This window comes from Paenibacillus sp. 598K (genome assembly GCF_003851045.1).
Classification (GTDB): Bacteria; Bacillota; Bacilli; order Paenibacillales; family Paenibacillaceae; genus Paenibacillus_D.
Genome location: NZ_BFBX01000032.1, coordinates 55172 through 96364, shown reverse-complemented (window position 1 = coordinate 96364; position 41193 = coordinate 55172). Strand labels below are relative to the sequence as shown.

Genomic DNA, 41193 nt, shown 5'->3' with positions numbered 1-41193 from the left:
TGCTCCAGCGACGCTTGCAGGCTCGCCGACGCGGTAACGCTCGCAGCCAGCTCCTCGCGCAGCTGTTGTTCACTCGCTCGCAGCTCCGACAGCTCGTGCTGCGCATTGTCAGCTCGCGAAGTCTCCTCGCCAACACGGCGCTGCAACGCTTCAGCTGCGCGCTCGCGCTCCGTCAACTCGCCGCGCAGTTCCTCCGCCAGGCGCCCACTCTCGGTCAATTCGCCGCGCAGCTCCTCTACTGCACGCCCACGCTCGTCCAGCTCACGCTGCGCCGCCTCGGCACGCGACGTCTCCTCTGCCAAACGGCTGCGCAGCTCCTGAAGCTCCAGCCCGGTCGCGTCCTGCTGCTCCTGCAGCGACTCGATCTCGAGCATATACTCCATCGCCTGCTCTTCCGTCGCCTGGAGCAGCTCGTGCTGTCGAGCACGCTCCGTCTGCGCCTGTGCGAGCTCCTCGGCCAGCCGCTCGCCGCGTCCGGTCAGCTCCTCCGTTTGCTGCTCGAGCGCCACCGCCTGCTGCCGCAGACTTGCCGCCGCTTCAGCATGCGCCGCCGATTGCTGCTCTGCAGCCGTCTGCTGCTCTGCCAATTGGCCGCGCACCGTCTCCAGCTCTTGTACTGTCGCAGCGAGCCGCCCTTCGAGCTGCTGGACTTGCCCCTCGGCCGACTCCGCCCGTTGCTCGGCAGCGCTGCGCTCCGCTTCCAGACTATCCAGCGAGGTGCGCAGCATCTCCTCCTGCTCCATCGCCTGCATCATACCGTCCTCTGCCGCTTCGAGACGCTCCTGCAGCTCTGCCACGGTCGCTTGCTGCTCCTTGCGCGCCGTCTCCAGCTCGGCATGCAGCTGCCGACGGCGCTCCTCGGCATCGGCGATCGCCTGCTCCTGCGCCGCCTGCTTCTGTTGATGCGTCTGCTCCAGCTGTCGACGTTCGTTTAGATGCGTCGCATGCAGCTCCTCCAGACGCTGCCGGTGACGCGCTTCCAGCTCCTTGAACGCTTGCCGTTCGGCCTCCAGCTCCTGCTCGTACAGCGCTTGCTGCTCCTGCGCTTGCTCCGCCTGCTCCTCGGCCTGTTGTCTTGTCTCCTCCAACAGCTGCTGCAGCTCGGCATGCGCTTTGCGATGGACCTCGGAAGCGTTGCGATGGACGGCCTTGAGCTGCTCCAGCTCAGCGGCATGTGCCGTCTGCAGTTGCTCGAGCACCTCGGCATGCGTCTTCGCCGTTTCGACCAGTCTGCTCTCCAGACGAGCCTCCCAGGCCTCATCAAGCTGCTTCGCTGCCTCCTGATGCTGAGCCATCAGCGACGTCTGCTCTTCCTCCCACTTCAGTTCCTTCTCCCGGAGCAGGTTGCTCCAGTATGACTCCCGACTCTCGAATTTGTCCCGCCATTCAGAGCAGCGGTGCTCCTCCTCCTCGATGAGCCGCTGCAGCTCCGCGCGTTCGCGTTTCCAGACAGTGGCCGATTCATCGAACAGCTTTTGCCAGACGCCCTCGCGGCGTACCAGCTCCTCCTCCTGCTCGGCTCGCAGCTGCTCCAACAGCGCTTCGCGCTCCGCAGCCGCTTCGGCCTGCAGTCGCTCCAGCTCCTCCGATTTCGAGGCAGCGGCCTCCTCCAGCTCCTGCTGCTGCTGGAGACGCAAGCCCTCGAGCCGACGCTCATAATCGCCGCGCAGCTTTTCCGAATGCTGGCTATGCTCCTGCGCCAACTTTTTGCGCGCTTCCTCCGCAGCCGTAGATTGCGCTTGCAGCTTTTGCTGCAGCGAAGCCTCTCGTGCTGCCGCTTCCTGTTGCAGCCGCGTCTTTGACTGCTCAAGCTCCCGCTTGAAGCCCTCGCGCTCCTGCTGCAGCTTCGCTTGCGCCTCCTGTATGGCCGACGACAGCTCCTCGCGCGTCGATGCCCAAGCCTCCTGCTGCCGCTCCAGCTCGCCGGCGAGCGTCTGCATCTCCGCTTCCCGCTGGCTAAGCGTCTCGCTGTCCTGGCGAAGGCGGTATACTTCATCAGCCATATGCACAGCCGCCAGCACGGCGATTCTCGGCAGATCCAATCGCGGATAGCCCTTGGCTACCTTATTCATATTTTCGTCGACCATCGCGGCGACCCGCCGCATTTCCTCGGTGCTGGAATCTCCCGCCAGCTTATATTGATGCCCATATATATCAACCGTCACGCGCGTACGTTGATTGCTCATTTGGCTGTTACCTCCTATTCCCCAGCGTGCAAAAAGCCACATCGCTGTTCACTTGGAACTACTTCGATGTGACTTTGAGTTTTCCTGCCTATTTTCTCAATTCTGCGCCAAAAGATTGTTCCAGCTGCGCGACAACCTTGCCATGCAGTTCGGTCACCTCTTCATCGGTCAGCGTCCGTTCCGCGTGGCGGTAGACGAGCGCCAGCGCGACGCTCTTCTTGCCCTCGCCAAGCCGCTCACCGGTGTAGATGTCGAACACCTCGACCGACTCCAGCAGCTCGCCAGCCGTCTGGGCGATCGCCGCTGTCAGCGCGCCAGCCTGGACGGCGTGGTCGACGACGACGGCGATATCGCGGCCGCTCGCCGGGAAGCGAGGCAGCGCCTTATACGCGATCGCAGGCTCGGCCGCATCGTAGAGCGGCGCCAGCTCCAGCTCGAACAGGTACGTGTCCTGCAGCTCAAAGTCGCGCTGCTGCTCCGGATGGAGCTGGCCGATATAGCCGATCCGCTCGTAGCCGCGACCGGTCTCGAGCAGCACCGCCGCCGTCCGGCCTGGATGGAAGTGGGCGGGCGCAGCCGCCTCATAGCGGATGCTGTCCGAGACGCCGAGCAAGCGGAACAGCTCCTCGAGCAACCCCTTCGCATCGTAGAAGTCTACCGCCTCGGCCTTGACGTTCCATTGCCCCTTGCGTCTGCTGCCGGTCATCAGCCCCGCCACGCGATGCTTCTCCTGTGGCAAGCGCGTCAGCGTCTCTTCGCCGGTATGGTAGACGCTGCCGATCTCGAAGAGGGCGACATCGTCGTTTTTGCGGTTGCGATTGTAGGCCGCGGTCTCGAGCAGCTGCGGCAGCAGACTCGTCCGCAGGACGCTGCGCTCCTCGCTCATTGGCATCGCCAGTCGGATCGGCCGCGCCCCTGCGGTCTGCTCAGGGAACAGCACCGTCAATGCAGGCGACGTGAACGAATAGCTGACAGCCTCGTGCAGCCCTGCGCTCGTCAGCCGCGTACGCAGCTCGCGACGGATCGCCTGCGGCGCAGTCAGCGCGCCTGGCGTCGCCGCCCCCTCGATCGCGGTCGTCGGGATATTGTCGTAGCCGTGCAGGCGCGCCACCTCTTCGATCAGATCGACATCTCGCATGATGTCGCCGCGCCGGGTCGGCACGCTTACCTCGAAGACGTCGCCGTCCAGCGTATCGACTGCGAAGCCCAGCCGCGCGAAGATCGTCTTCACCTCGAGACTCGACAGCTCTGTGCCCAGGTAGTGGTTGATCTTGGTCAGCCCGACCTTCACCTTGGCCGGCTCCGCTCCCGGCTTCCCGGCTTGCGCGATGCCTTCGGCGACGAGTCCTCCTGCCAGTTGGGCCATCAGCGCAGCCGCGCGGTCGAGCGCAGGCAGGACGCGATTGGGATCGACGCCCTTCTCGAAGCGGACGCTCGACTCCGAGCGCAGTCCGAGCTGACGCGACGTCTTGCGCACCGTGCCGCCATCGAAGCGAGCCGATTCCAGCAGGATATTGACGGTATCCGCCGTCACCTCGCTGCTCGCGCCTCCCATCACGCCGGCCAGCGCGATCGGCTGATCGCCGTCGGTGATGACCAGCATCGAGGCATCCAGCTTGCGTTCCTGATCATCGAGGGTCTGTAGCGTCTCTCCTTCTCGAGCCAGTCTGACGACGATGCGGCCGCCGGGCACCCGATCCGCGTCGAAGGCGTGGAGCGGTTGACCGTACTCCAGCATGACGTAGTTCGTAATATCGACGATATTGTTGATCGGGCGCACGCCTGCCGCAACGAGGCGGTTCTGCAGCCAGAGCGGCGATGGCGCGATCTTCACGCCCTTGATATAGCGAGCCGCATAGTGGAGACACTGCTCCGGCGCCTCGATCGCGACCGTGATATGATCGGCCGTCTGCTCCGCCGCATCGATGATCCGGGTATCGGGCAGCTTCACGTCGAGCCCGGTCAGCGCCGCCACCTCGTAGGCCGCGCCCAGCATGCTCAGGCAATCCGAGCGATTCGGCGTCAGATCTAGCTCCAGCACAGCATCGTCAAGGCCTAGCGCCTCGGCGATCGGCGTGCCGAGCGTCAGCGTGGACGGCAGCACGAGGATACCCTCCTGCTGCTCGCGCGGCAGCAGCTTCTCAGGCAGGCCCAGCTCCTTGGCGGAGCAGATCATCCCTTGCGACTCGACGCCGCGCAGCTTGGCCCGCTTGATGTGGAGTCCGCCCGGCAGCTTGGCGCCGACGACGGCAACTGGCACATGCTGACCGGCATCGACATTCGACGCGCCGCAGACGATCTGCAGTTCCTCGTCCGTGCCGACATCCACCTTGCACACATTCAGCTTGTCTGCGTCGGGATGCTTTTCTTTATGCTTCACATAGCCGACGACGACGCCGGTGACGCCCTGATTGCGCGACTCGACGCGGTCGATCTCGATGCCGCCGCCTGTCATCCGCTCCGCGATCTCTTCAGGGGTCAGTCCGCTCAGGTCGACATATTCATTTAGCCATTTATAGGATACGTTCATCTCTGTTTTCTTCCTTTCGTCACATTCTGGTGAACTGGCTCAGGAACCGGAGGTCATTAGCATAGAAATGACGGATATCGTCGATGCCATACTTCAGCAGCGCGATCCGCTCGACGCCCATGCCAAACGCAAAGCCGCTCACTTCCTCGGGATCGTAGCCGCCCATCTCCAGAACGCGCGGGTGAACCATACCGCAGCCGAGAATCTCCAACCAGCCGGTCTGCTTGCACATCCGACATCCATGGCCTTGACACTGGACGCAGGTGACGTCGACCTCGGCGCTCGGCTCGGTGAACGGGAAGAAGCTTGGACGGAGGCGGATCTGCGCCTGACGGCCGAACATCTGCTGCACGAATTGCAACAGCGTGCCCTTCAAATCGCTCATGCGGATGTTTTTGTCGATGACCAGACCTTCGATCTGGTTGAACTGGAACGAATGCGTCGCATCGTCGTCATCGCGGCGATACACCTTGCCGGGGCAGATGACCTTGACGGGCTTGCCGTTCATTTGCTTCATCGTCCGCACCTGGACCGGCGACGTATGCGTGCGCATCAGGATCTCGTCGGTGATGTAAAAGGAATCTTGCATGTCGCGCGCCGGATGGTTTTTCGGCAAATTGAGCGCTTCGAAGTTATAGAAATCCTCTTCGACCTCCGGGCCCTCGGCGATCGTATAGCCCATGCCGATGAAGGCATCCTCAATCTCCTGCGCCACCTTGTTGAGCGGATGGACGGCGCCGCTTGCCGGCGCTTTGCCGGGCAGCGTCACGTCGATCGTCTCGGCGCGCAGCCTGCCTGCTGTCTCCTCGCGCTGGAACCGCTCCTGCAGCTCGTCGATTGCGCCTTCGATAGCACTGCGCACGTCGTTGGCTACCTGCCCGACGACAGGCCGCTCCTCCGCGCTCAAGCCGCCCATGCCGCGCAAAATCTCGGTCAACGCGCCTTTCTTGCCCAGATACTTGATCCGCAGGTCGTTCAGACTGCCGGGGTCGGCTACCTGCTGCAACGCCTCCAGCGCTTCTACGCGCAGAGCTTCCAAACGTTCTTTCATCGCTGTTCGCCTCCTGAAAATGAGCAAATAAAAAAGGCCCTTCCTCCCGCAAGGGACGAAAGAACCGTGGTACCACCCTAATTCGGACTGCCTGACGCACATGTACGCGCCTGCAATCCCTCAGCCAGATAACGGTCTGTGCCGGCGCCTCCTACCGGAACCGGACGAGACCGGTCGTTCAGAGGGCTGCTCCGGAGCGAACTTCGGCAGCCTGAGTCTGTAAGGACACTCTCAATCGCGGCGTCCTCTCCCTGTTCAGTAGCACTGCGTACTCTTCTCCATCACTGCATTTACAATTTCGATTCTTAATATTATAGCTCAGAGCGGTGCCAGGATGCAAGCGTCTCATTGCCGCGCTTCTATACAGACTTCCCTCAAAAGAAGCCTACGGTAACGGGATCGATCTTCCGATCGCTGTTGTCCCCAGATTTCTTGGTTTGTACCGCATTAGCGGTTGAAATCCGGGGACAAAGGCGAACGCTTCGCTTCTACAGATTCGTTCCCGTGCCTCTTCGGCCTTTTGAGGGCAGCCTGATAATTGCTCCGGCTATTCCCCCTCCATCATCCGATCCAGCTCGGATTCCACGAAGATGCCCGATTGCAGCGCGATCAGCGCCGGCTCGCGGGCTGCGGCGGGGTTGTCCGGCATCGGCAAGTCGAGCCGCCACCAGGCCAAGCCCAGGCAGAGGACGACAGCTGCGAGCGCCGTCGGCACATGGATGCGAACCTCGCGCTGCCACCAGCGCTCCGGGCGCTGCAGACGGTCGAGGACCCGTGTCTGCATCCCCGTCGTGAAGACGAGTTCCCGCGTCTCCTCATCCAGCTGTTCCGCCGGTCGTATACGATTATGCTCCGACATGCTCATTCCTCCCCATCCAGCTTGTGCTTCAGCATTGCTCGCGCTCGTGCCAGCCTGCTCTTGATCGTGCCGGGCTTCTCCCGGAGCTGTCCGCAGATCGCCTCGATCGACAGATCATGATAATAATGGAGGACGACGACCTCCCTATATTTGTAGGGCAGCGACTGGATATCGGCGGCCAGCGTCAGCTCGGTCGCAGAGGCTTCCGGTCCGGGCAACGTCGACGGCAGCTCCGGCATCGCCTGCTCGCCGAACACCAGACGTTTCCACGCCGCCTTGCGCATCCGCTGCCGGCATTCGTTGACCGTGATCCGCGTCAGCCATGGTCGCAAAGCCGCTCGATTATGCAGCTGGTCGATCGAGCGAAACGCCCGGATGAATACTTCCTGACTGACGTCCTCCGCCCAGTGCCGATCCCGCAGCAGCAGGAAGGCGGTGCGCAGGATCAGTCCGCCGTAGCGTTCCATCGTCAGTCGCAAGGCCTCCTGATCGCCCGATCTCATCCGGTCCGCCAGCAGTTGATCCGGCGGCTCCTGCCGATCATCAGACCGATTCGTCTCCACTGCCCCGCTCACTCGCCTGGCTCCTCCGACCGCAGCATGTCTACCAGTCCCTCATCATAGGGCGACAGCTCGGTCAGCCGACCGAAATAATCCAGGGCGAGCTGCGGGTCCTTGCCTTCGCCGCTGTTGCCGGTGCCGATCGCATAGATGCGCCCGAGCGCCCGGATCGCATCCTGACGATCCTCCTCTTGTCGATACGCCTCGATCGCCCGCTCCCAGTCGCGAGCCAATACATAACGATCACCGGCAAGCTGATCGCGGTCGGACAATGAGAAGATCGGCAGGCGTCCGGCATAGACCGCGTAATAGGTGCTGCTGCTGCTCAGCTTCAGCCCCTGCTCGTCGTACGCATCGACCGACCAGCTGAACAGACCGCCAGGATAGACGATGCCGAGGATCGAGGACGGCTTGGGCCCCTCCATGTCGCTAAAGATGCCCTCGGGATAACCGCGCAGCTCGTCTACCGTATAGACGGCTTCCGTACCGGTCCAGGACTCCTCTAGGCCATGGGTCGTCGTACCGGATAGTCTGCCCTGCTCGTCTCTCTGGATCGACTGGATGTTCAATCGGTAGCTCGCAGCGCCAGGATAAGGCTCCCAGACGAAGCGCAGCTGCTCGTCGTCGATCTGCGTCCCATCGCCGGGAGAGATCGTCTGCAGCTTCGGCACGAAGCGCACATCCAGCGTCTGCGGACTGTCGCCCGCCAGACTTACCGGCTCCTCGGGCGACTCCGTGCGGACAAGCCCCTCCAGTTGCTCCGGCAATACGGCGACACCGACCTCATAACGTCCGGGGCTCGCGCCATAGATGCGATACTCGCCGTCGCGGTCGGTCATCACGGCCGGGTAGTGCAGATAGCCCGGACTGTACCAATGATCCGTATCGACCGAACGGAGATAGACGATCACATTGGAGCCAGGCTTGCCGTCCAGCAGGACGCGGCCGCTGAGCGACAGCTGCTCGTGCGATGTCTCGGCCGGCTCCATCATCTCGACCCATCGCACCGCTTCCTCATTCACCCCGGCAGCTTGCTTGAACCAGTGCAGCGCTTGCTCCCGCTGTCCCATCTTCAGATACAGATGGCCGAGCGTGTAGGCGCCTTGCGTCTTCGTCCACCTATGATCGGGATACTGCTCGACCATCGTGAGCGTGTCGACGAGCAACTGTTCATCCGACCGCTTGTTCGCTCTCGGATGCGAATAGCTGTATCCCCGTGGCGTCACATCGATGCGATCGCCATGATTGGGCGAGGACTCGATGATGAGCGACGCCAGCCGATCCGGCGTCGGATTGTCCCAGGTTGCATACACTATCCCTGCGCATAATGCCGCCAGAGCGGCGAGGATGACGAGCGTTCCCACTTTTACTTTGATGTACATCTGCATTCTCTCCCTCTCTCACTGCTCTCTACCTTTAAGATGCGTCGAGGGCCGCATTCGGTTGCATGAATCGCATACGAGAGGCCAACATTTTTTTGCACTCGCCATCCAAGTACGACTCCGCCTGTGAGGGTCTCGCTGCCCGATCACCGCTATCGGGACGGCAAAAAGGGCGGCATCGCTGCCGCCCCGCTGCAAAAACGCTATTCTCTGCCCAGCAACATCCGCGTATACGGCGAATCGATCGGCAGCATGATGACTGTCTCGTCCTGAATCGTCGTCACGTAGCTCTCCAGGGTCCGGTACAGCTGATAGAAATTCGTGTCCTTGCCGTAGGCTTCGTTGTAAATGCGGGCTGCCTCCTGCTCGCCTTCGGCGACGATCTTCTTCGCCTCTGACTCTGCTTTGGCCATCAGCTCGCGAGCCTGACGATCAGCGCTCGCTGTAATCTTGCGCGACTCCTCGTCGCCCTCCGAGAGATAGCCGGCAGCGATCGACTGGCGGTCGGAGATCATCCGCTCGTAGACGCTGTCCTTATTCTCCTCGGGCAGATCGGTCCGCTTGATCCGCACATCGACGATCTGGATGCCGTAGTTCTGACGCTCGGCCGTCTCGGCCACCTCGCGGGTAATCTCGACGTTCAGATCGCCGCGCGCCGTATTCTCGCTGATGATGTCCCCGTATTCGATCTCGGAGAGCTTGCGGCGGACCGTGCTGTACACGTTGTCGCCGATCCGCGCCTCGGCCGAGCTGATCGTCTTCAGCGTCCGCAGGAATTGCTGCGGCTGCGTAATCCGCCATACGGTATAGTTATCGACCTTGATCGGCTTCTTGTCCTTGGTCAGAATCTCGGTTGGCTTGTTGTCATCGTAGATGATCTGATATTTCGGCAACGAAGTAACCGACTCGATAAATGGAACCTTGAATTTCATCCCCGGTTCGGTGTGGATGCGGACGGCCTCGCTGAACCGCAGCACAACCTTGTACTCGCCTTCCTTGACGATGAACAGCGAGGAGAAGAGCAGGATAAGTGCGACTACCGCTACGACGAGAGCTGCTATGCGTTTAACCATTATTGTGTCCCTCCCTCGGTGGCGGCGTCCTCGGAGCTATCCGGTTGCGCGGCTGGCGGCGGTGTCGTCGCTTTCGGCGCAGACGTGCTGCCGGAGCTGCTCGAGCCGGATGATTTCAACAGCTCGTTGAGCGGCAAATATTTGACGGTGTCGCCAGCGCCGTCTGTAATGATGACCTTGGCGCCAGGCAGCACCTTTTCGAAGGTCTCAAGGACGAGTCGGTGGCTCGTTACATTCGGATTTTTGACAAACTCGTTATAGATGGCGTTGAACTTGGCCACGTCGCCTTGAGCGTTGAGGATACGCGATTGCTTCTCGCCCTCCGCCTGCTCGAGCAACGCCTGCGCTTCGCCGCGCGCCTTCGGGAGGATGTCGTTGACATATTTCTGCGCCTGATTGATCTTGGTGCTGCGCTGCTCGCGGGCGTTAGTGACGTCCTTGAACGCTTGCTGCACCTTGCCGACCGGCGGCTCGATATCCTGGAACTTGACGTCGATGATCTGGATGCCTGTCTCATATTGCTCCTGCAGCTCGATCAGCTTGTTCTTGACGTCGGACTGGATCGCCGTCTTGCCATCGGTGATGGCGAAGTCCAGCTTGGTCGCGCCGATGACCGAGCGGATCGCCGAGATCGCCGAATTGCGCAGGAATGTCTGGGCATCGGAGATATTGTACAGATACTGCTCCAGATTGGCCACCTTCCACTCGACGACGGCGTCTGCGGAGACGATATTCTCATCGCCGGTAATCATGAGCGCTTCCTCGTCGACCGAGACGACCTCGCCTCCCCGGTCCTTGTAGCCGATATGGATACGCTGCTCCAGATTGGCCGGTACGATGACCGCTTCCTCGATCGGATACGGCATCTTGAAGTGCAGACCCGGGCTCTCCGTCGTCGACACATACTGGCCGAACCTCAGGATCGCTGCCTGCTCCTGCTCCTCTACCGTATAGAATGTCGATGAACCAAGCAAAATGGCGATGAGAACGACGACGCCGATGATGATGTTTCGCATCAGATTTTTCGGCATGGCCGGCAATTTGTTCGGCTCTGTCCCTTTTCCCCCCACATGTACTTCCATAAGTTCTCCTCCCTAATTCCCTAGTTGTATGCATAGTTATGCGAACCTGACATCATGTAGTACGCAGCAGGCACGCCATGCGTTTCATACATTTTCGGGCGGAACATCCAAAAAAGCTCTCCTTCGCTGTGAAGGAGAGCCATACCGCTTAACCGGCCGCTTGCGCGTGGGGCAGTCGCATGTCCTGCGCCGCTCTAGTGTCACGATCCTGATATCGCATTTCCATCCCGTTTCGCGGAAAATAAAGGTACTTTTGCATTTATCGCTATCCGGCCTTTGTCCCCGAATGTCGAACGAACGACTAGGCCTTGCGGCCGCGCATCATCACCACCAACAGCGCCAGCGCTGCCAGAACCACAGCCAAAATGGCGATCCCAAGCGTCACCTTGCTGAAGTTGGACGTGCCGGCAAGCTCCGACCCTTGCTCTGGCGTCTCCCCTGCGGCCGCGTCTGCGTTGCCGGAGGCTTCGCCTGCGTTGGCGGGCGACTCTCCTGCAGGCGTACCTGCGTCGGTGGATGCGCCGCCATGACTATGGCCGTCGCTCTGCGCCGCGCCCTCGACGACCTTGGTCAGCGAGGCCGGCATCGGCGAGCCGGTGTCCGGCGCGCCGATCCACTCGGCGAGACTGCCGTCCGCGTACGTCTGGTAAGCGCGCCAGACCAGCTCGGTCGCATCGTCGGCCACCCGCCCCTGCATGCGGAACTCTGCGAACTCCGTGTCCGCCAGCCCTTCGCCCTCTGCCTTCCATGCGACGCTGACGATCCGGTTGTCCTCGCGCTCCAGCTCAGTCGTCCAGCCAGGCTTCGGCTCGGTACGGGTAATATTGACGCCATCCGGCACAGCTACCCGCACCTCGACGGTATGGGTATCCTTCGTCTCGCTTGGCACGCGCACCGTGAACACCTCGTACGAGCCTCTCGCCACTTCCTGCGGCTGCACGGTTACATGTGCGCTGGCCACGCTTGCCCACAACAGCAAGGTCACTGCTGTCAGCAGGATGCTGACGCTGATCCGTCTTCTACTCAATGTTGTTCATCCCCCTGTTCGTAATCGGTCGATCCGGTTTCTAGCACGAGTATAGCTTGCCCGACTGTATTTCGCATGACTCGTAAGGGCTATATCCGTGACAGCATTGTGACCGACGTTGTGTCCATGCTCACTCGCGTCGGTTCACATATCCCTGCTCGTAGGCATATCTCGTCAGCTGCACGCGATTCGCCAGATGGAGCTTTTGCAGAATATGCTTGAGGTGATTTTTGACCGTGTGCTCCGAGATGCCGAAGCTCTCCGCGATCTCGCGGTTCGACTCGCCATGCGCCACCCGCTCCAGCACCTCCAGCTCGCGCGGCGTGAGCGGCGTCGTGCCGAGCGCCGCGCTCTTGGGCGGGCGCGCTGGGAGCTGCGCGCGGAAATGTGGTCGTCCGACCGCCGTCATGCCGCCGGGCCCCATTGTCTCGGCTGCATCGCTCTTGGGCCGCGTTGTCCCGGACGCCTCGTGCCGGGCCAGCGGCGGCTCCTCGCCCCCCGACGCGAACTCCTGGAGCAGCCGCATCGCCAGCCCCTTCGACATCGGCGCTTCATCGACCGCGACCGCGCTTAGATATTCCAGCCAGGAGGAGGCGGTCAGATTTTTGAGCAGATAACCTTGCGCGCCGCGCCTCAGCGCCTCGAACAGATGCGTGATGTCATCGGAGACAGTGACCATGACGATCTTCACCTCGGGACTCGCCGCCTTGATTCGACGCGTCGCCTCCAGGCCGCCGATCCCCGGCATGCTAATATCCATCAGGATCATCTCAGGCGCGAGCCGCTCATTCATGGCGAGCGCTTCCTCTCCGCTGGCCGCTTCGCCGACAATCTCGAAGAGCGGATCGCCCTCGACGATCATCCGCATTCCTTCGCGGCCATGCGGATGATCATCGACGAGCAGCAGCCGGACACGCCGCCGCGCCGCCGTATTGTGATTGGTCATCGGCGGGCACCACCCTTGCTCTCGATCCGTACTGCCGTCCCTTGTCCGCTCTCGATGGTCAACTGCCAGCCCATCGCCTCTGCCCGGCTCTCCATCATACGCAGACCGTAGCAGCCCGCTGCCCGGCGGCGCTCCTCCCGCAGTCCGATGCCGTTGTCCCGGATTTCGCAACTGAAGCCTTGCTCGTGTGCGCGACAGCTTACCGCCGCCTCGGTCGCCTGCGCATGCTTCTGCACATTGAGCAGCGCTTCGCGGACGATGGACAACAGCTCGACCTTCTCTCTGGCGGAGAGCAGGGCGTCCGAGAGCCGCCAATCCAGCATGACCCGGACACAGCTGACGCTCTCGATATCCGCTGCCAGCGTCCGTACCGATTGCGTCCAGGAGAGGTCGGTGACAACCGGCGCTTCCTTGAGCGCAGCCAGCGACTGCCGAACATCCTCATAAACATGGCGTACGGTGCTGCGGATCTGGCGCGTCTGCTCCTGCGCCTCCGACTTGCTGTCCGTCTGTTCCAGGCGATCCAGCTTGACCGAGAGCAGGAACAGCGACTGCGAGATGCCGTCATGCAACTCCCGGGCGAGTTGCTCGCGCTCCTCCAGCGCAGCCTTCAGCGACTGCTCGCGCCGCAGCGTCTCCTGTGTTGTCTCCAGCTTGCGGAACAGCTTGCGGAGCAAGGTCACCGTTACCGCGAAGACGATAAACGGCGACAGCAGATTGCCCAGCTCCATCGACAGATAGGGCAGCAGCACCGTATGACGGAGATACTCCCAGATGCCGATCGTCAGCGTCGGAATCCACAAGATGAGCCATTTGATCTGTTGATACGACATGCCGCACCCCCTCCTTGATCGTCGCCGCCAGAGACGGTGATGATATGCATCAGTAGTTGCGGAACACCTCTTCATGAACCCGCTCGATGTCGTCCTTATCGCGTACCCTCATCTGTGCCTGCCATTCGCCAGCGAACGGGATATATCTGCCGGTGGCCCGGTAGGTCGCCTTGGCATAACCGGTGAATGCGTCGACCTCGTCGTCCTCGAACACCTCGATCGGCACCTCGATGCCGCCCAGCTCCGGCTGGCTTAGCGAATGCAGCGTCAACGACACCGACTTGGGCTGGCCCGACTCCTCCGGCAGCCACACCTTGACGATGAACTGATTGTCCGCGCCCGGCACGTTGGGCGTGATGCGCAGCGTGATGTGCATCTCTGTCCCCATCTGATGCTCGGACACCGGTTCGTTGGCTGGCAATGGACTGATATAGGTGAAGATGCCGACGACCGCGATGATCAGCGCCATCAGGGCCACGTCTGCCTTCAGCAGCCGGCCTTCCGGCAGATCGCCCCGCTTCACCCGGATGCGCAGCCAAGCGCCGACAGCGACGACCAGCAGCACGAAGCCGGTCTTGATGATGAGCAGCGCCCCCCATGCCGTATAGAACAGATAGTCGAAGCTCGGCAGGAACAGCAGCGCCGACAGGACCCCTGTCACCGTCAGCAGCAGGATCGAGATCCACGCAGCTGTCGTGAACTTCTCGGCGAAGCGCCCAGCGTCCTTGCGCTCCTCGAACCAAAGCGCGAGCAGGAACAACAGCCCGCCCGCCCATACCGCTGAGGCGACGATATGGACCAGATTGAGCCCGATCGCATACGTCAGCGGCTCATAGGCGGCGGCATGACCGCTCCAGGCCTCCAGTCCGAGCGCGGCCAGCGCCCAGATCCCGCGCAGCAGGCGGCCTGCCCTTAGTATGAGGAAGCCGAGCAGCGCGACGGCGATGATCGCCGCCCAGGTCAGTCCGATCTCCGTCCGCGTGAACAGTCGCAGCCAATCGTCCGCCGGCTGGCCCTCCATAAGCTCGCTGGCATGAGCGAGCACATAGAGCAGCGAGCCGGCCGCGTAGGCGAGCGTCAGCCAGCGCCCCCAGGTGCGGAAGACGGAGAGCAGGACGTCGTTTTTGGCCCGCAGCATCGCGTACCAGAGCATAACGCCCGAGACGAGCAGCAGCGCCAGGTAATACAGGATACGCGAGCCGTACAGGGCGAACTCGCCCGTCGTCAGCTGCGTCGACGCGGCGTGGCCGCTATGGCCCATCTGCTCGTGCAGGTTGAAGGACGAAGCGTCGCGACCGCCCGGCGGATCGCCGACGACGAAGACGTACGTGCCGCTAACCGGGTGCCCGTCGGCGGAGATGACGTTGTAAGCTACCGTGTAAACGCCCTCGGACAGCGCGGGCAGCGCCAGCGAGATCATCGTCCGATCGTCCGAGACGATGGCTCGCTCGCCTGTCACCGGCTCGGATCTCGAGTCGAGCACGCGCAGCGAGCCGAGCTGCGTCTCGATCGGCTCGTTGAAGCCGATCTTCACCTCTGCTGGCCCGGTCTCCATCCGGGCCCCGGGCTCTGGACTGTACGTCTCGACCGACGCATGGGCAGCGACCGACTGCGGGCCGATGAGCCAGCCGCAGAGCAGCATAGCGACGACCGTCAGCAGCAGCGTGTATCTCAGTCCGCTCGAGCGCGGCGCTAGTGCATAACTGTTCACAAGGATACACTTCCTCTCAAATCTTTGCCTTATCTCTTGCTAGTTTACTATTTCCAGCCACACTTTACCAAGGCAAAAGATTGAACAATCCCGCGCTTTCGGGTACAATGGAAGCTTGCGAGGGAATTGTCCCTTTTCTTGAATATCGCAATATCTTGGGCCCTGATTTCAATCATGCTACAATATATTGTATCTTATGGTCTCTTTCAGGAGAGTCCTTACATAAGGAGTGACACTAGCAATTGGATATTATCAAACGTAATGGCCAGAAGGAAGAACTCATCTTCTCCAAGCTGAAAAAGGTCATCGATTTTGCCTGCGTCGACTTTGAAGGCTGCGACCCGCTGGAGCTCGAGACGGCGCTGCTCCCTTACTTCCGCAACAATATTACGACTAAGGAAGTACAGCGCACGCTCATCCAGGTCGCCGTCGAGAAGACGAGCATCGAGCAGCCTAACTGGCAGTATGTCGCAGCCAAGCTGCTCGTATACGATCTATACAAAGAATCGCAAATTAATCGCAAGTACGGCTATTTCGGTTATGGCGACTTCTACTCGCTGCTCACCTACCTGACCGACAAGAAGCTGTACGGAGCCTATATTCTCGAGCATTACAGCCGCGAAGAAATCCAGGAGCTGGGCAACTACATCGTGCCGGAGCGCGACTATCTCTTCAACTATATCGGCCTGAAGACGCTCGCCGACCGCTATCTGATCAAGGGCTACGGCGGCGATATCCTCGAGCTGCCGCAGGAGATGTTCATGGGCGTGGCGATGCATCTGGCGATGAAGGAGCAGGACAAGCTCCACTGGGCCAAAAAATTCTACGACGTCCTGAGCCGCCTCCAAATGACGGTCGCTACGCCAACGCTGGCCAATGCGCGCAAGCCGTTCCACCAGCTCTCGAGCTGCTTTATCGATACGGTGCCGGACAATCTGTGGGGCATCTATCATGTCGACTCCAGCTTCGCGCAAGTATCGAAGTTCGGCGGCGGCATGGGCATCTACATCGGCAAGGTACGCAGCCGCGGCTCCAACATCCGCGGATACAAGGGCGTCGCCGGCGGCGTCGTGCCGTGGATCAAAAACTACAACAACACGGCGGTTGCAGTCGACCAGCTCGGCGTACGCTCCGGCGCCGTCGCCATCTATCTGGATGTCTGGCACAAGGATATCTTTGACTTCCTGAACCTGAAGACCAACAACGGCGACGACCGGATGAAGGCGCATGACATCTTCCCTGGCGTCTGCATCCCCGATCTGTTCATGCGCAAGGTCGAGGAACGCGAGACCTGGTGTCTGTTCGACCCGCTCGAGGTGCGCGAATATATGGGCTGGTCGCTTGAGGACGCTTGGGGCGAGGAGTGGGAAGCTCGCTACGAGGCTTGCGTCGCCAATGAATCGCTGAGCCGCGAGGAAGTGCCGGCGATCGAGATTATGAAGAAGATCCTGACCAGCTCGTTCGAGACGGGCACGCCGTTCATCTTCTACCGCGACACGGTCAACCGCGCCAACCCGAACAAGCACAAGGGCATCGTCTACTGCTCCAACCTGTGCACCGAGATCTGCCAGAACATGAGCCCGACCGAGTTCATCCAGACGACGCACGAGGACGGCATCATCACGACGCAGATCAAGAGCGGCGACTATGTCGTCTGCAACCTCTCCTCGCTTAACCTGGGCCGCACGCGCACCAAGGAAGAGATCGAGGAGGTCGTTACCTGCCAGATGCGGATGATGGACAACGTCATCGACCTGAACCACTATCCTGTGCCGCAAGCAGAGATCACCAACAAGAAGTACCGCGCCGTCGGCCTCGGCACAAGCGGCTATCATCAGTGGCTCGCCTTGAACAGCATCGCCTGGGAGAGCGAGGAGCATCTGACGCGGGTGGACGAGCTCTACGAGTGGATCAACTACTGCGCCGTCAAGGCATCGATGAGCATCGCCAAGGAGAAAGGCGCGTATCCGGTATTCGAGGGCAGCGAATGGCAGACCGGCGCCTACTTCGAGCAGCGCGACTATACGAGCCCCGAGTGGCTGGAGCTGAAGGCGCAGGTCGCCGAGCACGGCGTCCGCAACGCCTGGATGTTCGCGATCGCGCCGACCGCATCGACGTCGCTGATCGCCGGCTCGACGGCGGGCATCGACCCGATCTTCAACAAGTTTTTCGTCGAGGAGAAGAAAAACGCGGTCATCCCGCAAACGGCGCCGAATCTTAGCGATGCGACGTTCTGGTTTTACAAGGAAGCGCACCATATCGATCAGCACTGGAGCATCAAGGCCGCCGGCAAGCGCCAGCGCCACATCGATCAGGCACAATCCTTTAACCTGTACATCACGCCGAACTACTCGGCCAAGGAGTTCCTGGACCTTTACATGGCAGCCTGGAAGAACGGACTCAAAACCGTCTACTACGTCCGTAACAAGAGTCTGGAAGTCGACGACTGCGAAAGCTGCAGCTCATAAATAATTGTTAATCTGTACATTTTGAGGAGGATGAGTATGGAACTGCAGCGCAAGAAGCTGTTCAACGAGGACGGCGACCGCGACTGGGGCAAGCGCAAGATGATCGGCGGCAACACGACCAACCTGATCGAGCTGAACAATGTCAAGTATGACTGGGCGACCAAGATGTACCGGACGATGATGAACAACTTCTGGATCCCTGAGGAGATCCCGCTGGCTCAGGATGCCAAGGACTACCGGAACCTGTCGCTCTCCGAGCGCAACAGCTACGACAAGATTATCAGCTTCCTGATCTTCCTGGACTCGCTGCAGACGGCGAACCTGCCCAATATTAACGAGTACATCACCGCGCCGGAGGTCAATCTGATCCTGACGGTCCATACGTTCCAGGAGGCAGTGCACAGCCAGAGCTACTCGTACATCCTCGACAGCGTCTGCTCGGCGGAGGTGCGGGACCAGATCTACAACCTGTGGCGCGAGGACAAAAACCTGCTCAAGCGCAATCGATTCATCACTGACCTGTACGAGAACTTCATCGCCAACCCGTCCTCGCAAAATCTCGTCAAGACGATTATGGCGAATTACATTCTCGAGGGCATTTACTTCTACAGCGGCTTCAGCTTCTTCTACGCGCTCGGCCGCCAGGGCAAAATGCTCGGCACCGTATCCGAGATCAAGTACATCCAGCGCGACGAGCTGACGCATCTGGCCTTGTTCCAGGGCATCTTCCGCGAGGTGCGCAAGGAGAACCCCGAGCTGTTCACGCCGGTGCTGGTCGAGGAGCTGCGTCAGATGATGAAGACTGCCGTCGAGCACGAGATCGAATGGGGCCAGTACATCACGAACAACCAGATCGCCGGCATCACCAACGAGATCATCGACCAGTACATCAAGTACCTGTCCAACGAGCGACTGCGCAAGCTTGGGCTGGACATCCTCTACCCGGAGATCACCGAGCATCCGATGCGCTGGGTCGAGAGCTTCAGCAACATGAACGGCATGAAGACCGACTTCTTCGAGCAGAAGGTGACCAACTACAGCAAGTCGTCCAACCTGAACTGGGGCGATCTGTAAAGCTGTGTCAGTAACCTGCATTATGCAAAAACAAGCCCCTCTCTCACGTTGCTGTGAGGGAGGGGCTTGTGGCATGTCATGCTCGCCCTAGGCCTTATTCGGCTGCAAACGGAACGCTCCCCCGAGGCGCTTAGGCGCTCGTAACGCCCGCTAGCTCCAGCCAACGCTGGAGTTCCTCGGTCGGCAGCGGCTTGGCAAAATAGTAGCCTTGGGCTTCGTCGCATTGCAGCTCCTGCAAAAACTGAAGCTGGGCGCTGTTCTCTACGCCCTCGGCGGTCACCCGCAGACCGAGCTGGCGCGCCATCATCGTTATCGTTGTGACGATTGCCGCATCGCTGCTGCCTACCGTCAGTTCGAAGACAAAGGAACGGTCGATCTTGAGCTTGTCGATCGGGAACTTCTTCAGATAGAGCAGCGAGCTGTAGCCCGTGCCGAAGTCGTCGATGCTGATCTTCACGCCCAGCTTTTTCAGCTCCGTCAAGGTGACGATCGCATGATCGACATCCGAGGTCATGCTCTCTGTAATCTCCAGCTCAAGGTATTGGGGAGACAGCGCGGTCTCCTCCAGAATGGCCTGCACCCGGGAGACCAGATCGGCTTGGGCAAACTGACGCATCGACAGATTGACCGATACCGTGATCGGCGGCAGGCCTTGGTTTTGCCACGCTTTGTTCTGCCGACAAGCCTCCCGCAGCACCCACTCGCCGAGCTGCAGCACCATCCCGTTCTCCTCGGCGATCGGGATGAACGCGATCGGCGACAGCTCGCCTCGTTGGGGATGACGCCAGCGGATCAATGCCTCGGCTCCGAGCGTTCGCCCCGTACTCAGCTCCATCTGAGGCTGATACAGCAGGTAGAACTGTTGCTGCTCCAGCGCCCGCCGCATGTCGTTCTCCAGCAGCAGCCGCTCGTCCGCCTTCGTATTCATGCCGGGCGTGAACAGCCGGTATTCGTTGCGGAGCGCCTTGGCGCTGTACATGGCGATGTCGGCATTTTTGATCAGATCGTCGACATTGTCGGCATCCTCGGGATAGAAAGAGATGCCGACACTGACCGTGATATGATACTCGCTATGCTCCATCGGAATCGGCGTCGAGAAGCTCTGGACGATCCGGGCAGCCGTCTCCTCTGCCTCCGCCCGCGAGGCCAGATCAGTCAGGAGGATCGTAAATTCATCGCCGCCCATCCGGAACACATGCTCCCGACGTTCTACAACAGCCAGCAGCCGCTCGGTCACTGCGTTCAGGATGCGATCGCCGACACGATGGCCAAGCGAGTCGTTGATCGTTTTGAACCGGTCGACATCGAGCAGCAGCACCGCCAGCATCGAGCTGCGTTCACGAGCCGCCGATAGCTCCCGATTCATCTGCTCGGAGAGCAGCCGGCGATTCGACAGTCCGGTGAGCTCATCATGGTAAGCCAGGTAGTTGATCCGCTCCTCTGCGAGCTTCTGTCGACGATACGGCTCCTCCACCGATACGAGGTAGATTCCTTTGATCAGATAGCAGTAACCGATCAGCTTGTAGAGATGACCGACCACCATATAGAAGTCCGTCGTCGTCTGCGACAGCGCAATCGCCGTTGCCGCAGCCAGCTGCCACGTCAGCGCTTGCACGATCGTCAGCAGCGCTGGCGGGCGCTCCGTCCGGTTGCGGTACAGGATCGTAAAGAGCGCCATCGAGAGGCAGGAGAAGGTTATCGTCACCGACAAGGTTCGGATGGCGATCCACGACTCGCCGCTCATCAGCGCGTCTCCCCAACGGAGCGTGAGCGTGTTGATCGTCAGAATGAGCAGTATGCCGATCGTCGCCGAAGCGGCCAGTACAGGCAGCCGCCGGCTCGCCGACACCGGTCGGTCACGAGTCCGAAAAATCAGAAATAGCCCTGCAGCTCCCACCGCCTGGGCGAGCTCAGAGAAGACCAGCCCAACTGAGGTATCGCCGATTGGCATATGCCGCGGCATCCCTTCATTGGTCCAGACATGCATAATCTCCATCATCCCGACGATGAGATACAGCGCTGCCAGATACAGCCGATGTGCAGTCAACGTATGAACGAAGAAGATGCTGCCCAGCAGTAGCATGGAGAAGCCGATACCGTAGGTAATATATTCAATGCCATTGTGAAACAGCATATAGGCATGCAAATCAAAGTCGGTATACAACCAGTCTTGCAATCCCAATATAGCGACCAGACTGAGAACGGCCAGCACCGCCGTCCAGATCGTTTTCTTCTCTGCGCTGTTAATGGACATGCGTTCCTCCCGAGACGATAGCTTTAAGCGTGTGTTGGCGCCGGCTTCTCGATCTCGATAACGGGCGACCTCTTTATATTGGAGCAAAGAGATAGCGCTTGTCCAGCTTTTCTTTTCCTGTAATAACCATCTGATTGAGCAGCGATTTGACAAGCGGACGCGCCCCGGATAATGTAAATGAAGAATTAATGAAGGAGGGATCTGAGTGGAGCAATATGAACTGGCCGAAATTCTCATCCGTTCGACGCAGCGCCAGACCTGGCAGCCGACCTTCGCGTCCGCGCAGCTCGTCGTCGTTACCGAAATGGGCTCGAGGCTATGGTATCTGGATGTAGACGGCATCGCCGATGACGCGCTGCTGCAACACTTCTATACCGCCGAGGAGATCGGCATCGAGCTGGAGCTGATCACCGTCGGCGGCAAACGCTTGACCGGGAGCGGCTATTTGCATGCCAACCCCCGGCATCAGGCGGCGGCGATCCGCGGCGAGGGCGAGATCACAGGACTGTGATGCAGCATCCCGCTACGCCGCGAGGCAGTAGCGGAGCAAGCAGCGCATCTCGATATACTGCAGCTGCTCCAACGCCTGACGAACCTGATCGTCGGGCTGGCTATCGTATTGCAGCCGCTCGACGGCGTCCACGAAACGGTAGGGGTCCCATGCCTCTCCATCTCGCAACGCAAACAGAATGCGAAGGGCCTCACTCTCTGCCAGCGATTCGAGTTGGCCATGCTCACGCAGCCACTGCTGTGATTCGCGATGCAGCTCTAGCATCGCGGGATGCTCGCCCGCCTGGCGCATCCAGTATTTCGAATTGCTGAAGTCACCCTCCATCCGATGCATGATGCCATGCCAGTAGCTGCCGGTCGGATGCTCGAGATCCTGCGAGAGCGTATGCGAGCGGTCCAGGCTATCATTCCACAGATGCAGTCCCGCCTGGATGGACAAGATCTTGTCGGTCTCGCCGGCGAGCGCGCCCAAGTCGTGGATGCGCAGCTCCGCGATCTGCCGATCGAGCGCCTCGTCCCAGATGCGCCTGGGCTGCAGCGGCTGCAACGGCCGTCTCGCCTCCAGCACCGCCACGATATCTTCGATTGTTGTCGTTCCAGCCATATATAATTCCTCCTTTGATCGCTTTATGTATAAAACTCGTGAATCCCCCGCCTATTGTACCATTACCCGGCGATGCGTGTCGTGCCACATGAAAAAGGACTGCCCCACCCGTCGAGGTGGAGACAGTCCTGCCGCCCAGGTGTCTGACAGTCTGTTATCGAATAATGACGGCGTGCACCTTGCCCGGGCCGTGGATGCCGATCGTCAGATCGTTCTCGATGTCGGCGCTGCGGCTCGGGCCGGTGATCAGATTAAGCGAGGCCGGCATGTCGACCGCGTCCGGATAGCGTTGCTTGAACTGCTCGAACGCTTCGCCGATCCGGAACACCAGCTGATCTGCGCGGAACACGGCCAGCAGGGCGTCCGTTAGCAGACTGACCGAGCGTCCCTTGCCGCCATGGCTGAACAACGCCAGCGAGCTGGTCGAGGAGACGGCGTAATCTGGCCAGACGATGCCAAGTCTGCATGTCTCGGTAGCCCGCAGCAGCCGCTCTCGCTGCTGCCACACTCCGCCCACGCCGCTCGGCGACGCCCCAGGCTCGATGCCATCCGCGCCGTCCTCGCGCCACGGTACGATCTCGATGCCCGCCTCGCGGACGGGTCCGTCGAAGCCAAGCGCGATCAGCGCCTCATGCTCCCAGCGCGTAATCCGCGTGATCCCGTGCTCCTCGCAGATCTGACGGATATAGGCCGCCACCGCGGCAGGCGCCTCCGCCTCGCTGACGACCAGCACCTTGCCGCTCAGCGCCGTCCAGTTGGCCATGAACTGCTCGATATGCTCCTCCTGCGTCATCTGGCGCTGCGTGTAGAATTCCGGCGCTCCCTTGAACGGCCGCTCCGGCGGCGTCTGGCCCGGCGTCCGGCGTCCCAGACGGGAGGCGATGTGGGTCATGAAGGCGTCGCGACCGGTCATCCTGCCGGGCGCGCGTCGTTCGGACGAAGTGCTCATCGCTTGCCTCCCTCCTTCCGTCTGCTCGCCAGCTCCTGCTGCAGCGCGCCCCACTTGTCGCGGAACGACTGCTTGGGCAGCATCGGCATGAAGCGCGACTGCGTCCACCCCGAGAGCGGCGGCGGGCCGGCCTTGATCATGCCGTCGCGCACGAGCGGCTTCTGCATATAGTAGGCCGACTTGGTCGCCAGCTTGTAGAGCTTGATGTTGCCGAAGATCGTCTGATACGACTTGAAGGCGATCCGCTCCGGCAGCGACGTCAGCTTCATCTTCACCTTGCGATGTCGCAGATGGACGAGCATGTCATGGAGCGGGATCTTCACCGGACACGCCTCGTAGCAAGCCCCGCACAGGCTGGAGGCATAGGCCAGCGTACCCGCTTCCTTCATATCCTGCTGCAGGAGCGGCGTCAGCACCGCGCCGATCGGCCCGCTATAGACAGAGCCATACGTATGGCCGCCGACATGGCGATATACCGGACACACATTGAGACAGGCAGCGCAGCGGATGCAGTTCAGCACCTCCTGGAAGATCGGGTCGCCGAGCTGCTCCGAACGGCCGTTGTCGAGGATGATCACATGCAGCTCCTCCGGGCCGTCCAGATCGCCGCTCGCCCTCGGTCCGGTCAGGATCGATGTATACGTCGTCAGCTTCTGCCCGGTGGCGCTGCGGGCGAGCAGGTTGAGCACGACCTCGAGGTCCTCGAAGGTCGGCACGAGACGCTCCATGCCCATGACGACGACATGCACTTTGGGCAACGTCGACACCATGCGGCCGTTCCCTTCATTGGAGACGAGCGTGATCGAGCCCGACTCGGCGACGCCGAAGTTGCAGCCGGTGAGCCCGATATCCGCCTCCAGGAAGTAATTGCGCAGCTTCTTGCGAGCGTACTCGGCCAGCACCTTAGTCTCCGGCTCGAAGTGCTCGCCCGAGGCGTCGGTGAACAGCTCGGCGATCTGCTGCTTGTTTTTGTGGATCGCCGGGATGATCAGATGCGACGGCGTCTCGCGGGCCAGCTGCAGGATATACTCGCCCAGATCGGTCTCGATCGCCTCGATCCCCTTCTTCTCCAGCTCCTGGTTCAAATGGATCTCCTCGGACACCATCGACTTGCCCTTGGCGACCAGCTTCGCCTTGTTGCGCTCGGCGATGTCCATGAATGTCCGTACCGCATCCTTGCCTTCCTTGCAGAAGTATACATTCCCTCCGCCCTGGACGACATTGTCCGCGAACTGTCCGAGATAATAATCGAGGTTGGCGATTGTGTGCGAACGGATCGCCCGCCCGCGCTCGCGCCAGGCCTCCCAGTCGCCAAACGTGTCCATCGCCTGGAGCCGGCCGTTCTTCAGCTTGTCGGTTGTGAACGCGACCGCCTTGCGCAGGAACTCGTCGTTCAGCGCATGCTTCGTCCGCGACTTCAGCCCGCTGCCGATCCGCTCGTCTACCGCCGTATTGCCATGTCCACTCATCGCTTCGCTCTCCCTTCCTCTAGCAGCTGCGCCAGATGCATGACCCGCACCGGCTTGCCTTCCTTGTTGAGCCGGCCGCCGATATTCATCATGCAGCCCATATCCGTGCCGACCAGCACCTCTGCTCCTGACTTGCACACATTAGCTGCCTTCTCGCATACCATCGCTTCCGACATGTCAGCCATCTTGATCGCGAAGGTGCCGCCAAAGCCGCAGCAATCGTCGCGACTGGGCAGATCCTGATACTCGATATCGGCGACAGCGGACAGCAGCTGCATCGGCTCATCCTTCACTCCGAGCAGTCGCATCCCGTGGCACGACGGGTGATACGTAACCTTGTGCGGGAAGGATGCGCCGACATCGGTCACGCCGAGCACACCGACGAGAAATTGCGAGAATTCGTACATCTTGCCGACCAGCGCCTCCGCCTTGGCTGCCCACTCCGGCTCATCGCGGAACAGATACGGGTAGAAATGATGCACCATGCCGGCGCAGGAGCCGGACGGAGAGACGACATAATCGCTATGCTCGAACGCCCGGATCAACTGCCGCGACACCTCGCGCGCCTCGTCCTGATAGCCGCTATTGAACGCTGGTTGACCGCAGCAGCTCTGCGCTTCGGGGAAATCAACCTCGCAGCCGTAATCGGTCAATATGCGGGCAACGCTTTCAACAACCTCTGGGTACAGATTATCCGCCAGACAGGTGACAAACAATGATACTTTCATGGCTGAACCCCTCTGCATGCAATGTATAATTCATATGTTATCAGGTTATCAGACATCTGTGAAAAAGAAAAGGGGGATGACAAAAAAAATCACAACAAAGCCCGCCTTCCATGATCAACTCGTGATCGAAAGCGGACTTGTTGAACAAAATCCGTGATCTATTGCTCAGCGCCGACTACCCTTTGAGATAGGCTCTCAGCACCCGCTCGACGTGATCGAGGTGGCTGCGCATCGCCTGCTCCGCCCCTGGAGGATCGCGCCGGGCGACCGCATCATAGATCGCCTGATGCTCCTCCCACAGGCGATGCGACACCTCGGCATTGCTATAGATCTGCAGCCGTCTCGTCTCGCGGATCGCCGCCTCCATCTGCGCGGAGATCGACTCGAGCAGCCGCACCATAATGCTGTTATGCGTCGCCTCCACGAGCAACTGGTGGAAGCGCAGATCCGCAGCCTCGCCAGCCGTCTCGTCGCCGATATGCGCCTTCATACTCCCGAGCAGCGTCTGCAAGGCCGCCAGATCCGAGTCGGTATGCTTGACGGCTGCGATCGCGCTGCCGGCAATCTCCAGCGCCTTGCGCGCCTCGAGCAGCTCCAGCACCGACTCCTTGCCGGGCAAGAGCAGCTCCGGCAGCTCCAGCTCCGTCGGACTGAGCTCGCGGACAAAGCAGCCCTCGCCCTGACGGATCTCGATCAAGCCTTTGGCTTTGAGCGCGCTCAGCGCCTCGCGCATCGTCGAGCGGCCGACGCGGAACTGCTCGGACAGCTCCTTGGTCGAGGGCAGCTTGTCGCCGCTTACCCAGCCGCCCTGTTCGATGCGCGACTGCAGCTGCTCGGCGATTTGCTCATAGATTTTTTGCGTTCTGATCTTGCCGAATTGTTGCATGGCTTGTTCCTCCGACTGAGGATGGTACGTGCTGCTTAGGCTTGTCCAGGCGAAACCTCAGGCGTCGTCAGCTTGTCATAGAAGTCGACGACGCGATCCTTGTCCGCCGTGCTGCGCAGCGCCATCGCCGAGCGCGGATGCTCGTCGAACATGCCGGTAATCATGTAAGGGATGATGTAGCCCCACTCTTCCTTCTCGCGAAGCGGCAGCATGTATTGCTCGATCATGTCCAGCACCGGACGGACGTTGTATTTTGGATTTTTCAGATTGGCGACCAGCAACTCCGTCGGACAGTTGCCAGCGGCGCGGCCCATGCCATAGACGGAAGCGTCCAGCAGCTCGACGCCCTTGTCGACCGAGACGAGCGTGTTGGCGAACGCCAGCTGCATGTTATTGTGCGTATGCACGCCCAGACGTTTCTTCGGCAGATGCTTTTTGAACTTGTCCACCAGCAGGTTAAAGTCGCTCGGCGCAAGGCTGCCGTAGGAGTCGACGATGTAGACGACGTCGACGACGCTGTCATTGATCTGCTCGAACGCTTCCAGCAGCTGATGCTCCATCACGTTGGAGAGCGCCATAATGTTTAATGTTGTCTCATAGCCGCGCTCGTGGAACAGCTTCACCAGCTCGAGCGCCTTGTCCACATCCTGGATGTAAGTGGCGACGCGGATCAGGTCGAGCAGACTCTCCTCGCGCGGCAGGATGTCGCTCTCGTCGACGCGGCCGATATCGACCAGCGCGGACAGCTTGGTGTCGAGCTTCTGCGGGATGACCTTGCGCAGGAAGTCGTCGTCGAGGAAGCGCCATGGACCGGCGGCGTCGGCCCCCTTGAGCAGCTTCGGCGAGTTTTTGTAGCCAATCTCCATATATTCCACGCCAGCTTCGTTCAGACTGTTGTACAGATGCTGGACGAATTCGATACTGAAGTCCCAGTTGTTGACGAGTCCGCCGTCGCGGATTGTGCAGTCGACAATTTTGTAATTGGTTGCTGCTTTTGCATTCATCGCTTCGTTGCCCCTTTAACATAAATTCAATGATTCCATCATTCTTTCCATCATACTGTAAAGCAGCCTTGAACGCAAAGCTAAAGTAGGGCGAGCCGCGACAAAAAGGGCCATCCGTGAAGGAAGGCCCTTAAACTTGCCGTTACTGACTGGCCAGCGCTTCGCGGACGCGCGGCGCGACCTCGGTGCCGAGCAGCTCGATCGCCCGCATCACCTGGTCATGCGGCATCGTGCCGAGCGGCATATGGATCAGGAAGCGCGTAATGCCGACGTTGCGGTGAAGATCGATGATCTTGGTCGCCACCGTCTCGGGATCGCCGACATAGAGCGCGCCCTGGCGGCTGCGCGCGGCATCGTACGAATCGCGCGTGTACGGAGGCCAGCCGCGCTCCTGGCCGATCTTGTTCATGACGCTCTGCGTCGATGGGAAAAACTGCTCGACCGCCTGCTCGTTCGTATCGGCCACGAAGCCGTGCGAATGGGAGGCGACCGTCAGCTTGCTCGGGTCGTGACCGGCGCGCTCGGCAGCGCGCTTGTAGAGCTGGACGAGCGGCGCAAACTGCGCCGGCTGACCGCCGATGATCGCCAGCGCCAGCGGCAGGCCGAGCTGGCCGGCGCGGACGACCGACTCCGGCGTGCCGCCCGAGGCGATCCATACCGGCAGCGGGCTCTGCACCGGACGCGGGTACACGCCAAGACCCGGGATCGCCGACGTATGCTTGCCGCCCGGCCACTGGACCTTTTCGCTCTCGCGAAGGCGCAGCAGCAGCGCCAGCTTCTCCTCGAACAGTTCGTGATAGTCGTTCAGATCGTAGCCGAACAGCGGGAATGACTCGATAAACGAGCCGCGGCCCGCCATAATCTCCGCCCGCCCCTCCGACAGTCCGTCCACCGTCGCAAACGCCTGGAACACCCGAATCGGATCGTCAGACGAGAGGACCGTCACCGCACTGCTGAGACGGATACGCTTGGTCTGCGTAGCAGCCGCAGCGAGGACCAGCGCCGGTTTGGAGGCCGCATAGTCTTCCCGGTGATGCTCGCCGACCGCATACACATCCAGTCCCACCTTGTCAGCCAGGACGATTTCCTCGACGACCTCGCGCAGTCGCTGGGCATGGCTCATCACCTCGCCGGTCTGCGGATCGGGCGAGGTTTCTACGAATGTACTGATACCGATTTCCATTTATATAGCTCCCCTTTACTAACTTTTATTAAGTAGCTATACTATGACTCATTTGCGCCAAAATGTCAAGTCCCGCCTGTCGCAGCAGCTCCACTTAGGTTATTGTGAGCTGCTCCCGAACAGGCGGGCCTGAAGGTTGGTCCTCTTATGACAGGCTGGCTCGGCGCTCCTCCAGCAAGCGGTCAAACGCCGCGTCCAGACGGTCTTGGAAGTCTTTGATCTCCGGGATGTCCTGACGATCCTCGGGCGTACCCTTGTAGACGCTCCCCCCGGTCTCCGCCAATACATCAAGGAAGCGTTGGGCGAGCTGACCGACTACCGTATCCGGGTGCTCCTCCGCTATGCGTTGATAGCTGGCTTGAGCCTCCTCCTTCACTTTGAGCGTCTCATAGTCAAAGTTAGGCGTATTGTTCATCCCGTAAAAGTATTTGTCCATGTAGTCCTTGACGAGCAGCGTCCTTACTTCCTTGGCTTCGGGCGTGCCCGGGTACAGCTTCAGATAGTCCTCCGCCGCCAACAGCCGGAGCGCCACATCGTCCCAGCTGATGATCAGACCGCCGTCGCTTGCCGACATGTAGTCCGATTCCAGCGCCTTCAGCTCGATGTAAGCCGCCAGATCGTAGCTGAGGGCTTCCGTATAGTTGCGAAATGCGCCATAATCGACGATCGGAAAATACGAGCCCTCCGTCGTAATCAATTTATAATTGCCCGCCAGCTTGGTACGAATCAGGTCGCGAACGGCTTCATCAGGTATCGCATCCACATCGTCCTCAGTCACAGGCAGTTGAAGGCCGGCCAGCACCGGCTGCAGGTCTTCACTGAAAAACTGCTCCTGCGTCCGCTCCAGATCATCCTCGTAAAAAGCGAACATGTCGCGAATCATCGTATCCGCCAACTCGTTCGAAGCCTCGGACAGTCGCGAATCGACAAAGGCGATCAGCTCTGCTGCTTCATTTGCTTCATCCTTGACCGTCTCCCATTGCTCGCGGAGCTCGGCCTCGGCGTCCTCTTCCTCCTGTGCGGGCGGTTGTTGCTCTACAGGCTCGGTTGGGTCGACGGGTTCCGGACTTGGTTCGCTTTTTGTACACCCCGTCGCCGTTATGGCTGAGGCCAGCACCGCCACCAACATCAGTCTGGTCCAGGCAATTCGCTTCATCGCGCCTCTCAGCTCCTTTTTGCGCAGAAGACTCTCTGCACTTTCTTACCCTATTGACGATGCAGGTGAATCCGAAGTTGCGGCTTCGAACTCAGCATACCCTCGTCAGCAGTCGGGCGGAACAGCCGCTACTCCTCGGCTATAGTCTTCGCGATGAAACGCATGTTATGCAGCAACCGGACGCAACCAACCCGTACTTCGTACTTAGGCCGACTTGCTGCGACCAAGACGCGTATCGACAGCAGCCACCCGACTGCCCGCGACGAGCAGGTGCAACGTCATCAGCCCAAGCGCCAGATGCAGCTCATTGCCCGAGAAGCCGCCGCCCCATGAGACGGTGAAGGTTGCGACCAGCAGGATGATCAGGAAGGCGATGCTGACGAGACGCGTGCCTAGCCCGATCATCATGCAGATACCGCCGACCAGCTCGACCAATGCGACGACATACGCCATAAACCCCGGGATGCCCAAGCTTTCAAAAAAGCCGACGGTACCGTCAATTCCCCCCTGAAACTTTTGCCAGCCATGCACCAAAAAAATAAGTCCCAGCCCGATCCGAATGATCAGGCTTCCCACCTCAACATACGATGTCTTCATACAACATTCTCCTCTCCAATTCACACTACGCATCGTAGTGTTTTTGTGTATTACAGCGCCATAACAGGCCTAGTAGAGCGAACCCTAAATAAACGAAGAATGAAGCGTGGAGAGGAGGCAGCAGCGATCGGAAGCCCCCTCTCCTCGCAACGCAGATCGGAACGGCATTTCATAGCGAACTTACTAGACGATCGCCCACAGCAGGAGCGACATCAGCGCCACAACAGATATCGTCGAGTACAATACAGTTGGCCAAGGCACTCGAAGCTTGACGTCCTGTCGCGGATCGAGGATCATGCGGATGCGATAGTTGACCGCATGCTCGGCGAACGACACATGCGCATAAGGCTGGGGACGAGTCTGACCTGCACGGATCAGCTTCAGCAGAGCGCTGCCGACATGCGCCTCGCTTCCCTGTTGGCCAGAGGCATAAGCATCTGCGAGAATCTCTCTCGCCAGGTGATAGCTGTCAGCCAGCCAGCGCAGCAGCGGGATATAGCAGAATACGGAGGCGTGCAGACGCATCAGGAATGTCTTCAGCGGATCATGATGCCGCAGATGATGGAGCTCATGGAGGATCACTGCGCGCTCCTCTTCCTCATCCAGCATCGCCAGCATCCCGGTAGACAGCACCACGCGGCGCTTGACGAAGCCCATCGCAAACGCCAACGGCGCCGATGCATGGATGACCAGCAATCGCCCTTCCGTCGCCTCGCCATACTTCATCATTAGCCGTTTCGTCGCCCGGATGTCTACACTGCCGGCCAGTTTCTGTCCGGCCCGATGCAGCATCCACGTCTGCCGGAGCACCGCGAATGCCAGAGCTGCCAGCGTCATCAGGACGAGCGCATCCAGCAGATAAGCAATCGAGAAAATTCCCATCGACCGCATCCACATATTGCACCATTGAAACAAATTGCTCTCCAGATTCCATCCCCAAATCAGATGGCACGCGTAGAGCAGCATCTGAGTCGATACGATGCCCGAGATGAGCATCGAGAGAGCAAAAGCGTTGCGCGATCGATTATGCCACATCAGGATCGTTCCTTTTTTAGTTGTTGAATCCGCTTTTCCAATTGGTCCAGCAGATCGGGGTTGACTTCGTCGAGCGCATCCACCATATGATTGACGATCAAGGGGCCGAACTCGTCCAACAGCTCTCCGCTCAGCTCCTTCGACTGGGCCTCCAGGAACTCCTCGCGCGAGCGCGTCGGTCGATACAACGAGGCTTTGCGTACCCGCAGCTTTTCCAGAAAACCTTTGTCGACCAAGCGATTCATCACCGTCATCACCGTATTAAAGCTCAGCGGCTTGTCCTGGCGCAGCTCGAGCTGATGCTGCACATCCTTGATCGTCAGCTCCGGATGATCCCACAGGATCGTCATCACGCGGGCCTCCAAGGGGCCAAAGAAACGATTCATCCCCCTCTCGTGATATTTGAAATTCTCTATCTTCATCTATCCCACCCCTCACACTACGTATTGTAGTGCAGACGCTTCGGGCTTGTCAAATGCCCCTGTGGCGATATGCAAACTATGCGTGCAAACGCAACTGCCAGTGGAACACAACGCAAGAGAGCACGCGTCCAAAGGAACACAACGCAAGATAGCGCGTCCAAAGGAACACAACGCGCATCCAAAGGAACATAGGTATCGCTATTTGGCCACTTATTGCGATTTTGAGCGATGTTGGGAACATAGGTAATCTTATTTGGCTCGTCCACCCCGGTTTTGCGTGTTTTTGCCACATATAAGGTTACTCATGTTCCTTCAAACCTCGAAACTCAGCAAAATGGGCGAAATAAGGTGATGTATGTTCCTTCGCCTATCTATGACCAATGAAACACATCAAAAAAACGCATGCCCGCTATGGGACATGCGTCAGAGTTCCGCTGTGCTCGACGAATAGATCGGCAGCCAGCGCCTAAACGTCGCCAATTCTCACCGAAAAACGGCGGATGTCGGCGACTAGGCTGCGGCCTGCGAACTACAAAGCCGCGATCTGCACGCGCACATCGAGCTCGCGCAGACGCGCCTGGAAGACGTCGTCGATCTTGTCGTCGGTGATAATCGTGTCCACCTTGGTCAGGTCCGCCACATGCGCGAATGTCTTCAGGCCGAACTTGCTGTAGTCCGCCAGCAAATACACCTGCTCGGCCATCCCGATCATCCGGCTCTTGATGATCGCCTGCTGCTCGTTGGTCTCGCTGATGCCTCGCTCCAGATGGATGCCCTTGCACGAGATGAACGCCTTGTCGACATGATAGGACTCCAGGGAGCGCTCGGCAAGCGGGCCGACATAGGACATCGATCGCGGCGCCAGCGTACCGCCCGTGGAGATGACCTCCACCCGCTCTTTGGCGCTCAGCGCGATCGCTACCTGGATCGAGTTGGTCAGCACCGTGAGCGGGATGTCCGGCAGGATCGAGGCCATGTACCAAGCTGTCGTGCTGGCGTCGAGAATGATCCGATCGCGCGGCTCGATGAGCAGCACCGCCTCGGCGGCGATCCGCTTCTTCTCCTCCATATGCGCGATCTCCCGTTCTGTATGCGGGGTCTCGTGCTGCTGCTCCTTGATGCTGACAGCTCCGCCGTGACTGCGCTTGAGGCGTCCGGCTTGCTCGAGCCGATCCAGATCCCGACGGATCGTCTCCTCCGTCACGCCACACAGCTCGCTCAGCTCCGACACCCGGATGCTGCCACGCTCATTGACCCATTGCACGATTCGCTCATACCGCTCCATGACGAGCATCCCTCTCACCTCCCGCTATTCGTTAGCGCAGCCCCGTTAGCTGCACAAATCCCGCGTACGCCTCATCCCATACCGCCGAATTCTGCGGCTCATAGATCTCCATAGGGAAGGAGTCGCGAACGATCTGTCTCGCTTCACCGATCGTCGTAATCTTGCCCAATGTCATGTATTGTACCAGAATATTGCCGATCGCGCTCCCCTCGATAGGTCCGGCCCAGACCGGCTTGCCGATCGCGTCCGCCGTCAGCTGACAGAGCAGACGATTCTGGATGCCGCCGCCGACCATATGCAGCCCTCCGTACGCTACACCTGCCAGCTCGGACGTGAGGCCCAGGATATAGCGGTACTTGAGCGCCAGCGAATCCGTCACGCAACGGATGATCGCGCCTGGCGTCTCGGGCACCGGCTGGCCGGTGCGGCGACAATACGCCTGGACGGCCGAAGGCATATGCGCAGGGTTGAAAAACGCATCGTCATCCGGATCGATCAGACTGACGCACGCTTGCTCGGCGCGTGCCAGCTCGACCAGCTCTGCGAAGCCGATGTCCTGTCCCTCCTGCACCCAGATGCGGCGACACTCCTGGATGATCCACAGCCCCATGATGTTCTTGAGCAGACGGAAGGTGCCGCCAACCCCGCCTTCGTTGGTGAAGTTCAGCTCGCGGGCGCGCTCGGTCAGCACCGGCTCCGACACCTCGGTCCCCATCAGCGACCAGGTGCCGCAGCTCAAGTAAGCGAACGGCGCCTCGCCCGCCGGCACAGCCGCGACAGCGGAGCCCGTATCGTGCTCGGCCACCGCAATGACCGGGCAGACCGGGACATCCAGCTCCTCCGCCAGCTCTGGGCGAAGCTGGCCGACGACCGTGCCTGGCATGACGACCGGCGCGAACAGCTCGGGACGCAGGCCGAGCCGCGTCATCAGCTCGCGATCCCAGTCCATCCGCTGCGGATCATACAGTTGGGTCGTCGTCGCGTTGGAGAATTCGCTCGTCTGCTCCCCGGTCAGGTAATAGCGCAGCAGGTCCGGGATCATCAGCAGCCGCTCCGCCTGCTCCAGCGTCACCGAGCCGCGCTGCCGCATCGCGTGGAGCTGGAAGATCGTGTTGAACTGCAGGAACTGGATGCCGGTCCGTCCGAACAGCTCCTGCTCCGGCACCTGCGCGAACACCTCCGCCATCGCTCCGTCTGTCTGATGGTCGCGATAGTGGTACGGATTGCCGAGCAGCTCGCCATGTCGATCCAGCAGGCCAAAGTCGACGGCCCACGAATCGATGGCGATGCTGGAGAAGGCCAGACCTTGCTGTCTCGCCTTGATGATGCCCTGCTTGATCTCGTGGTACAGCCGCAGGATATCCCAATGCAGATGCTTGCCGGTCCGCACCGGATCATTGGCGAAGCGGTGCACCTCCTGGACCGTCAGCTTGCCGTCCGCCAAAGTGCCGATCAGCGCTCTGCCGCTGCTCGCGCCAAGGTCGAAGGCGATGACGCTGCTCACCAGCTGGCACCGCCCTTGCCGCGAGGCGCGATGCTCTCCTCGTAGCCGCTCTCCAGATACGCCTTCATTGGGTCAGCCGGCAAGCCCTGCTCCTCGCGCACCGCTTGCAGCAGAGGCGTCACATCGAACTCCGACGCCTTGCGCACCGCGTCCTCGGCCGCCAGTACGTCGCCCGCTTCCTGCGCCGCGCGCACCTCGTCATGATTGATCAGCAGCGCTTTGGCATACTGGGTTTGCACGTTGAGCACCGAGCGAATCATCGCCGGGATTTTGCGCTCGATATTATGCGACTGGTCGATCATATAGGCGATATTGCTCACAGTATCGCGGATCGCGCCCTGGTCGTCCTGCGACGCCTCGAGGATCTGATAGAAGATCAGGAACAGCTCATACGGATTGATCGTGCCGACGATCAGGTCGTCGTCTGCGTACTTGCGGCTGTTGAAGTGGAAGCCGCCGAGCTTTTGCTCGTCGATCAGGTAAGCGACGATATGCTCAACGTTGATCCCTTGGGCATGGTGCCCCGTGTCGACCAGCACCTGCGCTTGCGGGCCGAGCTTGTTCGCCATATTGAACGACATGCCCCAGTCTGCCAGGTCGGTATGGTAAAATGCCGGCTCGAACGTCTTGTACTCGATCAGCATCCGCATCTGCGGCGTCAAGGCCGCATACATCTCGGCGAGCGCTTCATGCATCCACGCCTTGCGCTTGCGGATGTTGCCTTGACCCGGATAGTTGGTGCCATCGGCGAACCACAGGCTGATGTCGCGCGAGCCGGTTGCCTTGGCGATGTCGACGCACTCCAGCAGATGCTCGGTCGCCTTGCGACGGATTGCTGCATCGGTATGGCAGACGCTGCCCAGCATGTATTCCTCGTCCTGGAACAGGTTCGGATTGACCGCGCCGATCGACAGATTCAGACTTTCGGCATGGCTGCGCAGCTTGTCGTAGTCGTCGACTTTGTCCCACGGGATATGGATGGCGACCGATTTGCAGGCGCCGGTATATTTGTGTACTTGAGCCGCATCATCGAACTTCTCGAACGGGTTGCGAGGCACGCCGTTTTTTGGGAACACCTTGAAGCGCGTGCCGGAGTCGCCATAGCCCCAGGAGGGCGTCTCGATCTGAAGCGATTTCAATTGTTGTCTGACAGCTCCGAGGTCGATGCCGCGTGCCTGCTGCTGCTCCTCGAAAAGCTGGTATGCGCGATCTGTCATCGTATATTCTCCTCTACCATTTTAATATAGATGCTCTATGCCGGACATGCTCCTACAGGAGCGGATGAGCCATCGTCGTCATCAAGGCGTTTTCCGACTGGGTCGAGTCCAGGCGGCTGTACTGGATAATAACCGGCACATCGCTGGTCACCTCCACCGCATACGGCACGCCGACCGGGATCGCTTCGCCGTCCTTCTTGAGCGAGCTGGTGCGGATATGCTTGGTGCGTCGGCCCGCCACATATACTTTGATGTCCTCGAGCGGATCACGGTCTTCATAGAAGACCGTGATGCTCAGCAGGGCATCCTCCGGGCACAGGTTGAGCACACAGATCGATTCGTGGCTCACCAGCGCGCCGGAGCTGACTGCAGGGATATAACAGTCGGGTATGATCCACTGCAGCGCCCCCTTCGTGCGCATAGCGCTCGCCTCCTAACTTAACTTGCTTATCTTGTAAAAGCTGCCGGTACGCCGCCGTCGATCGTCAGCATGCAGCCTGTCGTCTTGGCCGAGCGGGACGATGCGAAGAAGGCGATGCCTTCGGCGATGTCGCTCGGGTAGATGTTGACCAGCAGCGTCGTTCTTTTGCGGTAGTACTCCTCCAGTTGGTCCGGCTCGATGCCGTAAGCGGCCGCCCGCTCATTGCGCCAGTTGGAATTCCAGATCGCCGAGCCTTGCAGGATGGCGTCAGGCAGTACGGTGTTGACCCGGATGCCGAACTCGCCGCCCTCGCTGGCGATACAACGCGCCAGATGAGCCTCGAGCGCCTTCGCTGCGCTGTAGGCCGAGGCGTTTTTGCCAGCGTAGATCGAGTTTTTGGAGCCGATGAATACCATGTTGCCGCCGATCTGCTGCGCCTTCATCTGCTTGAACGCTTCGCGAGCGACCAGGAAATAGCCGGTACCGAGCACGTTGATGTTCAGATTCCACTCCTTGAGCGACGTCTCGTCGAACGGGCTGGAGGTTGCAAGTCCGGCATTGTTGACCAGGATGTCCACGCCGCCATAAGCGATCGCGGTGTCCGCGAAGGCCGCTTGCACCTCCTCCTCCTTGGTCACGTCCATCTTGAGCGCGATCGCCCGGCCTTCGCCGTAAGCGCCGTTGATCTCGTCCGCTACCTTCTGCGCGCCCTCGAGGTTCAGGTCGGCCAGCACGACATGCGCGCCTTCGGAGACGAGACGACGAGCCGTCTCGCTGCCGATGCCGCCGGCGCCGCCAGTGATAAAGGCGATTTTGCGGGAGAACTCCGCCTCGGCCGGAGCAAGCGACAGCTTGTAGAGCTCGAGCGGCCAGTATTCGACGTTGTACGACTCATTCTCGCTCAGCGAGACGAACTCGCCAAGGCTGGTCGCGCCGCGCATAACTGCGATTGCCCGATGGTAGAGCGCGCCGCTCACCTGCGACATCGCCCAGCTCTTGCCCGTATTGACCATGCCGATGCCAGGGATCAGGATAACGCGCGGCGCAGCTTCGAACATTTTGTCGCCGATATGCTTGTTGGCCTCGAAATACGCCACGTACTTGGTCTCGAAAGCGCGGATGCCTGCTTGAACAGCTTCCTTCAGGCTGGCGATGTCGCCGGATGCCGGGTCCCACTCGACATAGAGCGGCACCATCTTCGTATGGACCAGATGATCCGGGCAAGCTGCGCCGACTTGGGACAGTGTGCCTGCATTATGGCTATTGACGAATTGCAGCACGTCGTCGCCGTCATCGTAACTGAGGATCATCTTCTGGCCCTGGCTTACCGCACCCCGGATGACCGGCATGAGCTCGCCGAGCAGCTCGCGGCGCTTCGCCTCAGGCAGCGTCTCGTACTTGGCGCCGCCGAACAGCTTCGCTTCCTCGACGCGAGCTTCGATGAATGCCTCCGCTTCGCTGATGATCTTGATCGTCTGTGCGTAGCACTCCTCCGACGTCTCGCCCCAGGTGACCAGACCATGCTTCTCCATCAGCACGAGCTCGGCGTTAGGGTTGTTCCGCACGCCTTCGGCGATCATCTTGGACAGCGTGAAGCCAGGTCTTACGTAGGGTACCCACACATAGCGGTCGCCGAAGATCTCCTTGGCCAGCTCCTGGCCGTTGTCAGCGCAGCACAGGCTGATGATTGCATCTGGATGCGTATGGTCCACATGCTTGAAGGGAAGGAAGGCATGCAGCAGCGTCTCGATCGAGGCGCGCGGGTGCTTGCTGTCGATCATGCAGTTGACCAGGTAAGCGACCATCTCCTCGTCCGGCATCTCGTCCTTCTCGATGAGCGGCCGGATATCCTCCATTCGCAGACCGGTGAAGTTAGCCGCCTTCATCGTCGCGAGGTCGGAGCCGCTGCCCTTCACATACATTACTTCGACATCGCGGCCGCGGAAATCCTGGACGATCGTCTTTGTCGACGTATTGCCGCCGCCCCAGTTGCACACACGGCGATCCGTACCGATCAGATTGGAACGATAGACGAGCTGGTCCAGCCCTGTTTTCTGCTGCGAAGCCTTTTGGTCATCCCACAAGCTTTGTACCATAATAATTATGCCTCCATTTTTGTTTTATGTTTGTTTATTTCTGTTTGTGCCCATTATAGCATGCGAATTTTGCTTTGAATACCCTTATTTTTGTCCGAATTCCTTGAAGAGAGCGCTATCATTTTATTCTTGCACAGAATGACCCGGCTTTCGCTGACCTCAGACGCAATGCAAGACTCATTAAGTTGAAATAAACCAGTAACAAAAACGAGCGATGCGGGAACTTACTCCCGCACCGCCCTGTATCCACTTTAAAAGTACTTCTGCGCTTCTACACTTCTTCGCCGCTGCTCATCTGCAGCTAGGCTTCACTCCGAATAAAATCCGCCATCGAACGAACGCTCAGCGCTCCCGGCTGTCCGATCGCAAAAGGCTGCGCTTCGTCGTCGCGCTTCTCGAAAGTGACGGTGACCGGCTGTCCCGGCAACAAATCGAAGAAGTTGTCGGAGAACACGCCCTCCGCCTCGGCGGACAGCCACACCTGCTTGGCCAGCGTATCGGTCGTCAGCGTGAACTGCGTACCGCCGCTGCCCTCCACCTCGCGCGCTTCGACCTGAGCCGCAGACAGCGTCAGCTGCTTGCCCGGGACGAAGTAATGCTCCCGGCTGTCCAGCCGTTCCGCGCCACGCCACAGCTCGGCGACCAGCACCGTCCGCACGGGGTCCGCTCCAGCCAGCAGCTCGTCTGTGTCACGGGACACGATCAACGATGCGCTATTGCTAGCCACGGCGGCAGGCAGACTCTCCTCCTTTAGCCGCTTGCCGTCGAAGTCGAACAGTGCCAGCTTTAGCTCGCCTTCGACCGCCGCCAGCGTGTCGTTCAGCAGATGGATGCCGACCTGGCCGTCCTGGCTGCCGTCGATCGACAGCATCGTATCCTGGAAGCTGCGCTTCGCATAATACTGCAACGCCTTCCAGCGGCCATAATAGTCCATGCCCGCCCACGAGGCGACCGGCCAACAGTCGTTCATCTGCCAGTACAATGTCCCCATGCAATACGGCTTGCGGCGCCGGTGTGCCTCGATCGCCGTCTTCATCGCCTCCGCCTGCAGCACCTGACTCAGATAGAGGAAGGCAGGGAAGTCCTTGGGCTCCGGCAGATACTGGTCCATGTATTGCTTGATGATCCGGTTGCCTGCGCCGTTGCGCTGATGCGCCAGCATCACATCCGACTCCAGCGCAAGGTCGGACTCCTCGGCATAGGTGCGCACAGACTTGTACTCCGGGAAGGACTGGAATCCGTACTCGCTCATGAAGCGACCGATATTAACGTTATAATCGTCGAACGGATCTCCCGCATGCCAGACGCCCCAATAATGGATATCGCCCACAGAGGAGCGACTCGTCGCATGCTGTTCCTTATCGCGAGTCAGCGCCTGCATCGGCGAGGACGGCCAGTAGTCGATGCCGTCCGCAAAAGACGAGACAGCAGCAGGCAGGATGTCATGGAACACCGCTTCGTAGTCTGCCCACAGCTTGTCACGCTGCTCCGGCGTGAATGCCTTCTTCCAGCCCCAACCGCCATGCTCGTTGTACTGCGCCCAGGCCGAGTCGATCTCGTTGTTGCCGCACCAGAGGGCAATCGAAGGATGATTGCGCAGTCGCTTGACATTCTCCTCAGCCTCGGCCCGCACATTGTCGAGGAACGCCGGGTCGCCGGGGTACATGCTGCAGGCAAACATAAAGTCTTGCCAGACGAGGATGCCGTACTCGTCGCACAGCTCGTAAAATGCCGTCTGCTCGTAAATGCCGCCCCCCCAAACGCGCAGCATGTTCATATTGGAGGCTGCGGCAGAAGCAACCTCATGACGATAGCGCTCATACGTCATCTCCGTGACGAAGCTGTCGCCCGGGATATGGTTGGCACCCTTGGCGAATACCGGCACGCCGTTCAGCTCGATGTAGAACGTCGCGCCATCGCGATCCTGCTCCCGTACGAGCCGCACCTTCCGCAGTCCGGTGCGCGCCTCGCGCTCCGACGTCCGGCCCATGCGGTCGATGATAGCCCGGAATGTATAGAGATGCGCATCGCCGAGCCCCCGGCACCACCAGAGTCGAGGCTCGGCGAGATCGAGCTGCAGCTCCACCGTGTTGTCACCGGCCTTCAAGTCGACTGTACGCTGCCAAGTCTGTCCCGCAGCCGTCACGGTCAGCTCGGCCGCTCCCGACGCTTCGGCGCGTACGGTCGCGACTGCGGTCAGCTGCGCCCGCTCGGCGCTCACCTCGTCCTGCCGAATATAGAGATCCCCGAACTGGACGCCGCTCCATCCCTCCAGCCGCACCTCGCGCCAGATGCCGCTCGTCACGAGCCGCGGTCCCCAGTCCCAGCCATAGTGGTAGGGAGCCTTGCGGGCGAATATGCTTACCTTGTCATCTCCGAGCCCGCCCAGCTCGGACTGATCATTGCTCGCTGGCAGCGCGTAGCCAAGCGCCCGCAGCTTGGGCAGATCCTCCTGGATCGGCGAGCGGAAGCGGACATGCAGCGTATTGGCGCCTTCGATCAAGTACGGCTTGACATCGACTCGCCAGGACCGGAACATATTGTCGGCCGACAGGATCGCATGGCCGTTCAGCGAGACGTCCGCGTACGTGTCCAGTCCTTCGAACACGAGCTCGATGCGCGTATGGCCGAGCAGCTCCGCCGGCGCCTCGAAGCGAGACTGGTATTCCCAGTCCTGTTTATCGATCCATTGCAGTCGATGCTCATTGGTGCCGTAGAACGGATTTGCGATGCGCTCGTTGCGGTACAGGTCTGTATGTACGCAGCCCGGCACTTGCGCGGGCAGCCATTTCTCCTCCTCGCAGCTCTTGAACTCCCAATTGCCAATCGTCCATTTCATCTCGCCCATGGCCAGCCTCCAGTTATTTTTGTTAGTATATTGTGTTTTTATTAGTTCATAATTACACGAGAATACTAACACTTCTAACAGTTCTGGTCAATCGCTCGATAACCTAAAATAACACGATGCCTGCAATCGCCGAGCCGATCATCACTGGCAGCGGATGGAGGCGAAACTTGACCATCGCCACAAAGCAGCCGGCAGCAATCGCCAGCGTACCGATAAACGTCCAGCTGCCGACACCCTCGGAGG

Annotated in this window: 33 protein-coding genes; 3 read left to right on the top strand and 30 right to left on the bottom strand. The window is 60.1% G+C overall.

Annotated elements, in window-relative coordinates:
• From zapA to PA598K_RS11680, 12 genes are all read right to left on the bottom strand, one after another.
• The coding region (zapA, locus tag PA598K_RS11735) for a cell division protein ZapA (RefSeq protein WP_185601850.1) at positions 1-2186 on the bottom strand (2186 nt) is incomplete at its 3' end.
• Between the two features lie 88 nt (positions 2187-2274).
• The gene (pheT, locus tag PA598K_RS11730; RefSeq protein ID WP_128657136.1) at positions 2275-4716 is read right to left on the bottom strand and encodes a phenylalanine--tRNA ligase subunit beta; all 2442 of its coding nucleotides are present in this window, start codon (positions 4714-4716) and stop codon (positions 2275-2277) included.
• Between the two features lie 19 nt (positions 4717-4735).
• Positions 4736-5767, bottom strand: coding sequence for a phenylalanine--tRNA ligase subunit alpha (gene pheS / locus PA598K_RS11725; RefSeq protein WP_128657135.1), 1032 nt, complete (start codon positions 5765-5767; stop codon positions 4736-4738).
• A 547-nt stretch (positions 5768-6314) separates the two neighbouring features.
• Entirely contained in the window at positions 6315-6626 is a 312-nt protein-coding gene (locus PA598K_RS11720) for a hypothetical protein (protein WP_128657134.1), read from the bottom strand.
• Positions 6627-6628: 2 nt separating this feature from the next.
• A complete protein-coding gene (locus PA598K_RS11715) occupies positions 6629-7201 on the bottom strand; it encodes a sigma-70 family RNA polymerase sigma factor (RefSeq protein WP_128657133.1) in 573 nt (190 codons plus the stop codon).
• Positions 7198-8568 (bottom strand): carboxypeptidase-like regulatory domain-containing protein, encoded by a 1371-nt coding sequence (locus PA598K_RS11710; RefSeq protein ID WP_128657132.1) that lies wholly within the window; start codon positions 8566-8568, stop codon positions 7198-7200. The genes PA598K_RS11715 and PA598K_RS11710 overlap by 4 nt, the downstream gene beginning before the upstream one ends.
• Positions 8569-8771: 203 nt before the next feature.
• On the bottom strand, positions 8772-9641 hold the full coding sequence (gene hflC / locus PA598K_RS11705) for a protease modulator HflC (protein WP_128657131.1): 870 nt from the start codon (positions 9639-9641) through the stop codon (positions 8772-8774).
• Positions 9641-10723 (bottom strand): FtsH protease activity modulator HflK, encoded by a 1083-nt coding sequence (gene hflK / locus PA598K_RS11700; RefSeq protein ID WP_128657130.1) that lies wholly within the window; start codon positions 10721-10723, stop codon positions 9641-9643. The genes hflC and hflK overlap by 1 nt, the downstream gene beginning before the upstream one ends.
• A 301-nt stretch (positions 10724-11024) precedes the next feature.
• Complete coding sequence (locus PA598K_RS11695; RefSeq protein ID WP_260405365.1) at positions 11025-11750, bottom strand: YcnI family copper-binding membrane protein; 726 nt, start codon at positions 11748-11750, stop codon at positions 11025-11027.
• A 130-nt stretch (positions 11751-11880) separates the two neighbouring features.
• Positions 11881-12696 (bottom strand): response regulator, encoded by an 816-nt coding sequence (locus PA598K_RS11690; protein ID WP_128657129.1) that lies wholly within the window; start codon positions 12694-12696, stop codon positions 11881-11883.
• The gene (locus tag PA598K_RS11685; RefSeq protein ID WP_128657128.1) at positions 12693-13529 is read right to left on the bottom strand and encodes a sensor histidine kinase; all 837 of its coding nucleotides are present in this window, start codon (positions 13527-13529) and stop codon (positions 12693-12695) included. The genes PA598K_RS11690 and PA598K_RS11685 overlap by 4 nt, the downstream gene beginning before the upstream one ends.
• A 49-nt stretch (positions 13530-13578) precedes the next feature.
• On the bottom strand, positions 13579-15240 hold the full coding sequence (locus tag PA598K_RS11680; protein ID WP_260405364.1) for a copper resistance CopC/CopD family protein: 1662 nt from the start codon (positions 15238-15240) through the stop codon (positions 13579-13581).
• A gap of 242 nt (positions 15241-15482) precedes the next feature.
• Between PA598K_RS11680 and PA598K_RS11675 the strand changes: the two genes are divergently transcribed.
• Both PA598K_RS11675 and PA598K_RS11670 read left to right on the top strand, forming a co-directional pair.
• Complete coding sequence (locus tag PA598K_RS11675; RefSeq protein ID WP_128657127.1) at positions 15483-17708, top strand: ribonucleoside-diphosphate reductase subunit alpha; 2226 nt, start codon at positions 15483-15485, stop codon at positions 17706-17708.
• A 36-nt stretch (positions 17709-17744) separates the two neighbouring features.
• Entirely contained in the window at positions 17745-18782 is a 1038-nt protein-coding gene (locus PA598K_RS11670) for a ribonucleotide-diphosphate reductase subunit beta (protein ID WP_128657126.1), read from the top strand.
• A gap of 130 nt (positions 18783-18912) precedes the next feature.
• Here PA598K_RS11670 and PA598K_RS11665 read toward each other — a convergent pair whose 3' ends face one another.
• The gene (locus PA598K_RS11665) at positions 18913-21036 is read right to left on the bottom strand and encodes a putative bifunctional diguanylate cyclase/phosphodiesterase (RefSeq protein ID WP_185601848.1); all 2124 of its coding nucleotides are present in this window, start codon (positions 21034-21036) and stop codon (positions 18913-18915) included.
• A gap of 205 nt (positions 21037-21241) precedes the next feature.
• Between PA598K_RS11665 and PA598K_RS11660 the strand changes: the two genes are divergently transcribed.
• Positions 21242-21547, top strand: coding sequence for a hypothetical protein (locus PA598K_RS11660; protein WP_128657124.1), 306 nt, complete (start codon positions 21242-21244; stop codon positions 21545-21547).
• A 12-nt stretch (positions 21548-21559) separates the two neighbouring features.
• Here PA598K_RS11660 and PA598K_RS11655 read toward each other — a convergent pair whose 3' ends face one another.
• The 17 genes from PA598K_RS11655 to PA598K_RS11575 form a co-directional block, all read right to left on the bottom strand.
• The gene (locus PA598K_RS11655) at positions 21560-22150 is read right to left on the bottom strand and encodes a hypothetical protein (protein WP_128657123.1); all 591 of its coding nucleotides are present in this window, start codon (positions 22148-22150) and stop codon (positions 21560-21562) included.
• Positions 22151-22304: 154 nt separating this feature from the next.
• A complete protein-coding gene (locus tag PA598K_RS11650) occupies positions 22305-23099 on the bottom strand; it encodes a LutC/YkgG family protein (RefSeq protein WP_128657122.1) in 795 nt (264 codons plus the stop codon).
• Complete coding sequence (locus PA598K_RS11645; protein WP_128657121.1) at positions 23096-24568, bottom strand: LutB/LldF family L-lactate oxidation iron-sulfur protein; 1473 nt, start codon at positions 24566-24568, stop codon at positions 23096-23098. The genes PA598K_RS11650 and PA598K_RS11645 overlap by 4 nt, the downstream gene beginning before the upstream one ends.
• Positions 24565-25296 (bottom strand): (Fe-S)-binding protein, encoded by a 732-nt coding sequence (locus tag PA598K_RS11640; RefSeq protein ID WP_128657120.1) that lies wholly within the window; start codon positions 25294-25296, stop codon positions 24565-24567. The genes PA598K_RS11645 and PA598K_RS11640 overlap by 4 nt, the downstream gene beginning before the upstream one ends.
• A 175-nt stretch (positions 25297-25471) precedes the next feature.
• Positions 25472-26182, bottom strand: coding sequence for a FadR/GntR family transcriptional regulator (locus PA598K_RS11635; protein ID WP_128657119.1), 711 nt, complete (start codon positions 26180-26182; stop codon positions 25472-25474).
• A gap of 35 nt (positions 26183-26217) precedes the next feature.
• Positions 26218-27186, bottom strand: a complete 969-nt coding sequence (locus tag PA598K_RS11630; RefSeq protein ID WP_128657118.1) for an aldolase catalytic domain-containing protein — start codon at positions 27184-27186, stop codon at positions 26218-26220.
• 142 nt (positions 27187-27328) lie between these two features.
• Positions 27329-28369: an LLM class flavin-dependent oxidoreductase gene (locus PA598K_RS11625; RefSeq protein WP_128657117.1), complete on the bottom strand. Its 1041-nt coding sequence runs from the start codon at positions 28367-28369 to the stop codon at positions 27329-27331.
• 145 nt (positions 28370-28514) lie between these two features.
• Positions 28515-29525 (bottom strand): hypothetical protein, encoded by a 1011-nt coding sequence (locus tag PA598K_RS11620; protein WP_128657116.1) that lies wholly within the window; start codon positions 29523-29525, stop codon positions 28515-28517.
• A 204-nt stretch (positions 29526-29729) separates the two neighbouring features.
• Complete coding sequence (locus PA598K_RS11615) at positions 29730-30122, bottom strand: DoxX family protein (RefSeq protein WP_128657115.1); 393 nt, start codon at positions 30120-30122, stop codon at positions 29730-29732.
• A gap of 183 nt (positions 30123-30305) precedes the next feature.
• Complete coding sequence (locus PA598K_RS11610; protein ID WP_128657114.1) at positions 30306-31157, bottom strand: M56 family metallopeptidase; 852 nt, start codon at positions 31155-31157, stop codon at positions 30306-30308.
• Positions 31157-31579 (bottom strand): BlaI/MecI/CopY family transcriptional regulator, encoded by a 423-nt coding sequence (locus PA598K_RS11605; RefSeq protein ID WP_128657113.1) that lies wholly within the window; start codon positions 31577-31579, stop codon positions 31157-31159. The genes PA598K_RS11610 and PA598K_RS11605 overlap by 1 nt, the downstream gene beginning before the upstream one ends.
• 529 nt (positions 31580-32108) lie before the next feature.
• Complete coding sequence (locus PA598K_RS11600; protein ID WP_128657112.1) at positions 32109-32873, bottom strand: DeoR/GlpR family DNA-binding transcription regulator; 765 nt, start codon at positions 32871-32873, stop codon at positions 32109-32111.
• A gap of 22 nt (positions 32874-32895) precedes the next feature.
• Complete coding sequence (gene rhaB, locus PA598K_RS11595; RefSeq protein WP_128657111.1) at positions 32896-34368, bottom strand: rhamnulokinase; 1473 nt, start codon at positions 34366-34368, stop codon at positions 32896-32898.
• On the bottom strand, positions 34365-35585 hold the full coding sequence (gene rhaI, locus PA598K_RS11590) for an L-rhamnose isomerase (RefSeq protein ID WP_128657110.1): 1221 nt from the start codon (positions 35583-35585) through the stop codon (positions 34365-34367). Before rhaI ends, rhaB begins: the two co-directional genes overlap by 4 nt.
• A 52-nt stretch (positions 35586-35637) precedes the next feature.
• Positions 35638-36006, bottom strand: a complete 369-nt coding sequence (locus PA598K_RS11585) for a sensory rhodopsin transducer (RefSeq protein WP_128657109.1) — start codon at positions 36004-36006, stop codon at positions 35638-35640.
• 26 nt (positions 36007-36032) lie between these two features.
• A complete protein-coding gene (locus tag PA598K_RS11580) occupies positions 36033-38102 on the bottom strand; it encodes a bifunctional aldolase/short-chain dehydrogenase (RefSeq protein ID WP_128657108.1) in 2070 nt (689 codons plus the stop codon).
• Between the two features lie 301 nt (positions 38103-38403).
• Positions 38404-40950, bottom strand: coding sequence for a beta-mannosidase (locus PA598K_RS11575; RefSeq protein ID WP_128657107.1), 2547 nt, complete (start codon positions 40948-40950; stop codon positions 38404-38406).
• Positions 40951-41193: the final 243 nt, after the last annotated feature.

Coding starts and splice junctions, on each gene's coding strand:
- PA598K_RS11580 (WP_128657108.1), bottom strand. CDS start 38,102: ATGGTACAAAGCTTGTGGGATGACCAAAAGGCTTCGCAGCAGAAAACA.
- PA598K_RS11650 (WP_128657122.1), bottom strand. CDS start 23,099: ATGAGCACTTCGTCCGAACGACGCGCGCCCGGCAGGATGACCGGTCGC.
- PA598K_RS11630 (WP_128657118.1), bottom strand. CDS start 27,186: ATGAATGCAAAAGCAGCAACCAATTACAAAATTGTCGACTGCACAATC.
- PA598K_RS11615 (WP_128657115.1), bottom strand. CDS start 30,122: ATGAAGACATCGTATGTTGAGGTGGGAAGCCTGATCATTCGGATCGGG.
- PA598K_RS11575 (WP_128657107.1), bottom strand. CDS start 40,950: ATGGGCGAGATGAAATGGACGATTGGCAATTGGGAGTTCAAGAGCTGC.
- PA598K_RS11720 (WP_128657134.1), bottom strand. CDS start 6,626: ATGTCGGAGCATAATCGTATACGACCGGCGGAACAGCTGGATGAGGAG.
- PA598K_RS11610 (WP_128657114.1), bottom strand. CDS start 31,157: ATGTGGCATAATCGATCGCGCAACGCTTTTGCTCTCTCGATGCTCATC.
- PA598K_RS11640 (WP_128657120.1), bottom strand. CDS start 25,296: ATGAAAGTATCATTGTTTGTCACCTGTCTGGCGGATAATCTGTACCCA.
- rhaI (WP_128657110.1), bottom strand. CDS start 35,585: ATGACAGATCGCGCATACCAGCTTTTCGAGGAGCAGCAGCAGGCACGC.
- PA598K_RS11625 (WP_128657117.1), bottom strand. CDS start 28,369: ATGGAAATCGGTATCAGTACATTCGTAGAAACCTCGCCCGATCCGCAG.
- PA598K_RS11585 (WP_128657109.1), bottom strand. CDS start 36,006: ATGCGCACGAAGGGGGCGCTGCAGTGGATCATACCCGACTGTTATATC.
- PA598K_RS11605 (WP_128657113.1), bottom strand. CDS start 31,579: ATGAAGATAGAGAATTTCAAATATCACGAGAGGGGGATGAATCGTTTC.
- PA598K_RS11655 (WP_128657123.1), bottom strand. CDS start 22,150: ATGGCTGGAACGACAACAATCGAAGATATCGTGGCGGTGCTGGAGGCG.
- hflK (WP_128657130.1), bottom strand. CDS start 10,723: ATGGAAGTACATGTGGGGGGAAAAGGGACAGAGCCGAACAAATTGCCG.
- PA598K_RS11665 (WP_185601848.1), bottom strand. CDS start 21,036: ATGTCCATTAACAGCGCAGAGAAGAAAACGATCTGGACGGCGGTGCTG.
- PA598K_RS11645 (WP_128657121.1), bottom strand. CDS start 24,568: ATGAGTGGACATGGCAATACGGCGGTAGACGAGCGGATCGGCAGCGGG.
- PA598K_RS11600 (WP_128657112.1), bottom strand. CDS start 32,873: ATGCTCGTCATGGAGCGGTATGAGCGAATCGTGCAATGGGTCAATGAG.
- PA598K_RS11620 (WP_128657116.1), bottom strand. CDS start 29,525: ATGAAGCGAATTGCCTGGACCAGACTGATGTTGGTGGCGGTGCTGGCC.
- PA598K_RS11685 (WP_128657128.1), bottom strand. CDS start 13,529: ATGTCGTATCAACAGATCAAATGGCTCATCTTGTGGATTCCGACGCTG.
- PA598K_RS11710 (WP_128657132.1), bottom strand. CDS start 8,568: ATGTACATCAAAGTAAAAGTGGGAACGCTCGTCATCCTCGCCGCTCTG.
- PA598K_RS11670 (WP_128657126.1), top strand. CDS start 17,745: ATGGAACTGCAGCGCAAGAAGCTGTTCAACGAGGACGGCGACCGCGAC.
- pheT (WP_128657136.1), bottom strand. CDS start 4,716: ATGAACGTATCCTATAAATGGCTAAATGAATATGTCGACCTGAGCGGA.
- pheS (WP_128657135.1), bottom strand. CDS start 5,767: ATGAAAGAACGTTTGGAAGCTCTGCGCGTAGAAGCGCTGGAGGCGTTG.
- PA598K_RS11635 (WP_128657119.1), bottom strand. CDS start 26,182: ATGCAACAATTCGGCAAGATCAGAACGCAAAAAATCTATGAGCAAATC.
- PA598K_RS11690 (WP_128657129.1), bottom strand. CDS start 12,696: ATGACCAATCACAATACGGCGGCGCGGCGGCGTGTCCGGCTGCTGCTC.
- hflC (WP_128657131.1), bottom strand. CDS start 9,641: ATGGTTAAACGCATAGCAGCTCTCGTCGTAGCGGTAGTCGCACTTATC.